46 protein-coding genes (2 of these 46 only partly in view) are annotated in these 57,671 nt (G+C 46.8%); 21 read left to right on the top strand and 25 right to left on the bottom strand.

Features of this window, described 5'->3' with window-relative positions:
* The 3 genes from Q4Q57_RS03200 to Q4Q57_RS03190 form a co-directional block, all read left to right on the top strand.
* On the top strand, nucleotides 1-735 hold the 3' portion of the coding sequence (locus tag Q4Q57_RS03200; RefSeq protein WP_105251512.1) for a sodium:alanine symporter family protein. It extends 624 nt beyond the left edge of the window; the window shows 735 of its 1,359 coding nt (coding positions 625-1,359); its start codon lies off the left edge, out of view; its stop codon occupies nucleotides 733-735.
* 130 nt (nucleotides 736-865) lie between these two features.
* On the top strand, nucleotides 866-6,220 hold the full coding sequence (locus tag Q4Q57_RS03195) for a PAS domain S-box protein (protein ID WP_311889718.1): 5,355 nt from the start codon (nucleotides 866-868) through the stop codon (nucleotides 6,218-6,220).
* Nucleotides 6,221-6,268: 48 nt separating this feature from the next.
* The gene (locus Q4Q57_RS03190) at nucleotides 6,269-7,285 is read left to right on the top strand and encodes a two-component system response regulator (RefSeq protein ID WP_311889717.1); all 1,017 of its coding nucleotides are present in this window, start codon (nucleotides 6,269-6,271) and stop codon (nucleotides 7,283-7,285) included.
* 98 nt (nucleotides 7,286-7,383) lie between these two features.
* Here the strand turns inward: Q4Q57_RS03190 and ygfZ are convergent, their stop codons facing one another.
* Nucleotides 7,384-8,346 carry a tRNA-modifying protein YgfZ gene (ygfZ, locus tag Q4Q57_RS03185; protein WP_311889716.1) on the bottom strand — a complete coding sequence of 321 codons (963 nt, stop codon included), beginning with the start codon at nucleotides 8,344-8,346 and terminating at the stop codon, nucleotides 7,384-7,386.
* Between the two features lie 154 nt (nucleotides 8,347-8,500).
* Complete coding sequence (gene serA / locus Q4Q57_RS03180; protein WP_012088338.1) at nucleotides 8,501-9,730, bottom strand: phosphoglycerate dehydrogenase; 1,230 nt, start codon at nucleotides 9,728-9,730, stop codon at nucleotides 8,501-8,503.
* 154 nt (nucleotides 9,731-9,884) lie between these two features.
* Here serA and Q4Q57_RS03175 point away from each other — a divergent pair, with 154 nt between their 5' ends.
* Both Q4Q57_RS03175 and Q4Q57_RS03170 read left to right on the top strand, forming a co-directional pair.
* Complete coding sequence (locus Q4Q57_RS03175; protein ID WP_107946589.1) at nucleotides 9,885-10,493, top strand: DUF2238 domain-containing protein; 609 nt, start codon at nucleotides 9,885-9,887, stop codon at nucleotides 10,491-10,493.
* A 396-nt stretch (nucleotides 10,494-10,889) separates the two neighbouring features.
* Complete coding sequence (locus Q4Q57_RS03170; protein WP_006085993.1) at nucleotides 10,890-11,555, top strand: helix-turn-helix transcriptional regulator; 666 nt, start codon at nucleotides 10,890-10,892, stop codon at nucleotides 11,553-11,555.
* A gap of 172 nt (nucleotides 11,556-11,727) precedes the next feature.
* On the opposite strand, the gene Q4Q57_RS03165 is transcribed toward Q4Q57_RS03170, so the two are convergent.
* The 10 genes from Q4Q57_RS03165 to sfsA all read right to left on the bottom strand — a co-directional run bounded on the left by Q4Q57_RS03165 (nucleotide 11,728) and on the right by sfsA (nucleotide 21,313).
* On the bottom strand, nucleotides 11,728-13,218 hold the full coding sequence (locus tag Q4Q57_RS03165) for a curlin (RefSeq protein WP_311889715.1): 1,491 nt from the start codon (nucleotides 13,216-13,218) through the stop codon (nucleotides 11,728-11,730).
* A 14-nt stretch (nucleotides 13,219-13,232) separates the two neighbouring features.
* Nucleotides 13,233-13,652: a curlin gene (locus Q4Q57_RS03160; protein ID WP_311889714.1), complete on the bottom strand. Its 420-nt coding sequence runs from the start codon at nucleotides 13,650-13,652 to the stop codon at nucleotides 13,233-13,235.
* 563 nt (nucleotides 13,653-14,215) lie between these two features.
* A complete protein-coding gene (locus Q4Q57_RS03155) occupies nucleotides 14,216-14,743 on the bottom strand; it encodes a hypothetical protein (RefSeq protein WP_107946593.1) in 528 nt (175 codons plus the stop codon).
* Nucleotides 14,744-15,150: 407 nt separating this feature from the next.
* Complete coding sequence (panC, locus tag Q4Q57_RS03150; protein WP_311889713.1) at nucleotides 15,151-15,996, bottom strand: pantoate--beta-alanine ligase; 846 nt, start codon at nucleotides 15,994-15,996, stop codon at nucleotides 15,151-15,153.
* Between the two features lie 27 nt (nucleotides 15,997-16,023).
* Nucleotides 16,024-16,818, bottom strand: a complete 795-nt coding sequence (gene panB, locus Q4Q57_RS03145) for a 3-methyl-2-oxobutanoate hydroxymethyltransferase (protein ID WP_006082971.1) — start codon at nucleotides 16,816-16,818, stop codon at nucleotides 16,024-16,026.
* A 56-nt stretch (nucleotides 16,819-16,874) separates the two neighbouring features.
* On the bottom strand, nucleotides 16,875-17,363 hold the full coding sequence (gene folK, locus Q4Q57_RS03140; RefSeq protein WP_311889712.1) for a 2-amino-4-hydroxy-6-hydroxymethyldihydropteridine diphosphokinase: 489 nt from the start codon (nucleotides 17,361-17,363) through the stop codon (nucleotides 16,875-16,877).
* Nucleotides 17,363-18,904, bottom strand: coding sequence for a polynucleotide adenylyltransferase PcnB (locus Q4Q57_RS03135; protein WP_311889711.1), 1,542 nt, complete (start codon nucleotides 18,902-18,904; stop codon nucleotides 17,363-17,365). Before Q4Q57_RS03135 ends, folK begins: the two co-directional genes overlap by 1 nt.
* A 19-nt stretch (nucleotides 18,905-18,923) precedes the next feature.
* Entirely contained in the window at nucleotides 18,924-19,838 is a 915-nt protein-coding gene (gene gluQRS, locus Q4Q57_RS03130; RefSeq protein WP_311889740.1) for a tRNA glutamyl-Q(34) synthetase GluQRS, read from the bottom strand.
* 163 nt (nucleotides 19,839-20,001) lie between these two features.
* Nucleotides 20,002-20,445, bottom strand: a complete 444-nt coding sequence (gene dksA / locus Q4Q57_RS03125) for an RNA polymerase-binding protein DksA (protein WP_006082967.1) — start codon at nucleotides 20,443-20,445, stop codon at nucleotides 20,002-20,004.
* A 163-nt stretch (nucleotides 20,446-20,608) separates the two neighbouring features.
* Entirely contained in the window at nucleotides 20,609-21,313 is a 705-nt protein-coding gene (gene sfsA / locus Q4Q57_RS03120) for a DNA/RNA nuclease SfsA (protein WP_311889710.1), read from the bottom strand.
* 177 nt (nucleotides 21,314-21,490) lie between these two features.
* Here sfsA and pepB point away from each other — a divergent pair, with 177 nt between their 5' ends.
* Nucleotides 21,491-22,783: an aminopeptidase PepB gene (gene pepB / locus Q4Q57_RS03115; protein WP_311889709.1), complete on the top strand. Its 1,293-nt coding sequence runs from the start codon at nucleotides 21,491-21,493 to the stop codon at nucleotides 22,781-22,783.
* Nucleotides 22,784-22,973: 190 nt separating this feature from the next.
* A complete protein-coding gene (locus Q4Q57_RS03110; RefSeq protein WP_220775939.1) occupies nucleotides 22,974-23,483 on the top strand; it encodes a GNAT family N-acetyltransferase in 510 nt (169 codons plus the stop codon).
* Between the two features lie 464 nt (nucleotides 23,484-23,947).
* On the opposite strand, the gene Q4Q57_RS03105 is transcribed toward Q4Q57_RS03110, so the two are convergent.
* The 3 genes from Q4Q57_RS03105 to Q4Q57_RS03095 form a co-directional block, all read right to left on the bottom strand.
* Nucleotides 23,948-24,835, bottom strand: coding sequence for a phosphoribulokinase (locus Q4Q57_RS03105; RefSeq protein ID WP_006082963.1), 888 nt, complete (start codon nucleotides 24,833-24,835; stop codon nucleotides 23,948-23,950).
* A 90-nt stretch (nucleotides 24,836-24,925) separates the two neighbouring features.
* Nucleotides 24,926-25,171, bottom strand: a complete 246-nt coding sequence (locus tag Q4Q57_RS03100; protein ID WP_311889706.1) for a YheU family protein — start codon at nucleotides 25,169-25,171, stop codon at nucleotides 24,926-24,928.
* Nucleotides 25,155-26,198, bottom strand: coding sequence for a hydrolase (locus Q4Q57_RS03095; protein WP_311889704.1), 1,044 nt, complete (start codon nucleotides 26,196-26,198; stop codon nucleotides 25,155-25,157). The genes Q4Q57_RS03100 and Q4Q57_RS03095 overlap by 17 nt, the downstream gene beginning before the upstream one ends.
* A gap of 188 nt (nucleotides 26,199-26,386) precedes the next feature.
* Here Q4Q57_RS03095 and Q4Q57_RS03090 point away from each other — a divergent pair, with 188 nt between their 5' ends.
* The 3 genes from Q4Q57_RS03090 to Q4Q57_RS03080 all read left to right on the top strand — a co-directional run bounded on the left by Q4Q57_RS03090 (nucleotide 26,387) and on the right by Q4Q57_RS03080 (nucleotide 29,020).
* Nucleotides 26,387-26,893: a TAT leader-containing periplasmic protein gene (locus Q4Q57_RS03090; RefSeq protein ID WP_259483494.1), complete on the top strand. Its 507-nt coding sequence runs from the start codon at nucleotides 26,387-26,389 to the stop codon at nucleotides 26,891-26,893.
* A 69-nt stretch (nucleotides 26,894-26,962) separates the two neighbouring features.
* The gene (locus tag Q4Q57_RS03085) at nucleotides 26,963-28,558 is read left to right on the top strand and encodes a GMC family oxidoreductase (RefSeq protein WP_311889702.1); all 1,596 of its coding nucleotides are present in this window, start codon (nucleotides 26,963-26,965) and stop codon (nucleotides 28,556-28,558) included.
* Nucleotides 28,559-28,609: 51 nt separating this feature from the next.
* Complete coding sequence (locus Q4Q57_RS03080; RefSeq protein ID WP_311889701.1) at nucleotides 28,610-29,020, top strand: GFA family protein; 411 nt, start codon at nucleotides 28,610-28,612, stop codon at nucleotides 29,018-29,020.
* Nucleotides 29,021-29,097: 77 nt separating this feature from the next.
* Here the strand turns inward: Q4Q57_RS03080 and Q4Q57_RS03075 are convergent, their stop codons facing one another.
* Complete coding sequence (locus tag Q4Q57_RS03075; protein WP_311889699.1) at nucleotides 29,098-29,559, bottom strand: TIGR02444 family protein; 462 nt, start codon at nucleotides 29,557-29,559, stop codon at nucleotides 29,098-29,100.
* A 54-nt stretch (nucleotides 29,560-29,613) separates the two neighbouring features.
* The gene (locus tag Q4Q57_RS03070; protein WP_311889698.1) at nucleotides 29,614-31,527 is read right to left on the bottom strand and encodes an ABC transporter ATP-binding protein; all 1,914 of its coding nucleotides are present in this window, start codon (nucleotides 31,525-31,527) and stop codon (nucleotides 29,614-29,616) included.
* A 253-nt stretch (nucleotides 31,528-31,780) separates the two neighbouring features.
* Between Q4Q57_RS03070 and Q4Q57_RS03065 the strand changes: the two genes are divergently transcribed.
* From Q4Q57_RS03065 to Q4Q57_RS03040, 6 genes are all read left to right on the top strand, one after another.
* Nucleotides 31,781-31,984 carry a YheV family putative zinc ribbon protein gene (locus Q4Q57_RS03065; protein WP_212600453.1) on the top strand — a complete coding sequence of 68 codons (204 nt, stop codon included), beginning with the start codon at nucleotides 31,781-31,783 and terminating at the stop codon, nucleotides 31,982-31,984.
* 651 nt (nucleotides 31,985-32,635) lie between these two features.
* Nucleotides 32,636-33,034, top strand: coding sequence for a hypothetical protein (locus Q4Q57_RS03060; protein ID WP_311889696.1), 399 nt, complete (start codon nucleotides 32,636-32,638; stop codon nucleotides 33,032-33,034).
* A 130-nt stretch (nucleotides 33,035-33,164) separates the two neighbouring features.
* The gene (locus tag Q4Q57_RS03055; protein WP_311889694.1) at nucleotides 33,165-34,001 is read left to right on the top strand and encodes a hypothetical protein; all 837 of its coding nucleotides are present in this window, start codon (nucleotides 33,165-33,167) and stop codon (nucleotides 33,999-34,001) included.
* A gap of 413 nt (nucleotides 34,002-34,414) precedes the next feature.
* A complete protein-coding gene (locus tag Q4Q57_RS03050; protein ID WP_259504448.1) occupies nucleotides 34,415-35,272 on the top strand; it encodes a pirin family protein in 858 nt (285 codons plus the stop codon).
* A gap of 322 nt (nucleotides 35,273-35,594) precedes the next feature.
* Complete coding sequence (dbpA, locus tag Q4Q57_RS03045; RefSeq protein ID WP_311889739.1) at nucleotides 35,595-36,971, top strand: ATP-dependent RNA helicase DbpA; 1,377 nt, start codon at nucleotides 35,595-35,597, stop codon at nucleotides 36,969-36,971.
* Between the two features lie 287 nt (nucleotides 36,972-37,258).
* Nucleotides 37,259-38,332, top strand: a complete 1,074-nt coding sequence (locus tag Q4Q57_RS03040; protein ID WP_311889691.1) for a hypothetical protein — start codon at nucleotides 37,259-37,261, stop codon at nucleotides 38,330-38,332.
* Nucleotides 38,333-38,553: 221 nt separating this feature from the next.
* Here the strand turns inward: Q4Q57_RS03040 and Q4Q57_RS03035 are convergent, their stop codons facing one another.
* Nucleotides 38,554-40,101, bottom strand: coding sequence for a DEAD/DEAH box helicase (locus Q4Q57_RS03035; RefSeq protein WP_012586890.1), 1,548 nt, complete (start codon nucleotides 40,099-40,101; stop codon nucleotides 38,554-38,556).
* A 582-nt stretch (nucleotides 40,102-40,683) separates the two neighbouring features.
* Between Q4Q57_RS03035 and Q4Q57_RS03030 the strand changes: the two genes are divergently transcribed.
* The 4 genes from Q4Q57_RS03030 to cyaB all read left to right on the top strand — a co-directional run bounded on the left by Q4Q57_RS03030 (nucleotide 40,684) and on the right by cyaB (nucleotide 46,426).
* Entirely contained in the window at nucleotides 40,684-41,730 is a 1,047-nt protein-coding gene (locus tag Q4Q57_RS03030; protein WP_311889688.1) for a DUF3626 domain-containing protein, read from the top strand.
* A gap of 332 nt (nucleotides 41,731-42,062) precedes the next feature.
* Nucleotides 42,063-43,997, top strand: coding sequence for a heme ABC transporter permease/ATP-binding protein CydD (gene cydD, locus Q4Q57_RS03025; RefSeq protein WP_311889687.1), 1,935 nt, complete (start codon nucleotides 42,063-42,065; stop codon nucleotides 43,995-43,997).
* A complete protein-coding gene (gene cydC / locus Q4Q57_RS03020) occupies nucleotides 43,994-45,745 on the top strand; it encodes a heme ABC transporter ATP-binding protein/permease CydC (protein ID WP_006085964.1) in 1,752 nt (583 codons plus the stop codon). The genes cydD and cydC overlap by 4 nt, the downstream gene beginning before the upstream one ends.
* Before the next feature lie 93 nt (nucleotides 45,746-45,838).
* Nucleotides 45,839-46,426, top strand: a complete 588-nt coding sequence (cyaB, locus tag Q4Q57_RS03015) for a class IV adenylate cyclase (protein ID WP_311889683.1) — start codon at nucleotides 45,839-45,841, stop codon at nucleotides 46,424-46,426.
* Nucleotides 46,427-46,772: 346 nt separating this feature from the next.
* On the opposite strand, the gene Q4Q57_RS03010 is transcribed toward cyaB, so the two are convergent.
* The 7 genes from Q4Q57_RS03010 to Q4Q57_RS02980 form a co-directional block, all read right to left on the bottom strand.
* The gene (locus Q4Q57_RS03010) at nucleotides 46,773-46,949 is read right to left on the bottom strand and encodes a helix-turn-helix domain-containing protein (RefSeq protein ID WP_063883827.1); all 177 of its coding nucleotides are present in this window, start codon (nucleotides 46,947-46,949) and stop codon (nucleotides 46,773-46,775) included.
* A gap of 93 nt (nucleotides 46,950-47,042) precedes the next feature.
* Complete coding sequence (locus Q4Q57_RS03005) at nucleotides 47,043-47,786, bottom strand: DUF599 domain-containing protein (protein ID WP_311889680.1); 744 nt, start codon at nucleotides 47,784-47,786, stop codon at nucleotides 47,043-47,045.
* A 633-nt stretch (nucleotides 47,787-48,419) separates the two neighbouring features.
* A complete protein-coding gene (locus Q4Q57_RS03000; protein WP_311889678.1) occupies nucleotides 48,420-49,034 on the bottom strand; it encodes a hypothetical protein in 615 nt (204 codons plus the stop codon).
* Nucleotides 49,035-49,944: 910 nt separating this feature from the next.
* The gene (putA, locus tag Q4Q57_RS02995; protein WP_311889676.1) at nucleotides 49,945-53,139 is read right to left on the bottom strand and encodes a bifunctional proline dehydrogenase/L-glutamate gamma-semialdehyde dehydrogenase PutA; all 3,195 of its coding nucleotides are present in this window, start codon (nucleotides 53,137-53,139) and stop codon (nucleotides 49,945-49,947) included.
* A 523-nt stretch (nucleotides 53,140-53,662) separates the two neighbouring features.
* On the bottom strand, nucleotides 53,663-54,211 hold the full coding sequence (locus tag Q4Q57_RS02990) for a TIGR04211 family SH3 domain-containing protein (RefSeq protein ID WP_037391127.1): 549 nt from the start codon (nucleotides 54,209-54,211) through the stop codon (nucleotides 53,663-53,665).
* 227 nt (nucleotides 54,212-54,438) lie between these two features.
* Nucleotides 54,439-55,728 carry an inorganic phosphate transporter gene (locus Q4Q57_RS02985; RefSeq protein WP_220592105.1) on the bottom strand — a complete coding sequence of 430 codons (1,290 nt, stop codon included), beginning with the start codon at nucleotides 55,726-55,728 and terminating at the stop codon, nucleotides 54,439-54,441.
* Between the two features lie 25 nt (nucleotides 55,729-55,753).
* Nucleotides 55,754-56,434 carry a TIGR00153 family protein gene (locus Q4Q57_RS02980; RefSeq protein ID WP_105251552.1) on the bottom strand — a complete coding sequence of 227 codons (681 nt, stop codon included), beginning with the start codon at nucleotides 56,432-56,434 and terminating at the stop codon, nucleotides 55,754-55,756.
* A 231-nt stretch (nucleotides 56,435-56,665) separates the two neighbouring features.
* Here Q4Q57_RS02980 and Q4Q57_RS02975 point away from each other — a divergent pair, with 231 nt between their 5' ends.
* A protein-coding gene (locus Q4Q57_RS02975; protein ID WP_311889738.1) for a CYTH domain-containing protein crosses the window boundary here: on the top strand, nucleotides 56,666-57,671 show its 5' portion. The gene runs 491 nt beyond the window's last position; only the first 1,006 of its 1,497 coding nucleotides appear in the window; its start codon is at nucleotides 56,666-56,668; its stop codon lies off the right edge, out of view.

Raw genomic sequence — 57,671 nt, 5'->3', positions numbered from 1 at the left:
CTTGTGCCTGCGATGTCGATTGGTTATGTGTTGGCCTGCGTGTGGATCTTAGTCGGTTTCTCCGAGCAGATTTTACCCGCCTTAGCTTTAGTGATTGAATCTGCCTTTACGCCACTCTCAGCTGCGGGGGGATTTTTAGGGGCGACAGTCGCGCAGGCGATTCAAATCGGTATTGCCCGCGGTGTGTTCTCGAACGAATCTGGATTAGGTAGTGCACCCATTGCCGCCGCTGCCGCTAAGACCAATGAACCCGTTGAGCAAGGTCTCGTCAGCATGACGGGTACTTTCTTCGATACCATTATCATTTGCACTATGACGGGGTTAGTGCTGATCATCACTGGGGTATGGAGTGGTGAGACGGCAGGTGCCGCGATGACGAGTGCTGCTTTTGCTCTGGGAGGTTCAGCGCTTGTGGGTCAGTATTTGGTGACGATTGCGCTAGTGTGTTTTGCGTTTACCACGATTTTGGGCTGGCATTATTATGGTGAACGCTGTTGGTATTACTTAGTCGGTGAGCGCGGGTTACGCATGTATCAAGTGGTGTTTTTGGTACTGATTGCGGGTGGTGCTTTTATCAAACTTGATGTGATTTGGTTGTTGGCCGATACGGTTAATGGTTTGATGGCTATCCCTAACTTGATCGCCATTGTGGGCTTGAGGCATATCATTATCGCCGAAACCCAAAGCTATTTTGCTCGTATCTTACCTAATCAAACCTTAGAGACGGCTTATTAGTGTTTTTAAAACAATAAATTACTTCACATTATTTTAACTTTGACATTGTCGCCACTAAATTCTTCGTTTACTTTATAAGTGCTATTTTTAAATGCAGTGCTTATAAAATCGAGGGCTTTAGGGCGACACCATGGAAAAAAGTAAACTTCGTACTTTTCGCAGTAGGATTTTATCCCACATAGCCTTGCCTCTCATTTTAATTATGGCGAGTGTCTATGGTGTAAACGCTTGGTTTAGTTATATCTCCTCAGAGAATCGGCTTTACCATAGCCTGACACAAGAGGCGAGTCATTCGGCTTCTCGTCTGCAGTTTCTGCTCGAACATGCGCAGGCCAACACCCAAGGCCTTGCTGATTTTATTGGTTTTTTGTCAAGTAAAGAAGACATGAATGACACTGAGAGTGTTAAAAGTGTCTTGATGAATCGAGTCAAACGTAACCCTGATTTTTTTGGCTCCGCAGTCGCATTTAAACCTAATACCTTCCCCAATCGAAAGCTCTTTTCCCCCTATGTTTACCGCGATACAAGTGGTGGTAACGATTTACACTACCTCGATATTGGCGCCGAAGGCTACGACTATACCGATGGCACTTGGGATTGGTGGAGCAAGGCTATCAATCAAGCAAGCGGTTATTGGTCAAAGGCATACTTTGATGAGGGGGCGGGAAATATTCTGATGGTGACCTATTCGGCTCCTTTTGGTGAGGTAGGCAATTATTTTGGGGTCGCCACGGTTGATTTAGCTTTAGATGGATTGCCAAAACAATTGGGGATTGCACCAAATCGTCTGGTGGTTTTAGACGATCAAGGGCGGCTTATTTATCATATAGATAAAGAAAAAGTACTGGCAACGACTTCAGCCCAGTGGCTCGATAAGAATAAAGATAAAAATGCCGATTTTTGGACGCTACAGGATAAAAGGCTTGATGGTCAAGCAAGGTTTGTCGATAACCAAGATGTTGTTTATCTTGCGAGTATTGCGACTGTACCGCATTTAAAGTGGCGTGTGATTGTATTAGCGCCAGAACAAGATTTATTCAACTCTCTGCTTGATGATCTGGCATCTATCATCCTCAATTTAAGCTTATTAACCCTCTTATTATTGCTGACTTGTTATCTGGCGGCGAAACGGTTAACTCGGCCGTTAGAGCTACTCGAGTCGGGTATCTTGTCCTTTGGACAGGGTAAAACTCAGCAGCTTATTGTACCTAAAGGTGCTGTGAGTGAAATTGTGACGCTGAGTACTACCTTCAATCAAATGGCGGAATTACTCGCAGAACGTGAACAAGCCATTCTTGATTCCCGCGGTAATCGCTTTGCGCGCCTAATTGATGGTATGAGTGATAAATCTTTCTATTGTTCCCTCGAACCTAATGGTCAACTCGCCCAGGTCAGTGAGGGGGTAACAAAGGTGTTGGGGATTACCCCTGATTTGCTCAAGCGCAAATATCAAAGGCTCTTCTCGGCTAATCCCCTCAATGAGAAAAACTGGCAATACACTGATTTAGCTTTAAAAGGCCAAAATGTTCCTTCGCATCAAGTGGAAATGCTGGATGATCAAGGGCATTTAAGAAGGCTCGATGTGTTTATGCAACCATTAATGTCTGACACAGGTGAGTTAATGTCGGTGGAGATGTTATTTACCGATGTCACAGAACAGTTCTCGGCGGCGGTCTGGTCAAATGCGGTACTGGAAGCCGCGCCCGAGGCCATGTTGATTGTCGATGAGCTAGGGCAAATCGTGTTCACTAACAGTCGCTGTCAGCAGCTCTTTGGATACGAAACGGGCGCAATGCTGGGTTTGCAGGTTGAGGCGTTATTGCCGCAAGAGTTAGGAAACGGGCATGTACTTGAGCGACAACAATTCCTTCGCGAAGGCCGCGATAGAGGCATGGCAAATGCGCGTCATGTTCGGGCTTTAAAAGCCGATGGTAATGAATTTATTGCAGAAATTGCGCTGAGTATGCTCCCTGCGGATGCGGATGGACAAAAGCAAGTTGCAGCTTCGATTCGCGATATGACGGATAAAATTGCGGTTGAACTTAAAATTCGGGAGAGTGAGGAGCGTTTTCGTGGATTGGTCTCCAATATCCCTAGCGCCGTATATCGTTTACGTATTGGCGATATTTGGGTAATGGAATATATCAGTGACAATATTGGTGAAATTACGGGATATGCCGCAAGCCAATTTATCAATAATCAGAATCGTACTTATATCTCTTTGATCATCGAGGAAGATCGGGGCTTCTGCCTGCAGGAAATGGATAAAGCACTCGCACTTCAAGCTACCTTTGAAGTGGAATATCGTATCCGCCATCGCGATGGCAGTGTGCGCTGGGTGCATGAGAAAGGTAAGGCAAGTTATACCGAAGAGGGCATTCCACTCTGGTTTGACGGCAGTATCGACGATATTACCGAGAGTAAACTCGCGCTGGTACAGTTAGAGCAATCGCGTCAACAGATGACCAATATTACTGAGTCGATTCCTTGCACTGTGTATCAATTGCAGTGGCAATCACCTACTGACCGAAGATTTACCTTCCTCTCTGGTGCGGCAATGAAGATGCTTGGGCTGCATCGCGATGATCTGATGAGTAATTTTGACATCATAGCCGAGCGGATTTTTGACGAAGAAAGGCCCGATGTTGTGCGGGCCTTGTCGGGTCAGAGTGAAGACAGATTGCAATGGATACGCGAGTTTCGCTATCGCCACCCCAATGGCGGCATACGTTGGATGGAAGCGGGCGCGAGCGGTCATTTGGGGGAAGAGGGTGCTATCACGTGGAATGGTTATGTGATGGACATTACCCAACGCAAAACCATAGAGCAAGAGTTAGCCCTCAGTGAGGCGCACTTTAAGGCGCTGTTCGATGGGGCGACCATTGGCATAGTCAATGTGGATATTAAAGGCGTTATTTTAGATTGTAATGACCAATTCTGTGCCGATATGGCGCTGTCACGTAACCATTTACGTAATACTGCTATTTTTGAGGTTCTCAGTGAGCAAGATCAACCCATAGCCAAGGCGCAATTTCAGGAGTTGGTTGAAGGTAAGATTGACCATTATCGCGGCGAGCGCAGTTTTATTCGTCCTTCCGGTGCGCCTTTGTGGATGACAGTCAATGTGTCGGCACTGCTAGATGCCCAAGGACAATTTGAATCGGCCGTGATCAGCATGGTCGATATGACAGAGCTTAAATTGCTCTCAGATGAACTGTTACTTGCCAAAGAGCAAGCCGATGCGGCCAGTAAAGCCAAAGGTGACTTCTTGGCGAATATGTCCCACGAAATCCGTACCCCAATGAATGCCATTATCGGCATGTCCCAGCTGTGCTTGCAGACCGAATTAGATAAAAAACAGAAGAATTATGTAGAGAAGATTGAGCGGGCATCGCAGTCTTTGCTGTCGATTATCAATGACATTCTGGATTTCTCTAAGATTGAAGCGGGTAAGTTAGATATAGATTCAATACCTTTTCAGCTCGATACTATGTTGGAAGATCTCAGTGATATGTTCTCTGAGAAAGCTGCCCACAAACAGATTGAATTATTGTTCGCCGTTGCGCCCAACGTGCCTCGTTATCTGTTAGGGGATTCGCTGCGATTAGGCCAAGTGTTGATTAACCTGATGAATAACGCCATTAAGTTCACCGAACGCGGTGAGGTTTTGCTGTCGCTAAGCTTAGTTGAGCAGCAAGATGATGATGTCGTGCTGCGTTTTAGCGTGCGTGACAGCGGCATCGGGTTAACTGAGCAGCAGCAAGCAAAATTGTTTAAATCTTTTACCCAAGCGGATACTTCAACCACCCGTAAATACGGTGGCACAGGTTTAGGTTTAGCTATCTGTAAGCAGCTAGTTGAACTCATGGGCGGAAAGATAGGGGTTGAAAGTCAGTTCGGTCATGGCAGCACTTTCTATTTTACGGTCAAGTTGCACATTTCCGATGGTCAGAAATTAGTACTCGAGCAAGAGCTTGAAGGCATGTCTGTGCTTGTGGTCGATGATAACGCGACCGCTAGAGATATTATGCGCACTACGCTCGAAAGTATGGGCTTTAGGGTCGATACGGTTCGCTCGGGTGAAGAAGCAATAAGCCGCTGCTTATTGCAAGCCTATGAAGTGGCCTTAATCGATTGGAAAATGCCCAACATGGATGGGCTGGAAACCGCGCGTCAAATCCAATTGCAGGCTCAGTCGCAATCTCAATCACAACCTCAGTCTCATCCTCAGCCCAGAATATTGATGGTCTCTGCCCATGCGGATCATGAGTTCCTCACTCAAATTGAGCAACTGGCTTTAGCGGGATACATCAGTAAACCCATCAGTGCCTCACGCTTACTCGATGGCATAATGAATGCGATTGGCCGCGAAGGCATATTGCCCGTGAGGCGCCGCACTGAAGAGTTGGCTCCGCAGTTGTTAGTGCCACTGCAAGGAAAACGTATCCTATTAGTGGAAGATAACGAGATGAATCTCGAAGTCGCCAGCGAGTTTTTAGAACAAGTGGGGATTATTCTATCCATAGCGACCAATGGCCAAATCGCCTTAGATAAACTGTCGCAGCAGCATTTCGATCTAGTATTAATGGACTGCCAAATGCCAGTGATGGATGGCTATCAAGCCACTCAGGCGATAAGAAAAAGACCCGAGCTGGCAAATTTGCCCGTCGTCGCCATGACAGCCAATGCGATGGCGGGCGATAGGGACATGTGTATCAGGGCGGGCATGAACGACCATATCGCCAAACCGATAGAAGTGAATGTTCTCTATCAAACCCTGTTGAAATACCTCGCTCCCGCATCTGACACGGTTGCAGTAGATACCTTTACTCAATCGATATTGAGTAACACCAAAGGTGAGGCAGGCAATAGTGCAGAACAAACCGTATTGCTTAAGTGGCCAGAGCACCCAGAGCTGGATATCTATAGAGGTTTGCAACTGGTGCAACACTCGACGCGGCTTTATCAACGCATACTTGATCGTTTTGTGAGCAGTCAGCGTAATGTGGTGGAACAGGTTCGCAAAGCTATCGCGGCGAATCAAGTCGAAGATGCGGTGCGTATCGCCCACACCCTTAAAGGCTTAGCGGGTAATTTAAGTTCGGCAAAATTGGTGGAATTAGCGCGTTTGCTTGAGTTGCATTTAACAGAGAAAGCGCCCTATGAAGATGAATTAGTTCAAATTCAACCGCTAGTGGCCTCTATCTGCGATGCGATTGAACAGGCTAAGCCTGCGATAGTGAATCAAGCCGAGCCCCGAGCGGTGGACTTGCTATCAGATGAGGACTTGAGAGCCGCATTACGGGTCTTACGTCAGAATCTAGATGAAGCCGATGCCAGCGCTGTGGCAAAAATTGATGCGTTAAAGCCGAAGGTGAGTAGTGCAATGTGGCAAACATTAAGCCCCGCTTTATCTATGATTAACCAGTATCAGTTTGATGAGGCAATCGACTTAATTGACGATGTGATTACACAGTTAGGATAGAAAGCGGTAGCGCGAATTTATAATGTGTGACATTGAGTGGAGTTGTTAATGGAAAAAGCAACAATATTAGTCGTCGATGACACACCTGAGAATATTGATATTTTGATCGGTATTCTAGGTGATGATTACAAAGTCAAAGTGGCGATCGATGGGCCAAGGGCATTAGCGTTAGTGACAAAATCGCGGCCTGACTTGATTCTGCTCGATGTCATGATGCCAGGTATGAATGGCTATGAAGTCTGCAAGCTGCTAAAGCAAGAGCCGCTGACCAGCCATATTCCGGTGATATTCGTGACCGCCTTATCTGAAATTGCTGATGAAGCCCAAGGTTTTGCATTGGGCGCGGTGGATTATATTACTAAGCCTGTCAGTGCGCCTGTCGTTAAAGCGCGGGTTAAAACGCATCTTGCGCTCTATGATCAAAAACGTCTACTCGAACAACAAGTTAAAGTTCGTACCCACGAATTAGAAGAAACCCGTTTCGAGATTATCCGTCGTCTTGGCCGCGCCGCCGAATATAAGGACAACGAGACAGGTCTACATGTGGTACGCATGAGCCACTACGCCCGAATATTGGCGATAAAGCTTGGTTTACCTAGCACTTTCTGCGACTTAATTTTTAACGCGGCGCCGATGCACGATATCGGTAAAATCGGCACCCCAGATGCTGTGCTGAAAAAGCCGGGTAAGCTTGATGCCGATGAGTGGCGCATCATGCAGCAACATGCCGCTATCGGCGCCGAAATTATCGGGGAACATAGTGATCCGTTATTGCAGATGGCCCGTCGTATCGCCTTAACTCACCATGAGAAGTGGGATGGTTCAGGTTACCCTAATGGCTTGGTGGGAGAGGATATTCCCCTTGAAGGGCGGATTACTGCAATTGCCGATGTGTTCGATGCCTTGACTTCGCAAAGGCCCTATAAACAGGCTTGGACGATCGAAGCGACGATGGAATTATTCGATAATCAAGCAGGAAAACATTTTGATCCTAAGCTGGTGGCAATGTTTAAAGAAATCCTGCCTGAGGCGATCGCCATTCGAGATACTTATTTGGAAAACTGATGCTGAATGTTCGAGGGCTTGAGTATAAGATAAGCTAAAGGCGCCATTGGCGCCTTTATTCTGTTTCAATCTCTACACCATTTTATTAAATCAAAGCCTTATGCTTCGTCTAATGAGTAGGGCAGGGCTTGAATGGTTAAGCTTGATTGCTCATCGTCAGCAAAACGCAGTTTAGTCTCGTTGCTGGTATCGTTGGCAAGCACTGCGGTTAACAACACTTGGTTGCCGCGTTGTACAAACTCAATAATATGGCCGCCACGGCGGAAGCCATCTTCCATCGCGATTTCAAGGCCAGACTCTAGGCTGATTTGCAGGTTAGTATGACCATGCAAAATATACAGGGCGCGTTTATTACCGCCACGATATTTCATCCGCGCTATGGTTTCTTGTCCCATGTAACAGCCCTTGTTGAAGCTGATACCGTTAACCGCTTGTAGATTGCACATCTGCGGTACGTACTGGCTGGCATGGCTGGCGGCAAGGTTGGGGTAACCTGCTGCAATCTCTAACGCTTGCCATGCACTGGCGTCAAATACACTCAGTTCCGATTGCGCAACTAAAGCTGCTGCGGCATCTGATGTTAATACTAAAATAAAACGTTCAGCGTCTTTTAAAATCGCACCCTTTTCAATGAGTGTGAGCTCTTGCTGAATGTCACCAAAATGTTTGTTCACGAATTGGCTTGCCTGTTCACCAGCAACGCCGAGCAGAGTCCACTCAGCGGATGCATTGCTTAAGGTGGCTTTACTAAACACGGCATATTTTTGTAACTGGGGTAAATCGACTTCGATGGCATCCTTTGGCATCAACATAAAGAGTGCATCTTGAATGGCAAAGGTTCTGAAACTGGCCAGCATTTTACCTTTAGGATCGCAATGGGCGCCCCAGCGCCATTGATCTGTGGCCAATGAGCTGATATCTGTGGTCACTTGGCCATGGATAAAACTGCGGCCTTGTTCTCCAACGACTTTGATGAGGCCCAAATGAGATAAGTTGGCAAGCATAAGTGGAGGCAAGGTAGCGTCCAGATCCCAATGGGGCGTAGAAACTGAAATAGTCATAGCGAGATCCTGAAAATAAAGACGATGTGAGAGGCTAGATTGTAACGGAATTCCAGTTGGCTCAAAAGCATAAGGCGCACATATCTGTGAATGATCTGTGCGCCTTATTATGTGTGCTTTAGTCGATAGGCTTAAAGCGAGTGGAGTTTAAAGTTTAAAACAGCACGCGGGTACGCAGTGTGCCTTCAATGGCCTTCAACTCTACTAAGGCTTCTTCGGCTTGGTGGGTATCAACTTCCATGACCACATAACCAATTTCTGCGGTGGTTTGCAGATATTGCGCGGCAATGTTGATGCCTTTTTCCGAGAAGGCTTGGTTGATCTTGATCAGCACGCCTGGACGGTTTTGGTGAATATGCAGTAAGCGTGAGGTGCCTTTATGCATAGGCAGCGAAACTTCAGGGAAGTTAACTGCAGATACGGTCGAGCCGTTGTCTGAGTATTTAGCGAGCTTGCCAGCGACTTCTATACCAATGTTTTCTTGGGCTTCAGCAGTACTACCACCCACATGCGGTGTCAGCAATACGTTATCAAGACCTCGAAGTGGGCTGATAAATTCATCGTCATTCGATTGCGGCTCAACTGGGAACACATCAATCGCCGCGCCCGCAAGGTGGCGCTCTTTGAGTGCGACTGTTAAGGCCTCGATATCGACTACAGTGCCGCGTGATGCGTTGATAAAGATGCTGCCCTTTTTCATCGCCGCAAATTCAGCTGCGCCTATCATGTCTTTGGTTTGTGGGGTTTCAGGTACGTGTAAGCTCACTACGTCAGCTTGCGCCAGCAATTGTTCCATTGAATGAATTTGTTGTGCATTGCCTAGCGGCAGTTTGTCTTCGATATCGAAGAACACCACGCGCATGCCCAGCGTCTCAGCCAGAATACCAAGCTGAGTACCGATATGACCGTAACCGATTACGCCTAAGGTTTTACCGCGCACTTCGTAGCTGCCAGCGGCGGTTTTCATCCAGCCACCACGGTGGGCGATGGCGTTACGCTCAGGGATACCGCGCATCAGCATAATGATTTCGCCAATCACGAGTTCGGCAACACTTCGCGTGTTGGAGAATGGTGCGTTAAATACTGGGATACCAAGGGATTCGGCGGTGGCAAGATCAACTTGGTTGGTTCCGATACAGAAGCAACCGATCGCGATCAACTTCTCGGCACGTTTCAGCACCTCGGCAGTTAATTGGGTACGTGAACGAAGTCCCACGAAATGTGCATCTTTGATGGATTCAATTAATGCTTCATCGCCTAATGAGGCTTTGTGGTATTCGATATTGGTGTATCCCGCACGCTCAAGTACATCGACCGCAGATTGGTGGACGCCTTCCAACAGCAGGATCTTGATCTTATCCTTGTCCAGCGAATGTTTCGCCATGATATGGGTACCCTCTAATTAATAGAAATGTTTCTTATGATATGCTGACAACCTTCACGCACCAAAATAGCACTTTTTTTACTCAGTGTGGAGGGCTAGATGGCTAAAGTTAATATTCTAAATTAAGAACAATATCGCATAAGAGGAAGAAACATTGAATAACAAAATCGCGTGGTGTGCTATTTACCTCTTAGTGCTCGTGTGGTCGGCGATAAATCCCGCAGATCCTTTCACTTGGTGGCTCGAAGCGGCTCCCGCATTAGTGGCTGTGCCACTGCTATTTTTTACCCGCAAACGCTTCCCATTAACGCCGCTGGTGTATGTTTTAGTGTTAGCCCATTGCTGTGTGCTGTTTGTCGGCGCGCATTACACCTATGCTGAAGTGCCATTATTCGACACGATTGCCCATTGGATGGGTTCAGAACGTAATAATTACGACAAGTTAGGTCACTTTGCGCAAGGTTTTATCCCTGCCATGTTAGCGCGTGAAATTATGCTGCGTAATCAAGCGGCCAAACCCGGTGCTTGGTGTGCGTTTTTGGTCACATGTTTTGTGCTCGCGTTTTCGGCGTTTTATGAACTCATTGAATGGTGGGTTGCAGTGGCAACAGGTGAAGGCGCTGAAGCCTTTTTGGGAACCCAAGGCTATGTGTGGGACACTCAATCAGATATGTTAATGGCATTAATTGGCGCAATTGTCGCACTCGTTTTATTGTCTCGTTTTCAAGATAAGCAAATAGCAGCACTTAAACTCAGACGCTAGTGGCCGTGAGTTGCTGATTGTTTTAGCTTGAGTCATAAGTTCATTCTTCCATAAAGCTTCTAACGTGAGTGTGATGGCATTTAGCTGTCACACTTTCTTATTGCCTGCATGTTATTTTTGTGTTGCAACTTTCGATGGGTGTCTTCATAGTTTGAAAGTACTAGATTTCGTGAGTCGGTTAAACCTAATGGAGTTTTATGCTGTTATTCCAATTATATTCCGTTAGTTAGTCGAACTTACTAGGATTTAAAAGGGAATAGTACATTTGGGTGATGTTTTTCAGTCTTTAACTAGTCAGAATCAACTAGGTTAATGGAATGTTTAAAAATCTAACTAAAGAGGCTGGTCAAACATACCATTTTGCTAATAGAAAATACTTTTCAGGGAGGAGAGTCATTGAGCACAATTAATGAATTAGTTTTTTTACATCAAATGGCGGCACCATGTCATTTAGCGTTACTCGCTGAATCCATAGGCTTGAAAACTCGTATCGTTAAGCATGCGGCGGAATTAGATTTAGATAAGAGTCGTCGAAGTTTTTATCTGATCACCCAAAAGGGCGCTGCACTCGATAACAAGGGGATCCCTTTGTTGGCTTCGCGCTTAGTGTCACATTTTCCCGTGGCGCTATACCAAGTTGAGCGTGACTCTTTAGATCAAGAGTCGGCTATGTTACTCGGTATTCGTGGTTTGTTGTTTGCCGATCAACGTTTGGATTTGATGTTGACGGGTTTGCGTAAAATGGTGGCAGAGGAGTTGTGGTACGACAGAACATTACTGAGTAAAGTGTTCCGTCGTGTAGTACAAAAGCTCGATGGCAATAATGAGATGCTCTCCGATACAGTGGCTATGCTACAGATGCTGACTTCCCGTGAGCGCACTATTATTCAATTTGTGTCGAGTGGCGCGAGGAATAAAGAAATCGCCCACAGATTGTGCATCAGCGAACATACGGTGAAGGCTCACATTTCCTCTATCTTCCGTAAAACCCAGTCCCGTAATCGTGTTGAGTTGTTGCGTTGGGCACAAACCTATCAGACTCACTTTGAGCTGTGCAGCTAGGTAGTTAAAGATATTGATCGTTAGCTTTTCGCTTTGAGTGGTTAATGTTAATAATTACTGGTTAATCAGAATAGAAAAGCGGGAATGTTTGATTAAACATTCCCGCTTTTTGTTCAACACCATTTTGATAAACCACCAAAGAGTGTAGCTGTGGTGGTTTTAACAGGATTGACTAGTATTGCACTACAGTAGCAACGTTCATATTGCCTGATTGATTAACGCTGATGCTGTTGTTATTGCCAGCTTGAGAACCTAGTACTAAGTTATCGTTACCTGTTTGAGTGATCAACAGGCTGTTATTATCACCGCTTACTTCAAATGAACTACTTGCGTCACCACCAATCCAGTTACCGTTACCTGATTGAGCAATTTGTGCAGTGTTTTCATCACCTTCGATAATCAAATCGATAAGGTTAAGGTCGCCATTTTGCAGTGCAGTGACATCGGCATTATTGTTGCCAGCAATGGAAATGACGGCTTCGTTTTGAGCACCATCTTGCTCAACATCCACTTCGTTATCGCTACCTACTGCATCGACATAGGCAAAGTTAGTATCACCTTCTTGGCTAACTTCAATACTGTTATCTTGACCATCTGCAAAGGCAACGATTTCGTTGTTATTGCCTTTAGAAGATAAATCGAAGTCGTTATCTGTGCCGTATGCACCAAAGGTTGCGAAGTTAGCATCGCCCTTTTGTTTCAAGTCAACGTCGTTGCTATCGCCCCATACTTGGAACTCTGCACCGTTGACGTCGCCTTTTTGGGTGATAGTTATATCGTTATCATTACCTTGGATATCGGCCACTAAAGTATCACCGATAGTGTTGCCGCTGCCATTTTGTGTAATATCGACAGTGTTGTCATCACCTGTAGTCATAGCAAGATAAGCCGTGTTGCCGTTACCTTTTTGATCCATTGAAATATCGTTGTCGCTGCCTGCAAGTGCGTAAACGAAGCCAACATGGTTATCACCCTTTTGGACCATTTCTATAGTGTTGTTGTCGCCTGCAATACCTTTAGCCGCGCCAAAGTTATTGTTACCCGCTTGATTAACTGAAAGGTCGTTGTTGTTACCCACGTTAGCGGTTAAGTCGAGGGCGATTAAGCCTGCTTGGTTGTTGTCACCGATTTGGGTAATTTTTCCGTCGTTATTGTTGCCTTCAACGCGGAATACTGCAAAGTTAGCATCGCCTTCTTGCTCAACAAATACGCTGTTTTCAACGCCAGTGATTTCAACTTGGCTTTCGTTGACTTCGCCTAATTGACTCACGATTGCAGTGTTATTGTTGCCAGTAACATCATTGCTGCTTTGGTTAAAGAAACCGTCTTGCGACACATTGACATTGTTGTTGTCACCGACAACATTTGCACTTGCCACATGCCAATCAGCTTGTTGTGTTATCTGGACTTTGTTTTCTGCACCCGTCGAATTAATTGCGGCTTCATGCCACACACCGTCTTGGATAACGGTTGCGGTTTGATCGTTACCTGTTTGCACAACTGCTGCAGCATTAAGGCCACCCGTTTGTGAGACTAAGGTGTCTTGGGCTTGGCCTGACTGTACTACGCTAATTTCGCTCACTGTACTGGCAGCAAAGGCTTGACCGCTTAAACCTGTTGCAATGGCCAAAGCAATAAGTGATTTTTTAGCTTGTGATTTCATGTGACGCTCCCTGTTTAATATTGAGTTATTGAGATTGCAGCACCGTCTGCAATCTGTTGAATCGAAAAATTGCCGCTTCCTAGCTGGTTCAGTTGCACGAGATTGTTATTGCCAATTTGTGTCACTGAAGCCGTATTTTGACCGCCCACTTGCAGTAGTTGCACTTTATTGTTTGAACCAATCTGCGTGATTAGCGCATCGTTATCATTGCCGACTTGTGTCACATCGGCTTTGTTATCGTTGCCTGATTGGAACAGTAATCCTTGGTTAGCATTGCCTTGTTGCACCAGTTCGATAAGGTTATCGCGACCGGAACGTTCCAGTAATGCCTGCAGGGTTATAGGTAACTCATTGACATTCAGCTCTTGTGCTGAGGTCATACAACTACAGAGCAGGAGCAGCGGTACCAAAAAGCGTATAGAGGTATTTGGCACGGGTGACTCCTTGCATCAAATATTTTGGGCTGCCTAAAACAACAGACACTCCAAATTCAGCCCTGAAGATACGAGTCCCGTTGATATGTCGCAATTGGCCAAAAGGGTATTTATTACGCAAAGGATTCACAGTAGATAAATGATGGATTTATCGTTATCCAATTGATTCAGTTATTTTTATCTGTTTTTTAGAGAGTGTTTTTTTAGGCCGAGTAGTCTAGTTGGTCTAGTAGTTAAGTCGTACTCGTTGCTAAGTTATCCTTCAGTTTTTAAACAATGCTGCAACCAAATCAAGCAATGCATCGATTATCACGTGATATTTTTCGGGGAAACAAGTTATAGGAAATATGGTGAGAATAGTGTTGTGGGATTGACTCAATTCAAGAGCTATTTAGCGGTATTAAAGCATGTTTAAAGGCGAACTATATGGTGTTTATCTTCGGTTGACTTTAAATCACAATGAAGATTTTAGTGAGCGGTTTTATGAGTTAAAAAATTCAACCATAGTGGTCGAATTCCTTGGTGAATGAGTGACAAGCTGAGCACTAACCTTTTATATGAGATCAGTGTTTCTCTGGCTCCTTCGATTCTTCAGGGGAGACCTCTGCACTGATCTGGCTTTTTCTATCCTTCAGTTGCTGCATTGCGCTGTTATTGTTCACAGTCAGCGCATTGAAGCGAGTATTGATATCGTCCATTTCGTTGATGTATTCAGGATCGCTTTTTTCTTTATTTTGCCAATAACGTTTACGCTCTAGTTTTTGTAATTCACTGGCGCGCAGAATTTCAAAATAGCTGTTCTCCTGTTTAAGTCGATAGATTTCGCCATCGAGTAATTGCAGCAATTTTTCTTTAGAAATGGTTTGGCGATTCAGTAGCGCTTGCAGGGGATCGACTGGAATGTCCCTTTTATCTGAGTCGACTTCCGTGGTGATCCCCAACTGATATTCGATTTTATGTTGACTAAACTCCTGCGGGCAAGCGGTTTGGCTAAAGACAATTTTGTCATCTTTACGGCATTTATAAATGGTATTTGCCTGTACTGCACTTGGCAAAATAACACAGATTAGGGTGAGTATCAGTCTTACCATTAGGCCACAAATCCTTTGTACACTTGCATAGCGATTATGATTTAGTTCTTTGATTACAATCGATAAATAGTCAGCTTAATGCTTGCGCCATTAAGTCTATTCAATCAGTGATTTATCCCTCGTCCCATGGGACGTTGGTTTTTTGGGCCATTAAACCTAAGGTATTAAAGTATTAGCTATATATCAGTAAAGGGGCAAATTTACTGTGTTTATTGTAGTGGCCAAGATTTTACTTATCGCTAACATCTGCATCATACTATGGCGTAAGTTAAGGGATAAAACCAGTTTTTTGACGATTCAATTTTTTGGCGCTAAGGTTGATTCTAAACGATAAATTTAATGGTGCGCGGCAGATTCAAAGCATAAAAAAGGGAGCGAGAGCTCCCTTTATTGATTGACGCTAACTATTAGCGATCGAACCTTAAGTTATCGATAAGCCGTGCTTTACCTATATAGGCGGCGGCTAAAATCACTAAGGCTTGATCCTGATGTTGGGCCTGTTCTAGCGTGTGAGCGTGGCGAATTTCGAGATAATCCGGCGTAAAACCGGCCGCGATTAACTTGGCTTTTGCTAGCTCGGTCACTTGTTCAAAACTTTCACCTTGCTTGATCCCAGTGGCCATGGCATCTATGGCTTGTTTTAGTGCAGGCGCTGCGGCTTTTTCTGCGGCAGTGAGGTAACCATTGCGCGAACTCATGGCTAAGCCTGAGTCTTCACGTATGGTATCAATACCGATAATTTCAATCGGTAATGACAAGTCTTCAACCATAGTTTTGATCACTAACAGCTGTTGATAGTCTTTATTACCGAATAGCGCAACATCGGGCTGTACTATGTTAAACAATTTACAAACGATAGTCGCAACACCACGAAAATGTCCCGGACGGCTCGCACCACAAAGCACGTCGGAAATCCCTGGGACTTCGACATAGGTTTGCTGCTCTAGACCCTTGGGATACATCACGGCTGGCGTCGGGGTGAATAACAGCTCAGCGCCAGCGGCGTTGAGGGCTTCGCTGTCGGCAGCCAGTGTGCGTGGGTAAGCATCTAAATCTTCGTTCTGACCAAATTGCATTGGATTAACGAAAATTGAGACCACCACATGGTCACACTTGCTCGCGGCTTCTTTGACTAAAGTAATGTGTCCCTGATGGAGATTGCCCATGGTGGGCACAAAGGCGACGGTTTCGCCCTTGGCACGCCATGCACGCACTTGGGTGCGAATATCATCAATATGGGCGCTAGTGATCATTGAGCCTTACCTTGCATAAATCGGTTATTAGTTAAAAGTGTGTTCTTCGCCAGGGAATGTTCCTTGAGCAACTTCGTCGATATAAGCACGCACGGCAGAACGAATTTCACCGGTTTGTTTTAGGTAGTTTTTCGAGAAACGTGGAATATAACCACTTGAAATACCTAACACATCATGCATCACCAAAATTTGGCCATCGGTCGATGCGCCCGCGCCAATCCCAATAACCGGAATTGTTAAGGCTTGAGTGATCGCCGCTGCGAGTGGCGCTGGAATGCATTCCACAACCAATAGTTGAGCACCAGCTGCTTCTAACGCTTTTGCTTCGTCGAGGATGCGCTGGGCATTTTCGGCATCGCGGCCTTGCACTTTAAAACCACCAAATACATGGACTGACTGAGGCGTTAAGCCTAAATGAGCACACACGGGAATACCGCGTTCGGTGAGCTTAGTGACCGTTTCGAGTAACCAGTGGCCACCTTCGACTTTGACCATGTTCGCGCCAGCCTGCATTAACTCAGTGGCATTAACCATAGCTTGTTCTGGGGTGGCGTAACTCATAAAGGGCATATCGGCGATCAGAAGGGCACGTTCGATACCGCGACGGACACAGCGAGTATGGTAAGCGATATCAGCCGTAGAGACGGGCAGGGTATCGTCATGGCCTTGGAGAACCATTCCTAGAGAATCGCCGACGAGCAGCACATCTACACCTTCGCTATCGAACGCGCTGGCAAAACTGGCATCATAGGCTGTCAGTGCCGTGAATTTTCTACCTTCCTGTTTGTATTTCAACAGGGTTGAGCTAGTAATTTTAGACATATGGATGATCTTCAAACCAAATAGAAGTGGTGTTATAAGCTAACTGGGGACGGACTTCAATGATCAATGCCCAGTTGTTGTAACTCGGCCAACATTTTTGTATCGATAAGACTGCCGATTGCAGTGTTGCATGGCAGAATAAGATTTGGTGCGATTGCGGCTAAAGGCACGAGCACAAAGCTGCGCTCTTTCATGCCGTAGTGGGGCACTTTGAGTCTAGGTATGTCAATGTTCTCATTGCCATACAGGAGTAAATCGAGATCTAAGGTTCTGGGTCCCCAACGCTCAAGGCGCACTCGCCCTTGGGTGTTTTCGATATGCTGCAACGCATCGAGTAAGGCTAATGGCTCAAGATCAGTATCGAAACTGGCCACCGCATTAACATAATCGGGTTGCACCACATCGCCCATGGGCGTCGAATGGTAATAGGGGGAAACCAGTAGACTATTGCCTAAGGCTAATGCGGACAATGCCGTGACGGCATTGTCCAATTGCGTCTTGGGATCTTCAAGATTTGCGCCTAATGCGACGTAGACGCGAGTCATTATTCAGCCGCTTTCGCTTTTGGCGTGCCACTTGTTTTAGGTGCGCTCGTCGCGGCTGAACCATCGGCATTCGGCGCGCGAGGACGGCGACGACGTTGAGTGGCATTACGGTTGCGATTGGGCGATTTAGTGCCGCTACGCGCAATGGCTAAGCGTTCCGTTTCATCGGCTTCAACAAACTGTTGCCACCAAGCGGCACTCTTAGCGACATTACCCGCCTCGACTTCGCCCCTGAGCAATAGCAAATCGTATGCAGCTCTAAACTTAGGGTGTTCCATTAGTTTAAAAGCACGAGTACCTTGGCTACGATCAAAGCGTAACTGCAACTGCCAAATGTCTTTTGCTGGTGTACTAAAACGGCGCGGAATGCTAATGGTTTGGCATTGCTGCTCCATCACATCGCCCATAGCGGCAAAGAAGGCATCGTATAACGTCAGGCCACTTTCAACGGCAATATCTTCGGCGCGTTGACGCAGTGGATACCAGAGAAGCGCAGCATAGAAGAATGAAGGCGTCACCGGCTTATCTTCGTTAACTCTTTGATCTGTGCTCTTCATGATGGCTTGCACCATTTTCATGGTCGTGCCTTTAGGATCATCTTTTAGCAGAGCGGCCACTTGCGGAAACAGCGGCGCGAATAGCTTGTACTCTTGCATCAGTTCGAAGTTGGCTAAGGCTTTGCCTGCAAAGAAGAGTTTCAGCACTTCTTCGTACATACGCGCTGCGGGAATATCTTTTAGCAGTGGCGCTAATTGTTTAATCGGCGCCGCAGTGACGGTTTCGATACCCATGTTGAGTTTAGTGGCGAAACGCACCGCCCTTAACATACGTACCGGATCTTCACGGTAACGGGTTTCTGGATCGCCAATTAATCTTAGGGTGCCAGCTTTAAGATCTGTCATACCGCCGCCGTAGCTGCGGATCGAGTAATCGCTGATATCGTAATAGAGGGCATTGACGGTAAAGTCGCGGCGCTCAGCATCTTCGTCGATTTCGCCATAGACGTTATCACGTAGCAAACGCCCTTCGGCATTGGCTTTGGAAACTTTCTCATTGCTTTCGCCATGGTGACCACGAAAGGTCGCCACTTCGATAACATCGCGGCCGAAAACGATATGGGCCAGACGGAAACGACGGCCAACGACTCGGCAGTTGCGGAACAGTTTTTTGATTTCTTCCGGTGTCGCATTGGTCACTACGTCGAAATCTTTCGGTTCAATCCCTAAGAGTAAATCGCGTACACCGCCGCCGACTAAATAGGCTTTAAAACCTGATTTATTCAGTCTGTATAACACCTTAAGGGCATTTTCGCTGATTTGTTTGCGCGAGATGGTATGGGCATCTCTTGGCACTAACTCTAAGCTTAACGCTCCAGAACTTTGTTCAGGCGTTGTTGGTTCAATCTGAGCTGGAGTCGGAGCGGTCGTTTTAGGCGCGTCTTCAAATAGCTGTTTGCAGAATTGGCTGATACGGCGAAAAATGGGACACCTCGAAATATGATCTGTTATTTGATTAAAAATCTGGCGGCTATCATATACCAAATGCGGCCTAATGAGTATATCAGGGCTCGATCAGTATCTCAGATTGTTGCGGTATAGTGGATAATTGAAATTGCCCCACGGCTTGAGCGAGCATTTGCGCCACAGAACCTTGGGTCTCAACGGGTTGTTGGCCTAAAAATGCCAGCGCCGCATTGAGGCTCGACTGCGGATTAAGCGTATCAATTGCCTGTGCATGATTTTGTTTTGAGAGCTTAAAACCTTTACTTAAACAGGCGAGTGGCAAGTGAAGCCATTGCGGTGCCGCCAAGCCAAAGTTTTGATACAAACTCAGTTGGCGACAACTGGCTTCGATTAAGTCACAGCCTCGAACCACTTCAGTGATCCCTTGATAAGCATCGTCGAGCACTACGGCCAGTTGATAGGCGTACAGGCCATCGCTGCGTTTGATAATAAAATCCTCGGCGGCAAAATGGCTATCGACGCAAATATGCCCCATGAGGTTATCGTCAAATTGTTGCACTTGCGCGGTATTAACTATCCGCACCGCCCCAGACTTAACCACATTTGCAGCTTGGGTTTGTGGCAAGCGGTGACAGCGGCCATCGTAGACACCGCCCATGGCTTGAATTTGCTTGCGACTACATTGGCAGAAATAGGCTTTATCTTGGGCGAGTAGTGAATCAATTTGTGCTTGATAGGCCTTAGTGCGCTGGCTCTGATAAAGCGGCACATCATCCCACTCAAATCCATAGGCTTCTAAGGTGTGTAAGATATCATCGGCAGCGCCTTTGACTTCCCGCGGAGGATCGATGTCTTCAATGCGAATCAACCATTTGCCCTGTTGCGAGCGCGCACGCAGATAACTGCCAAGGGCGGCGATAAGCGAGCCAAAGTGCAAGGCACCCGAAGGCGAAGGCGCAAAACGGCCGACATAGGGGCGATGAGTTGAAGTTGGAGAAGATAAAGTCGCCATAGTACTGAGTAAGCAGCTAGTGTCAGTCAAAGTGGGCGTATTTTAGAGGGATACAAGGATAAAAGCGAATCGGGGTAAATTGGAGTGAGCTTGGCTTAAGCTCGTCGAGCTTAGGAGTTGTTAGAAACAAATAGGCGGGGAAATCCCCGCCCAGTATGCTTGATTAACCAGCCATTTGTTTCTCTTTGATCTCTGCAAGCGTTTTACAGTCGATACATTGATCGGCTGTTGGACGCGCTTCGAGACGGCGGATGCCGATTTCGATACCGCAAGAATCACAGAAGCCGAAATCGTCTTCTTCAATTTTTTGCAGTGTTTTTTCGATTTTTTTGATCAGCTTACGTTCTCTATCGCGAGCACGAAGTTCGAGGCTGAACTCTTCTTCTTGTGCTGCACGGTCAACAGGATCGGGAAAGTTTGCGGCTTCGTCCTGCATGTGGCTAAGAGTACGGTCGACCTCTTCACGCAACTGATTGCGCCAAGCTTCAAGAATTGTCTTGAAGTGACCCAGTTGCTTAGCGTTCATATACTCCTCACCCGGCTTTTCCTGGTAAGGATTTACACCTGCGATAGCGAGTACGCCAAGTTTTTTGGTGCCTTCAGGCATAACGCATCTCCTGTAATCATTTGCGTTTGTAGGGCGTCCTTAAGAACGGCCGCTATCTATAGCAGAATCTTCACATCGAGGCAAACTTTTCATTCTGCTTTGATTGAATTTTTTGACTATGTTCGCTAATTCAACTGAAATCAAATTTAACTCAGCCTTAACATCATACTCGTACATCGCAGGCTTGGGCTAGGTGAATCTCAGTCGGGGACATTTCACAGCGATAGGCAAGGACTTCCACTCCAGCTAACACAGCTATTTTCAGTAACTTAGCATATTCAGGGTCGATATGTGCTGCGGGTGCAACACTGAATATGTCACTGTGCTGTACCACAAATAGCAATACGGCTCTGTGGCCTTGACTCACCATGTGCATCAATTCACGTAGATGTTTTTGACCGCGTTGGCTTACAGCATCAGGAAAATAACCTTGGCCATCCTCGAGCAAAGTACAACTTTTGACTTCTATATAACAGGCGGGTTTTTGAGCACCCTGTAGCAGGATATCGATGCGACTATTTTCATCACCATATTTAACTTCACGGCTTAGGCTGTCATAACCCGTGAGTTCAGTAATGATACCTTTATTGATGGCTTCTTCAGCTAAGGTGTTGGCCTGACCCGAGTGGATACCGATTAAGCCAGCATTGGGCGTGGTCATCAGTTCCCAGGTATGGGCATATTTACGTTTAGGGTTATCAGAGGTAGAAAACCATACGGTTTCACCGGGATACAGGCAATTACGCATAGAGCCGGTATTGGGGCAATGTAGGGTGATCTCACTGCCATCGCTTAGCTGCACATCGGCCAGAAAACGCTTATAGCGGCGCAATAAAATGCCCTGTTGTAGTGGCGGTGTAAATTCCATCGGTAGACCTATATCGGCTGTTCTAGGCCGCAAAGCCTAGCAAATTTCGCAAATGTTTACAGATTTTACCTGAGTAACTTCAGCCAATCGCTTTGCGTCATCGCCTGCTAGCAGTAAACTGCCGCCATAAAGTTTGTTCTGATTGTTCTAAAACGAATCGAAAAATAAGGATCCCTAATGAGTGAACTAAAAGTAACTGAATTAATGAAAGTGCAATTAACCAAAGAAGCACCAGCCGCCCACTGGGGCAAGGCTGATGTGACTTATACTGCCGACGGTGCGCAAATTCATTTAGCAGGTGGCGATGAGCTACGCCAAATTCAAATGGCGGCCCGTAAACTGCGCAGCCAAGGCATTAGCAGTGTGGAATTAGCTGGGCAGTTTTGGGATCTCAATAGCCAGTGGGTGTTTGCCCAAGGTTTCGCGACGGCAAAACCTGGTTATCAAATCCATTGGTGTGGTGAGGAAGCTGTACAAGCCGAATTGCAGCGCAGACTCGATGTGGCAACTTTTGCCCGTCAACTGATCAACGATACGCCTGAAAACCTATCGCCAGTGAAACTCGCCCAACAAGCGGCGAAATGGTTGGCTGAAATCGGTGGCGACAAAGTGAGCTATCGGATTATCGAAGGCGAAGCGCTGCTGGAAGAACAGTGGATTGGTATCCATGCAGTGGGCCGCGGCAGTGAGCGTCCACCAGCAATGTTAGAATTAGACTTCAACCCATTAGCCGCCGATGCACCCGTGTCTGTGGCGCTTGTGGGTAAAGGGATTACTTTTGATTCTGGCGGTTACAGCATTAAAGCCTCTGAAGGCATGTTAGGTATGAAATGCGACATGGGCGGCGCGGCGACAGTGACTGCAGCGCTCGGTTTAGCAATCAAATCTGGCCTAAACAAACGGGTTAAACTCTTCTTATGTTGTGCTGAAAACTTGATCAGCGGCCGTGCCTATAAGTTAGGTGATATTTTGACCTACAAAAATGGCGTGACAGTTGAAGTGGTGAACACAGATGCGGAAGGGCGCCTAGTGTTGGCCGATGGTCTGCAAGCCGCTTCTGCGACAGGCGCTCCTTTTATTATCGATGCAGCGACCCTTACAGGCGCCGCAGTGATGGCAGTGGGTTCTAACTACAACGCGATTTTCTCGCCACAGACTGATGTGTTGCAACTGGCCCAGCAAAAAGCCACGAGTGTTGCCGAGCGTGTATGGCCGCTGCCGCTGGATCCTTGGCACAAAGAAATGTGTCCATCAGCCTATGCTGACACAGCCAACAGCCGCGCAATGAAAGGCGGCGGTGCCGGTGGGGCTTCTAATGCCGCTGGTTTCCTATGGCGCTTTGTTTCACCAGAAGCTAAATGGTTACACGTTGATTTAGCGGGCGCTTTTGAAGATTCTGCTTCTGCTATGTGGGGCGCGGGTGCAACGACCCACGGCGTATTGACTATTAGTGAATTGATCAAAGGCTAAACCTAGCTCTACACTTAGCTCTAAGACTTAAGTCAGATAAGTTAGCTAAGATCCATTAAGGTTCTGCAGACTGGATTAAAACCGCCTACGGGCGGTTTTTAATTGGGTGAAATACTAGGCCAATAGTTTACTTGGCGTTTCAGCGGCTTCATGGCATGTTATGGCTGAGCGTTTTTAATCGGTAAACATGATGATAACTATACGAAAAGCAACGAAAGCGGATGCTCAGGCCTGCTGGGATATCCGCAATGCAGCCATCAATAAAGGCTGCGCCGGATTTTATGATGTGGGCGATCTGATTATTTGGACCGAAGGCGAATTGACCGAGCAATTTAGCCGTATCGTCGATGCACATTTTTATGTGGCAGAGTTATCCTCTGACGAGTTGGCGCTTAAGACTGTGGTTGGCACTGCTATGTTGGATGAACCCTATGCCCAGATAGAGGCGCTATTTGTTTCCCCCGATGCTATGGGGCTTGGGGTCGGTAAAGCGCTACTGCAATTTATTGAAACCATGGCTTTTAATCAAGGTATTGCCCAGCTGAGGTTGGAATCGACTTTGAATGCGGTGGATTTCTATCGCCACTGTGGTTTTGGTGGTGAAGGTTTAGAAGAGGAGTCGATCTACTGCTCGCCTAGAGGCATAGCCTTAGAGTGCAGGGTGATGTACAAGAATCTCGTGCGCAGAAAATCAGTTTAAAATACAGGCTGACTCAAACACAGGTATGGAGTTAACTGTTTATTAAGAGGTTGCTGACATACTCAAGGAAATCAACAGATCAAGATGGAGGAATTAACTTATATAGTTTCGTTAAAAAAGTTGCTGACATACCCGAGGGAATCAACAGATCAAGCATGGATGTGGAATTAACTCTGAAGATTTAAAAGTTGCTGACATACCCGAGGAAATCAACAGATCAAGCATGGATGCGGAATTAACTCTGAAGCTTTAGAGTTTAAGATAAGGTTGCTGACATACTCAAGGAAATCAACAGATCAAGATGGGGGAATTAACTCCCAAGAGTATGCCAACTATCGTTCTTTCGCCTGAAATCCCGATGCCGATAAGATTAGCGCTAATGGCTTAAATCAAACTTAATCTATTGCAAAAAAAGACTTATTTCCTTAGCCTTTCGTTAAATTCGCCCCCCCATTCGCAAAGTTTTAGTTTGCTTCGGGAGTATTGAGTTGCTGGCGTTTTTCCATCAAATCTTTAATCAAAGGCGTGAGGATAAGCTCCATCGCCAGCGACATTTTGCCGCCGGGGACGACGAGTGTGTTGACCCGTGACATAAATGAACCTTGGATCATATTGAGGTAATAGGGGAAGTCGACATTATTGATACCGCGGAAGCGGATCACCACAAAGCTCTCGTCTAAGCTCGGAATATCTTTGGCACTAAATGGGTTAGAGGTATCGACCGTCGGTACTCGTTGAAAGTTAATGTGAGTGCGGGAGAACTGTGGCGTCATGTGCTTAATATAGTCGTCCATACTGCGCACAATCGAGCCCATGACTTTTTCACGGCTGTGGCCACGCTCCGAAGTATCGCGGATAATTTTTTGGATCCACTCTAAGTTGACTATGGGCACCATGCCGATCAGCAAGTCCACATGCTGGGCGACATTGGCATCACCAGTAACTACGCCGCCATGTAAGCCTTCGTAGTAGAGCATGTCGGTATTCTCAGGTAGCGGGCGCCATTGGGTAAAAGTGCCGGGCATTTGGTTAAAAGGCACGGCCTCATCGAAGGTGTGTAAATAGCTGCGGGTTTCGCCTTGGCCTGTGGCGCTGTAATCGCGAAAGCATTGTTCCAAGCGGGCAAAGTTATTGGCCTCTGGGCCAAAATAGCTGAGGTTGCGGTTTTCAGCTTGGGATTTGCGGATCATCACTTCCATTTCAGCGCGGGTAAAATGATGAAAGCTGTCGCCTTCGACAAAGGCGGCGTTAATCCCTAGTTGGCGAAAAATATGGCTAAAGGCGGTGGTCGTCGTAGTGGTTCCCGCGCCTGATGAGCCTGTAACTGCAATAATGGGATGTTTTGCTGACATTTTTTCTACCTAGCTAGGAACCAAAAGAGCCGCTTATGGGGAAGCGATAAAAACGCGAGTACTATTTATACGGTACAGAGGTAGGACTGGTCAATCTTGCTGCTGTGCTATTTGATCCGCTGAGCGTATCGCGAAGGACTCATCGTCCTCACTGTACTCTAATTTCAGCTTACCTTGTTTAAGTGCTTGTTGACATTGGACTATCGCCTGCGCCAGTTCCTGCTCATCAAGACTGGCAAAGCTGCCATCCTCCACTTGACCGAAGAGATATTCGCGGATCAAATTGGCGAGCGTTTCCTTCGGGAGTTGTAACAGGGCTTCATAGGGAATGAGCATCGGTGCTTCCTTGGAGAATATTGTCGCCGTTGATGGGGTCTACGCTAAGTGGGTCAACACTTTGATCGCCGAGTAAAAAGTGTAAAATCCGTCGCTCAAGATAGAAGCGCGGTTTCCAAGGTGTACCGCCTTCGATAAAGCCAACATGACCGCCATAGGGATGCAGTTCGTATTCTACATAACCCGATAATTGGTTTGGCTGGGGGATCACTTCATCTGTCATAAAGGGATCGTCCTTGGCATGGATGATAAGCGTCGGTTTAGTAATGCGGCTGACAAAGGGTAAACCACTGGCACGCGTATAGTAATCGTCTACGCCGTCAAAGCCGTGCAATGGCGCTGTGACTTTATCGTCAAAACCATAGAAGGTATTTAAACGGTCGACCTGCAACTGGCTCAGCGGCATAGAGATGGCTAAGTCGGGATCGTTCAGCTTATGGCTGATTTTTTGCTGTAACTGTTTGATTAAATAGCTTTGATATACCTTCGAAAAACCATTTTCTAAACGTTTAGCGCAGGCGGACAATTGCAGCGGCGCCGAGACAACCACTGCGCGAGCTAATAAACTGTCATCCTGATATTCGCCCTGATACTTAGTCAGCACATTGCCGCCTAAACTGTAACCTACGGCTAATAAGGGCGATTGCGGATACGCGCTTTTCAGTGTTGATAGACTAAACTGTAAATCGTCCGTGTCACCACTGTGATAACTGCGCGCGAGGCGATTGGCCTCACCCGAGCAACTTCTGTGATGGTGCACGACTGCTGCGAGTTGCTGTTCTTTACAGGCTTGCAGTATCCGCCGCGCATAATGGGACTGAGCACTTCCTTCTAAGCCGTGGATGATCACCACGATAGGTTTGCCAGACTGCGGAAAATCCTGCCAATCTAAATCGACAAAATCGCCATCGGGCAACTCTAAGCGCTGCCGCTGTAATGCTGGTTTGGCCACTTTAGTGAATACGGGTAAAATCGTTTGTACATGGGGACTCTTGGCCCACCAAGGCGGCATAAAGGAATTTGGCATGGGTGTTTATCTTGGTATCGGCTATTGCTGAAAATTAAAACGTGTGTTTAATTTATATCCAAGCGACTTCAAAATGCTGAAATTCTTATTTTGAGGTCGCTTGGATATAAACGCGTGGGCAGTGTAGCACAATTGTTTTTTATGCTGATATTTAGGCCGACATTTAGATTGATATTTAGGAGATAGAGATGAAGCGACGAACCTTTTTGATGGGCGCGTTTGCCGGTACGGCGGCGTTAGCCTTAGGGGTCAATCTCTATTCTCCTGAGTTTAGTTTGCCCGAGGACAGCGAAGGCAAAGATTATCGTTTGTTGTTTAGCGTGCTTTTGCCTGTGATGCTCGACGGCGCCTTGCCTGATGTGGCCATCCATAAGTTGGCGGCGCAAAACCGCACTTTAGATGCCATCAAACAGTCGATTGCTGTGTTACCCGATGAGCAGCAAACCGAGTTATTTGAACTGCTCGATATGCTCGAAAATCGTCTTGGTTTACTGGTACTCACCTCGAGCATGACGCCGCTATTGATGCGCTCTCCCGCCGAGTTAACTGATATGTTAGAAACCTGGCGCCACAGTTATTTTGCGCTATTACAAACCGCTTATCTCGGGTTGCGGGAATTAGTGATGGCCAGTTACTACGCTTGCCCTGAACACTGGAGCCGCCTGCATTATGCCAAACCTGAACTGTTCAAATAGCTCGCCCGTTTGTAACCGAATAAAACGCCCAATAATAAGCATCTTACCCGCGACAGTGGAGTACTCAAGTTGGCAGTCATAGATCCTATAGTGAATGGTTTAAACTCAGGTTGGTTACATACCGACGCGAGCCAATTGCAAGAAAACCAACAGTTTGAAGCCGATGTGATTATTGTCGGCACAGGTGCTGGCGGTGGTGTGGCGGCTGAAATCCTCACCCAAGCAGGGCTGAGCGTGATCATGATTGAGGCTGGACCACTAAAATCCTCCAGTGATTTTAATATGGAAGAGCGGGTCGCTTATCCCAACTTGTATCAACAAGCCGCGGCGATGAAAACCGCCGATAAGGCGATTGGCATTTTTCAAGGCCGCGCAGTCGGTGGCTCAACCACAGTTAACTGGACTACCTCTATTCGCACGCCGACCGAAGCGTTAGCTTTTTGGGCGCAACATAAATCGGTTGCTGGGCTTAATCGCGAGAGTTTAGATCCTTGGTTTGAGCAAATGGAACAACGGCTCAACATTCATGAATGGAATTATGAGCCTAATCGCAATAATGCCGCCCTGAAGCAAGGTTGTATCAATCTTGGCTGGGAACACACAGTCATTAAACGCAATGTGGCGGGCTGTTGGAATACTGGCTATTGCGGCATGGGTTGTCCGGTCAATGCGAAGCAATCTATGTTAATCACCACCATTCCCTCGGCACTTGAGAAAGGCGCGCAGCTGATCAGTCGCGCTAAAGTGACTAAGATTGAGCACCATAATGGCCAAGTCTTTGCGTTAAAGGCGAAGGCGTTGGATGTGAATTTACGACCCACTGACGTTGAGCTGTTATTTAAGGCCAAACATTATATTTTGAGTGCGGGCGCTATCCATACGCCGACGATTTTGATGCGCTCGCAGGTGCCAGATCCCCACAAGCTTTTGGGTAAACGCACTTTTTTACATCCGACTTTGTTATCCGGTGGCGTGTTTGCCGATTCGATAAACGGCCATAGCGGCGCGCCGCAATCTATCTATTCCGATGAATTTGTGTGGAAGAATGATGCCGATGGTGAGCTGGGCTATAAACTCGAAGTGCCGCCAGTGCACCCGATTTTAATCGCCTCTAAAACTTTAGGATATGGCGCGAGTCATGCCGAGTTGATGGCGCAGTTCAATCAGTTGCAAGTGACTATTGCCTTAATCCGCGATGGTTATCATCCCGACAGTCAGGGCGGTGAAGTGCACTTAACGCCTAAGGGATTTACCTTAGATTATCCCTTGACCGATGCCTTTTGGCGGGCCGCGAGACGCGCTTTTGCCAGTATGGCGGAGTTACAATTCTCGGCGGGCGCCTTAAAAGTCTTACCGATCAGTGATGGTATGCCTTACTTATCTTCGTGGAAAGACGCCAAAGAGAGCATTGCGCAGATGTCACTCGCGCCACTGCGCACTATCGTCGCATCGGCGCACGTAATGGGTGGTTGTCCCTTCGGCGAAGATAAAAAGCTTTCTATGGTCAACAGTTATGGCCAGTCGCACTATTTAGAAAATTTATCTGTAATGGATGGTTCTATCTTCCCGACCAGCCTTGGCGCTAACCCGCAGCTATCGATTTATGGCATCACGGCACGTAATGCGACCGCACTCGCACAGAAGCTTACTGACGGTAAAGCCTGATGTTATCTTATCAAAATGCAGCTTAGCTTGATAAAGCTTGATGGGGTGTGAATGTCTGAAAACATATTACGGGAAGGTGGTTGCTTATGCAGGGCGATTCGTTATCAGGTTGAAGGTGAACCCTTTGATGCGGATTATTGCCACTGCCGTTCATGCCAAAAAAGCACGGGATCTGCATTTGGGGCTTGGATGGATTTTAAACTCAGCCAAGTGATTTGGCTTAAAGGTCAGGTGACTGAGTTCGCATCGTCCGAGCTTATCCGCCGTGGATTTTGTGACCAATGCGGTACATCGTTAACCTACCGACATATTCAATATCCCGATTACTCGACCTTGAGCATAGCGAGTCTGGACGATGCTAACCAAGTTCAGCCTAGGTACCATATTTACACTGAGAGCCAGCTGAACTGGTTGGTGATTGAGGATAACTGTCAACGCTATCCACAAGGCCGCAGCTGTTAGCGATTTGATGATCACTGGGTTGATTTGATCGATCTAACTTAGCTGTGCTTGATTTAACGTGATTTGTTTGGATTAGATCAGGGGGCGATTAAGCCGATTTCGTTGGCGTCCATGTCACTGAGTCCAAACAGGCTTAAGTAACTCACCAGATTCGTCGCTTGGCCGCTTGGGCAGAGTTCATTGAGTTTATTTAAGATGGTTCGTTGCGCTTTACGTTCCATCATTAGCTCAACGGCGAGCATCTGCTGATACTCTTGCTCATTCAAGCTGGACTTAGCGAGTTTACGTAATTTGCGGTAGGGCATGAGAAATCTTTCATCCCATTCACCCACGGCGCTCATCAGAGTTTGCCATTGGTCTGTACTGTATTGCTGCGGCCCAGACACATCCATAGTGATATCTAAATATTGTGCCAGTAGCAGTAGATTGACGTTCACCTGACAGCTATTTTGCAATTCGAGGCAGAGCGCTTTGTTTTGCGCATAGCTCATATCACACCATTGCCAGAGTTGACTGTCGAACTGGGTTAAAACCGCCATACTATTTCCTTGTATTGCCGCTGCTACTGACTTTTATTTAAAAGAATGCTGGAGTTATTGTTGCTCCATGACCTCAAGTTCCATTGCATCTATCTCTTCTTGCAACTCGAGCCATTGCATTTCACTGTCTTCTAGGGTTTGCGTCAAGCTCGTTCGCTCGGTTAATACCGAGGTTAGCTTGGCTTTGTTATCTTGATCATACAATTCGCTATCGGCCAGCAAGTGTTCTAGCTCGGCGAGGCGTTCGCTCAGCTTTTGCTGTTCGGTTTCTAACTTAGTTTGTTTGCGCTTGAGCGGCGATACCTTTTGGCGAATTTCGGCCTCGAGGCGTTTTTGCTGCTTTTTATCAGCGGCAGGTTTGATCTCGTCACTGGTGCTGTTTTGATTCGAGTTGGCTTTCGCCGCATCGAGCAACCATTGGTGATAATCGTCTAAGTCGCCGTCGAAGGCGCGCACTTCACCTTGATCGACCAGATAGTAATCACTACAGGTTAAACGCAGTAAATGCCTATCATGCGAGACGACAACCATAGCACCTTCAAAGGTTTGCAATGCCATTGTCAGGGCGTGGCGCATCTCTAAGTCTAAATGGTTGGTGGGTTCATCGAGCAGCAATAGGTTAGGGCGTTGCCAAACTAATAGCGCCAACACTAAACGGGCTTTCTCGCCGCCAGAAAAGGGGCGTACAGGTGAGAGCGCCATATCGCCGTTAAAACCAAAACCGCCTAAGAAGTTGCGTAGTTCTTGCTCTCTGGCATTGGGCGCCAGACGCACTAAATGCTGCATCGGCGTATCGTCGAGGCGCAAAAATTCGATTTGATGCTGGGCAAAGTAACCGATATTGACGCCAGGATTAGGTTCATACAAACCTGTCATTGGCGATAACTGACCCGATAACAGCTTGATTAATGTCGATTTACCTGCGCCGTTACGGCCAAGCAAACCAATACGCGCACCCGGTACTAAGTTTAAATGCACCTTGCTCAGGATTGGCTTATCGCTATAACCGATCGCGACTTGCTCCATTTTAATCAGTGGATTGGGTAGGGCTTCTGGAGCACGAAACTCCATATAAAAGGGGCTATCGGCTTGAGACGGCAACAACTCAGTCATGCGCTCTAGTGCCTTTAAGCGGCTCTGCGCTTGTTTGGCTTTACTCGCCTTATAACGGAAACGGTCAACGAAGGACTGCATGTGCGCACGTTCTTTTTGTTGGCGTTCGAAGGCGACCTGTTGCTGCGACATACGTTCGGCACGAATGCGCTCAAAGGCACTGTAATTGCCTTTGTAGAAATTGAGTTTTTGATTTTCAACGTGGACGATTTCATCAACGATTTCATCGATAAAGTCCCTATCATGGCTGATTAAAATCAGCGTGCCTTGATAGGACTTAATCCAACCTTCGAGCCAGTACATGGTATCTAAGTCTAAGTGGTTGGTGGGTTCGTCGAGGAGCAATAAGTCAGAGCGGCACAGCAGCGCTTGGGCTAAGTTGAGGCGCATACGCCAGCCGCCCGAAAAGCTTTTCACTGGATTGCTTTGATCGGCTTCACTAAAGCCCAGACCCGCTAACAATGAACCCGCGCGCGAATGAATAGCATAACCACCGATAGCGTCGATTTTGCCGTGTAAGAGTGCGATGGCATTGCCGTCGTTCTCTTCTTGGGCCTGGTGTAATAGGGCTTCTAATTGGCGATATTCGCTATCGCCATCGATCACATATTCCAGTGCCGAGACGTCGAGCGCAGGGGTTTCTTGGGCCACAGTGGCAATTTGCCAGCCAGAAGGCAGACTAAATTCACCTTTATCTAGGCTTAAGTTACCTAAAATTAATGCGAGCAGTGAAGATTTGCCTGTGCCGTTAGCACCGACTAAACCGACCTTATGGCCGGGATAAATCGTCAGAGAGGTCTCATCTAGCAGGGTTTTGCTGCCACGGATTAATTGCGCTTGGTTGATGCTGATCATTGACTACAACTTGGTTAGAACGTGAATTCGTCAGGGCACAGATAATAGCGTACAACCCCGTATCAAACCACAGACTTCCCCGATAACTCGGACAATTATTCGACTTTTCAGGACGATCTTCAGTGAATCGCATCCCATCGGCTTAAGGCCTCATACTTTCAGGTAACACTGGTATTCAATCATCAGTGTGGCAAAATAGCGGCAATTTTTTCGGCCGAGTCCCTTGGCCCTGCTATCTGGTCCTTTATCTATTATGACAAACACTAAAATCAAAAAGCGTTTCGTAGCCGGTGCTAAGTGCCCCAAATGCAGCGCCAAAGACAGCATTTTACTCTACAAGGAAAACGGCATCGAAACCATTGAATGCACTGAGTGTGATTACCGTGAACAGCAAACCGATGAAAAGGTGACAGAAAAAGCTACCGGCGCTGTAATCGGCGTGTTTAAACCGGATTAGGTTGAAGATTCAATTCAAGTGAGAATCTGAATGTGACCACTTTTAAGGTCACATTCTAAAGCTTGGCTAACCATTCAAGATAACGGTCTCGTCAGTTGTGCAGCATGAATTGTTATTGTTTCCCAGTGACTCGCCGCCTATTTCTTTTAAAAGAAGCATCCCTGAGGACTCAACTAGAGCATTCCTGTTTTAGAAGGTCACTGGTGCAACAATACCAATCTACACTAACCCTTTGGTTGTTCGTTCAGCTAAAAAGCTATTGCCCCAAAGTTTGCTAGCACTTGTTTAGTGAATCGAAAACTGACGAACGAGTTGCCCTACAAAATCTCATTAATTAGCTAATGTTTGGCCCTACTGTACAGCGACTAGCAATGTATCGGTATACAGTCGTATTTAAATTTAGGTATTTTGGGGGTATTTGAAGACAAGAACAGTGCGCACTAACTCCATCAGCAACAAATAAAAATCTATAAAATCAGTTGACTATAGTAGCTGACTTTAAGTTAATAGGTTTGGAAAACGCACATGCGCGTTTCTCCTGATGGTGTATTTGGCAGAAAGCTGATAAGTTCTTTGCATACAGATAGTTAACCGTGCGAATTTTCACAGGTCCAACGAGGTGAACGCGCATGCGCACGAATAAAATGTTAAATGGCAATCATGAAAGCGAAGTTACTTTCTACAAACGGAACATATCTTGAGGCTCTTCTAGAAATTGAGGGTCATGAATACTGTGTTATGGATGAATTGACTCTTGATATCGACAATATGCCAAAGGCAGGAGAGCCTTTTGAATTTGAATTCTCAAACATGCTAGATGAAGTAGAATCTTGGGAGTCCATTTTTCAAGGAAACCCAGAAAAGAAGAAGTGCCTTGAACAAATTGATGGTTGGAAATACAAAGCTTATGGACAAATAACCTCTATCAATCCAGTTAAGGTAGATTGTGGAGTGCTTGTTGAGGAGGATGTTATACATACCCATGATCCAGCTGTCATTGGCGAGTATATTGCGTTTACCATCAGTAGGCTCGGTGGCTATGCCATTTAACAAACGCCACCACACCGCGCCTTCGGCGCTCGACTCGCAACAAGTTGCTCGCGTGTGTGGCGGGCGTTAAATTCCAAAGGAGTTCATCATCACTTCAATAATTTGTTGGAGAAATCAAGAAGAGTCCGATGTGATTTGGGCTGTAAGTGATTCTCGAGTTACAGGCAGTAATGGCAGCGTCATGACGGACAACTGCCCTAAGTTATTTAAAATCGATGTAAATGCATTTAGAGAGGATGATTATTTAAAAGTCAGACCAATCAGGTTGTTAAGCTTAGGTTTTGGATTTTCTGGTAGCACACTGATCGGTACTAATGTCAAAGAAATGTTGAGTACGTTTCTTGGTAATCTCAATGAAGTTTCTTTCACAGATGCACCTGACTACCCTTTTGAGCAGCGTATACCAACCTTGTTCCAGGTTGCTGAATTAGCAAAAAGGATTGGAGAGCGTTACATCATGAGCTTGGGGCAATCATACCCAGCAAATGCCAGGTGTGAATTTTCATTATTTGGATATTGCAAACAATCATCATCACTTAAGGCATACAAACTATCAAACTCACCAACAAACCCTACTGAGCTAAATATAGAAGGAGTAAATATATCAAATGGTTCGTTCTTGATCATTGGTGATAGGAAAAAAGAAATATCTGATCTAATCGGAGAGAAGAGATCTCAGTTTGAAGTAAACAGTTTAAACTGGTGGAGAGCACCTTTTATCACGCTCACAAACATTCTTCGCGATGAGCGTGCAGCTACTATTGGTGGCTATCTACAATTTTGTATTTCTTCTTCCATTGACACAAGGATGTATTTTATATCGCCTTCTGAGGGGGCCGGAGCAAGTATCGTTGGGTTTGACCTATTTACAGAAGTTGGATTGATTGGCGGTTTTCTTCCGGGCATAAATGTAGGTATGTCAATGCCTGGTCCAGATGGCTGGAATTTTACAAGTGGTTCCAAGTGAAGCCTGCGGCTCACCTGAACCAAGCGTTAGCCCATAGAAATTTTAATCCGAACTCCACGGATTAGAATAGAAAACCTAGCTCGCTTTTGTCCCAAAAGTGTGTTGCGTATGTCTTTAAATCTACAGGTTACGCTAAAGCCAAAACGGTTAGCTAGGGTGATTAGCCAGACGACCGTCCACCCCATGAACGGACTGTCTGTGAGTTGACGAGTAAATGCTATGGCCAACCTGTGTGAGTGGGTATCAGCAATTTACCATTCTATTTTTTCGAATGTTTAGGCCGTGATTTCGCGTTATTCTTTTGTAAACTTCCTTGTTATTCTGCCTCCATCAGCAAAGCGTTTGCGTCTTGTGTTAGCCGCAGTATTTTGGCGTTTCACGCACCGCTTTGCTCAACTGATAGGAGAGCAGCAATGAAAGTATTAAGTCAGTTTTCCGCCAAAGCCGCGATGGATGGCGATGGTGTCAATATTCGCCGTGTCGCCGATTTTGTGACGACTAAATTTGATCCTTTCTTGATGATCGACGAAATAAAATCCGATGATGAACAAGACTTTATTGGCGGTTTCCCTGCACATCCCCATCGCGGAATGGAGACGTTCACTTATATTCGTAAGGGCGGTTTTGAGCATCGTGACCAAATGGGCAATGTGAAGGCGATTCGTGCCGGCGATGTGCAGTGGATGAGTACCGGGTTCGGGGTAGTGCATTCTGAAATGCCACTTGCCGATGCTGTCGATGGTCTGCATGGATTCCAAATTTGGGTCAACATGCCCGCCAAAGACAAGCTGCGTCCAGCGAAGTATCAAGATACTGCGGGTAGCGCTAGCGTTGAAGCGACCAATAACACTGGCGCTAGCTTAAAAGCCTTAGCGGGTGATTGGGGCTTTAAAGATCAACCACTGATTAGTGCAGCCATCCAAGGATTAGCGGGCGAAGCTGCCATTGCTGATTTGAGCCTAGCGCCAAACGCTGAGGCCACGCTTGATTTGTCTCAACACGAGTTTGTCGCCTTGTACTTGTACCAAGGTGACTTAAGCAAGGGTGAAGATTCACAGTGGTCATATCATCAGGGCGAGTTTTTAGTGCTTGATAGCCAAAGTGTGCTTAAGCTTAAAGCCGATGAGCGCGGCGCTGGGATGCTACTGTTTGCCGGTAAACCTATCCGTGAAAAAATCGTCCAGATGGGTCCATTTGTAATGAACACCCAAGCGGAAATTCAGCAGGCGATTCGCGATTATCAAGAAGGGCGTTTCGGACAAATCGCGTAATCTGTTAAATCTGCCGCGCTGAGCTAATTCTAAATCTAAGCCTAAGCCTAAGCCCTGTATTCCTACAGGGCTTTTTTGTTGCTGTTCACGCCTGCTATGCCTATTGCTTAAGGACTTGAGGCAAAAGCCGCGCTTTGTTGCTACAATAGCCGTGCTTTTGGGTTGAGCGAGCCTAGCGCTTTATTCTTAACTCAAGCTAGCCTGAATCTTGATAGACCAGTTTAATCGATAAGTAACGCAATTTCAGTAACCTAGCAGCCGCTTCGTTACCCACCACAGGATATTCACCTTGAGCAACTCTGATACTAAGCCTAATCCATCAATGGCTTTTTCGACTCTTAAGCTAAAACCCGAACTGCTTGAGAACCTTTCTTCTATGGGCTACAACGAGATGACGCCAATTCAGGCGCAAAGTTTGCCACCCATTTTAGCGGGGCTGGATGTGATAGGTCAGGGTAAAACTGGCTCGGGTAAAACGGCCGCCTTCGGCTTAGGATTACTGAACAAGTTAGACGTTAAACGCTTTCGCATTCAAACCTTAGTGTTATGCCCAACCCGCGAGTTGGCCGACCAAGTGGCGCAGGAAATTCGTACCCTTGCCCGTGGTATTCATAACGTTAAAGTACTGACACTTTGCGGCGGTGTGCCTATGGGGCCACAGGTTGGCTCGCTGGAACACGGCGCGCACATTATTGTGGGTACGCCGGGTCGTATCGTCGATCACTTAGATCGCAATCGCTTAGATTTAAGCAATCTCAACATGTTAGTACTCGATGAAGCTGATCGCATGTTAGAAATGGGCTTCCAACCCGCCCTCGATGCGATTATCGAACAAGCGCCACGTGAGCGTCAGACGCTGCTATTCAGCGCGACGTTCCCTGAACAAATTCAATCGATTGCTAAGCAAATCATGTATGACCCAAGCATGGTTAAAGTTGAAGGTAATCACGACAGCTTAAGCATCGCCCAACATTTTTATCACTTAGACGATGACAAGGCGCGCATGCAAGCGCTGCAATTATTGTTGTTAGAACATAAGCCTGAAAGCGCAGTGGTGTTTTGTAACACTAAACGCGAAACCCAAAAAGTGGCCGATGAGCTTGAAGGTTTAGGCTTTAGCGTATTGGCTTTGCACGGTGATTTAGAGCAAAGAGACAGGGACGAAACCCTGCTGCAATTTGCTAATAAGAGTGCCTGCGTCTTAGTGGCGACCGACGTTGCCGCCCGTGGTTTAGATATCGATGCGCTGGATGCCGTGTTTAACTATCACGTCGCCTACGACACCGAAGTCCACATTCACCGTATCGGTCGTACTGGCCGTGCGGGCAGTAAAGGCGCCGCTTATACCTTCTATAACGACCAAGACGGTTACAAGATTGCCTTGTTAGAAGAGTATTTAGAGCGCGAAATTACCAGCGAATCACTGCCATCTGAAAGCCTGCTCGGCAACACGCCTGCAGCGCCAACCATGATCACTTTGCAGATCGATGGCGGTAAGAAAGAAAAACTGCGTCCAGGGGATATCTTAGGCGCGCTGACGGGCGAAAACGGTATCGAAGGCTCACAGGTGGGTAAAATCCAAGTGACCGATTACCGCGCCTATGTGGCCGTTAATCGTAAGGTTGCCAAGAAAGCGCTGAACAAAATTACTGGCGGCCGCATTAAAGGTAAATCTTACCGCGCTTGGCCAATGAAGTAAGCTTGGCTTAGCTTGAGTTGAATCGTACCTCGATTTAATTCACTTCACTTTTAAAGGGAATAAACTCAGGTTTATTCCCTTTTTTGTTGGGTGTGATTAATGCAATAACTGAGTCTTTTTGTTTTGTAAATGCTAATTAAGGTGGGCAGTTAAGTAACACTTTGTATTTGTCTGCTGAATTGATATGCCCCTCAGCTTGCCTGTGTTAGAAGTGATTCTGAGTAAAAAATAAATGAGCGGATTAACGGCTTTGTCAGGTGATAAGGCTGCATCGGTTTGGAGTATTTATGTTTCGATGGACTATTTTACTAAGCCTCTTTTTAAGCGCAGCGAGCGTTGCATCAATTCAGCCAGAGCCGCAACCGGAGTCTAAGTCAGAGTCGCAACCGTTACAGCACTTCATCTATATTAATCATCGTGAGGCCAACGGAGAAAACATTCGTGCCGACAAGGCGCTGCGCGATCCCCGTTTTGGCGGTGCGCAGATTGTTTATACTTGGCGCTGTTTAGAGCCTAAGCAGGGCGAATATGATTTCAGCGCGATTAGGGCCGATATTGCGTATCTCGATTCGATAGGCAAAAAATTGTGGATCCAGCTGCAAGATAAATCCTTTACGCCCAGAGTCAATGTGCCGCGTTATTTGCTCGATGATCCTATTTATCAAGGCGGCGTGTTGAAGCAAAGCATGTTGAGTGCACCAGAGCGTGATCCTAATAAACCTGTGACGGATGATGAGTATGGCTGGTCAGCCAAAATGTGGGAGCCCTCAGTACGTGCGCGTTATCAACAATTGGTGCGTCAGCTTGGCCAAGAGTTTGATGGGAAAATTGCGGGCATTAACTTTAGTGAAAGCTCAATTGATGTGGGGACTGAAAACGCCGATGGAACGACCACCTTCCCCAGTGATTTTAATCCTAAAGCCTATATCGATGCGATTGGCGAGAATATGCAGGTATTAGCTGAGTCATTTCAGCATTCAACCGCTATGGTGTATTTGAACTTTTTGCCAGACGAATGGCTGCCATGGAATGATAAAGGCTATATGCGAGGCTTATTTGCGCAAGCCAAATCGCTCAACATGGGTGTGGGTGGCCCAGATCTGATGCCTTACCGTAAAAGTCATATGGCACAAAGTTATGCCTTTATTAAAGAGTACCCAGTGACACTGGTGAAAGGTATGGCGGTGCAAGACGGTAATTTGCGGCAGATTAATCCTAAAACGGGTAAAAAGAATACTGTGCCTGATCTGCTGGATTTTGCACAAAACTACCTAGGGCTCGACTACATTTTTTGGGTTGAAGATGAACCCTATTTTACGGATGAAGTCCTGCAGCAGTTGCCAGATACAAAGGCGAATTAACTTAGGTTGCTGTTTAAAGTTTTTTTAAGGCAGTTGTTTAAAGTGGCGATTGTTCAAGCGAGTTATTGGTCAAAGTGTGGATAACGCGCTAAACGTATTGTGCAGCTTGTTGAATATATAAACAAAGACAAACAAAAACGCCCAATTCCATGCGGAGTTGGGCGTTTCTTTTTAGGGCTTAATGCGGCTAAATCGCCAAGCGAGTTCGCTCAGCGTGTGCATTAATCCTGTGAATTTCTTGGACGACTCGCACCGTTATTTGGGCGACGGGTATTTTTCTTTGGGCCATTGGCGTAAGGGTTCTCACCCGCTTGGCCACGATTTTCGCCAGAACCTGAACGGCTTTCACTTGGACGACTAGCGCCTGCGCTATTCGCACGGCCATCGTTTGAACGTGCTGGACGTGGTTTGGCTGAATCAGCACGAGGTGCGCTACTGGCTTCACCGCTGTGTCTTGGGTTCTTGTCGTTTGGCTTGTGACCGCGCGCGACGTCACCGCTGCGTTGACCATCTTTATGCTCGGCGCTTCTTGGGGCACCATCGCGTGAGCTAGGTTGGTTTGAGCTGCGGGTATTTCTACGGCTTGGCACTGATTTACCGCTGCTTTTTCCGCCGCCACCTAAACGTGACTCAGGCAATACATGGTTAAAGCCTTCAACCATTTCTCGGTCTAATACGCGATTGATCAAACGCTCGATATCGTTCAGCAGTTTGATTTCTTCGTTGCTCACCAGTGACACGGCTTGACCCGATGCGCCAGCGCGGCCAGTACGGCCGATACGATGCACATAATCTTCAGGCACGTTTGGTAAGTCGAAGTTAACCACTTGTGGCAATTGGTCAATGTCCAAACCACGGGCGGCGATATCGGTCGCAACCAGTACGCGAGCTTGACCATTTTTAAAGTCGGCCAAAGCTTTAGTACGGGCGGTTTGGCTCTTGTTACCGTGGATAGCGGCGGCTTTAATGCCTGCATCTTCAAGGCTTTTCGCCAGACGGTTAGCGCCATGTTTAGTGCGCGAGAATACCAGCACTTGTTGCCAATCGTTTTGCTTGATGAGTTGGATCAACAGTGCCGATTTTTGGCTCTTATCGACTGGGCAAACCCATTGTTTTACTGTGGTCGCCGCCGCGTTACGTGGCGTGACCGAAATTTCGACCGGATTGTTCACTAAGCCTTTTGCCAGCTCACGAATTTCATCGGAGAAGGTGGCTGAGAACATCAGGTTTTGGCGTTGCTTAGGTAAAATGGCCAGGATCTTACGGATGTCGCGGATAAAGCCCATGTCGAGCATGCGATCGGCTTCATCTAATACTAAGATTTCAAGCTGGCTGAATTTCACCGCTTTTTGATTGTACAAATCCATCAATCGACCTGGTGTGGCGACTAATACGTCGACACCGTGGCGTAATTTCGCGATTTGTGGATTGATAGGCACGCCACCAAATATCACCGCTGAGCGCAGTGGTAAATTCTTACCATAAGTTTCAACACTTTCTGCAACCTGAGCCGCCAATTCGCGTGTCGGAGTTAACACTAATGCGCGCACTTGGCCTGCTTGGGCACGGTTACCTTTACTCAGGAGTTCGAGCATAGGTAGGGTGAAACCTGCTGTTTTACCTGTTCCTGTTTGGGCGGCCGCCATCACATCTTTGCCTTGAAGCACAGCGGGAATTGCTTGAGCTTGGATTGGCGAAGGTGTGTCGTAGCCTTGTTCGGCAACGGCTTTAAGTATCGGGGCCGATAAGCCCAGGGAGGTAAAACTCATAGATTGGTCTCTTGTGGCAACGCTTTGCTGCATTTATGGTCAATAGCCAGGTCTGCTGGCGGGCGTGCAGCTTACAGGATCGGGGCCCTAAGTGCCATCGAATAAAGACTTTTGCATAGGGTTTCATTCATATTGGCACATAAATCGCTTGTCAGCGGCTTTCACTCGGTCTCGCTTATCTTTTAGGCGCAAGTTTCCTCAGCCGAATTTGAGCTTATTGAGGGCGAATCTGCGTCCTACGAAGTGCCGTTTTGTACTGGTAGAGGCTTTGTAGGCGCACTTTTACTGTTATTTTGGGGTGCGGTTGAGCCTAATGGACTCACCAAATGTACAGTATGGCTATCTGGCTGATTCAATCAGCGAAACAAGCCGGTTTAAAGTTAACTCGTCGACTTTTATATCTAAAAATTAGAGTGAGTTAGCGGTAGATCACGCTAGATTAATTTGAGTGGTATAAACTCAAGACGATAGGAGTAGAATTCATCAATATCTATTCTCTGCATGCTTGCGATTACTCTTGTGTTTATTTTAGGATGAGCCAACGCGGGAAACGGTTAAACGCCTCTCATTTATAGGTGGATTATGACAGCGATACAGCATATTGAACGCCTTGCTCGAGGTCGCAGTGAACAGGCCGTCGCTGTGATTAAAAATGTGCAGCAGATGTCGAACATCCCCATGCATGAGATGCAACTCGCCCTCAAACAATTACTTAACTGCGGCCGAATTGCGCTGCATTTTCACCCCGATAGAATCGACAGCCGTGGTATGACAGTGGCCGAAGGTTTGCTGCGCGATGGTCAATACCGCAGTCAGTTTGAGACGCATATTTCCAACGGTCAGTTATCCCCTGAATTAGGTGGCCCAAGGGATCACTGGGAAAATCAGCTGTTTGGTGATGTATACAAGGGCACTAAATCTCGGCCTAAATATGGCGCACTCGATCTAGGCATGTGGCAGGACGGCCCCGCGCCACGTTTTGGTAGCTGCTATTTGCTGACCCACGCCAGTGTGATGGCACGTTCGACCTTTTGTTATCTCGACTCGTACCGCAATCCGAAAGAGAAGGGCACGCTATCATGCTTTGATGATGTGTTAGCGGCGCTGCTGACCGAGAGTTTTGAGCGTCACTATGCCTTAGGCAAATCCGACTTTAAGCCACTGAATGTGATTCATTATTTGGGGCATCAGCTCAACGCTTCCTTGCTGTCACGTTTCGAGCGGCCGTTATCGAATAATCTCGATCATTATATCGAGGCGCAGATCCACGGTGATGTTTCCCTCGATGAAGATATCGCCATGCTGGTGGCCGATCCAAGTTTTAAAGGCACTGATATTGGCGCCAGCTTAAGCAAGACTTGCGACAGATATGATATCGAGCTGCAATATCATGATGGTTTTAGCCTACATACGGCGCAGATCCCAAGCGATTTTCGCGGGCCGACTATGCCATCGCTCGCTAATCGTATCGCCATAGAAGACAGAGTCGATGCGTATGCTATAGGTGTGGCCGCGCGGGATTTATATCATTCACCCCAGCATTGGCGCGAACGCGGTAATCGTGCGCAAGTCGCCCATGAACTTAAGTTACTCTGGCATGTGTTAGTGAAATACGGCGCAGTGCAGTAAGTCTTCAATATAAACAACGAGCTAACTTATGGTTAGCTCGTATTTTTTTTAATACTGACTACTGCGATTCACTGATCAGGGTTAAATACTTTAAGTTTCCCCAAACAGGCTAGTGCTAGGGAAAGTTCCGTTAACTCAGGGATTTGTTTATCTTTAGCTCGTTTTTGTGAGTCTGCTAGCAAAAGTCTGTAATAGGGTTTCATCTGCTTTAGATGCCTGCGATACTGCGTCCCTATCGGAACTTTTTAGCCGTTGCAAGCCCCGTAAACTGAGTCGTTATCGATAGCCGATCCCCGCTACGAGTCGCTTAATTGTTTTCTTGTTGGAGCACCATGGATAAGTCGTTAGAAAAATCCCTTCTTGTTTGGCTTAAAGCCCAGAAAAAAGCCTGTGGCTTGTTCCTTAAATTGTCGTTATGGCTTGGGATGATAAGTGCCGTCGCTATGGTGGCACAGGCTTATATTATCGCGACGATTCTGGATGGCGTGATCATGGGGCAGCAAGTCGTACCGCTAACTGACAATGCCCAAATGGTCAGTTCCAGCGTGAGTATTGATACTTATACTCCTCATTTGATTGCGTTAATCGCCTTGATGTTTCTGCGCGCCTTGCTTGCTTATGGTCGTGAACGCGCCAGTTTTGAGGCGGGTAAGCGTCTACGTGGTCATATTCGCGCGGCAGTGATGGATAAGTTGACTAAGCTAGGTCCGGCGTTTATTAAAGGTAAACCCGCAGGCAGTTGGGCCAGCATAGTGTTAGAGCAAGTCGAAGATTTACAAGACTTTTATGCCAGATACCTCCCACAAATCAGCCTTGCTGGTTTTATTCCCGTGCTCATCTTAGCGGCGGTTTTCCCGATTAACTGGGCGGCAGGATTAATTCTGTTACTCACAGCGCCGTTAATCCCTATGTTTATGATCTTAGTTGGCATGGGCGCTGCCGATGCCAATCGCAAGAATTTCAGTGCGCTTGCAAGATTAAGCGGCCATTTTATGGATAGATTAAAAGGCTTAAGCACGTTGAAACTCTTCCACCGTGGTGATGCTGAGCTAAAGGTGATCGCTACTGCTTCGGAAGAGTTCCGTAGTCGCACTATGTCGGTACTGCGCATGGCTTTTTTAAGCTCGGCGGTATTAGAGTTTTTTGCGGCGGTTTCGATTGCTGTGCTGGCGGTTTATTTTGGTTTCAGTTACTTAGGTCACTTAGATTTTGGCTACTATGGCGCCCATGCCAATATCAGCTCGAGTACAGTTCCTCAAATAGTCGGTATTCCATTTAGCCTGTTTACTGGGCTGTTTATTCTGATTTTAGCCCCTGAGTTTTATCAACCGCTGCGGGATATGGGCACTCATTACCACGCTAAGGCGCAGGCCGTCGGCGCCGCGGAAGCCTTGATTACCTTGCTCGAACATCCCGAACCTGAGTTTGTCGGCCAAGTGCGTATCAATAGCATAGAAACCCTGAGTGCTGATCATCTTGAAGTGTTCAGTTTTGATGGCACGCGTTTACTCGGCCCGCTGAGTTTTGAATTAAAAGACAATCAACGTTTAGCCTTAGTTGGCCCAAGCGGCGCGGGGAAAACCAGTTTACTCAATGCCTTATTGGGATTTTTACCCTATAAGGGCCATTTGCTGATCAATGGCCATGAGTTATCCGCATTAGATTTAGCCCATTGGCGACAGCATTTAGCTTGGCTGGGCCAAGAACCGCAGTTATTCCACGGCACAGTGCGGGATAACGTTGCCTTAGCCTACCCAACTTTGCCCGACGATACGCTGTGGCACTTGCTGGCAGAGGCCAATATCAGCGACTTCGTTAAGGCGCAGCCACTGGGTTTAGATGCGCCAGTCGGTGAGCAATCTTCCGGTTTATCCGTCGGCCAAGCCCAGCGTATTGCCTTGGCAAGGGCGCTTGGGCAAAAGGCGAGTTTGTTTGTCCTTGATGAGCCTACGGCCAGCTTAGATAGCCAGTGTGAGCAGGCGGTGAGTTCTGCGTTAAATCGCGCCATGGCGGGTAAGATGTGCATTATGGTGACCCATAGATTAGATCAGTTAGATCAAATGGATACTATTCTTGTGCTCGATAAAGGCTTGATAGTACAGCGGGGCGACTTTACCACTTTGTCTAACACGCACGGCTTATTCCAAACCTTGCTGCGTGAGAATATTGAGTCCGTGGCGGATATTGAACTTGTACCGTTATCGGTCAGCGCCAGCGCCACTCCGGTCGATATTGCCGCCGAGCCCACTAAAGGAGATGCCCGATGAAAGTGCTAATCCCCTTTATTCGATTGTTCTCGCGCCAGTGGCTGATGATGTCCGTGGGCTTGCTGCTGACCATCATTACCTTGATGGCTGGCATAGGTTTACTGTCACTGTCGGGCTGGTTTCTTTCTGCTACCGCGGTCGCGGGTTTGACGATAGTTACGGCCCAGTCCTTTAACTTTTTTACTCCTGCGGGCGGCGTGCGTTTCTTATCAATTGCCCGAACTGCCAGTCGTTATGGCGAGCGTTTAGCGACCCATGAGGCGACCTTTAAGTTGCTGACTGAGCTTCGCGTTTGGGCGTGGCGTAAACTCTTGCCGCTAAGCGCTAAAAATCTGCAGGGGCTACGCCGTGGCGACATGCTTAATCGCTTAGTTGCCGATATCGATACCCTAGATCATCTATATCTGCGACTGCTCACGCCTATGGCGGCATCACTGCTGATGACTGGGCTCTTGTATCTATTTCTCGCTTGGTTCGATGCCAAACTTGCCCTCAGTCTTTGCCTATTCTTAGTCGCCGTTTGGCTGGTGATGCCACTGCTATTTTATCGCCTTGGACACGCGCCGAGCCGAACTATGCTCGAAACCAAGCGCCATTATCGGGTGCAATTATTGGATATGTTGCAAGGCCAAGCCGAACTCAGCCTATTTGGCGCCAACGACAGATTCAGGCAAAAACTGAATGATGCGCAGACAGAGCTGTTTCGCAGTCAAAGTGCGATGGCCAATATCACAGCGCTCAGCCAAGCCATGTTGATCCTCTCCACTGGCTCAGCCTTGATCATGATGCTGTATTTAGCCGCTCAAGGTGTGGGTGATGCGGTGCCGCCGGGCCCCATGTTTGCGCTTATGGTGTTTGCCACTATGGCCTGCGTTGAGATGATGATGCCGATTGCGGGCGCGTTTCAGCATTTGTCTGGCTGCGTATTGGCGGCGACACGGATTAATGAAATCACTGAACAAGAGGCCGATATTCAATTTGTTGCCGATACTGGCCTGAGGGCAAAATCTGGCGCATTGCAGATTGAAGATATCCACTTTGGTTATCGAGACGATCAATACGTGCTGCAAGGTTTGTCCCTTGAGATAAAAGCGGGGCAAAAAGTCGCGTTACTTGGGCCAACGGGTTGCGGTAAGTCGAGTTTACTGGCGCTGATTACCCGCGAATGGCAAGCGCAGCAAGGGCACATCAAGCTCGATGGTCTTCCTCTTTCAGATTACAGCGAGCGCGGCCTTAGGGATGCGATAACTGTGATTAGCCAACGCATCTATCTGTTTGCGGGCACTTTGCGGGAAAATTTAGTATTAGCGCTACCTGTTATCGAAGACGAGAAACGCACGGCCCACGACGCGCGCTTGATTGATGTGTTACAGCGGGTTGGACTTGGCGCTTTACTCACGGGAGATAAACCGCTGGATATGTGGATTGGTGAAGGTGGACGTCAGCTTTCGGGTGGCGAGCAGCGCCGAATTGGTGTTGCAAGAGCGCTGCTGCGTGATGCGCCGCTGCTATTGCTCGATGAGCCAACCGAAGGGCTTGATAAGCGCACCGAACGAGAGATTTTAAGTTTACTGTTTGAATTTGCTCAGGATAAAACCTTGCTGATGATTAGCCATCGTTTAACTGCTATGGCGAAGATGGATCACATTCATCTACTCGGTCAGGGTAAGATTATTGCGTCTGGCACTCACCAGAGCTTAATTGAAGACAGTGCAGATTATCAGGCCTTATACCAAAGACTCGCTTAAGCCTCCTGTATTCAAGCCTTTAACGCTCAAACCTTTGACGTTCAATATGATGAATAGCGATATATTTTACCCATTAAAAGCGGATATAAATCGATGAACCCTGCGATGCCAGAAGCGTTAGCCCCACAAATCAATGCCCATTTTAATGGTAAATTTGAGGTCGAGCTTAAATATCGCTTATTGGATCGCCACGCTTTTTTCGCTGCCTTGCAGATGAGAAATCCTGAGATCATGCTCGAAGATAATCTTGAGCATGACTGTTACTTTGATCTGCCATCACAATCACTTAAAGTCGAGCACAAGAGTTTGTGTATCCGTGAGATGCAGCCATCGGGGATTATGTTGTGGATAGTGAAAGGACCGGAAAAAGACCGCTGTGAAGCCGTTAATATCACAGAAGCGACCAAGGCAAAGAGTATGTTGCATACCTTAGGTTATGAGTGCGTACTGGAAATTAAAAAGCGCCGCAGTATCTATTTTCTCGGTGAATTTCATCTAACAATCGATCATCTCGAAGGCTTAGGGGATTTTGCCGAGCTTGCGATTATGACTAACGATGAAACCTTGTTGCCTAAGTATGAAGTTCAATTGCAACAACTCGCTGCCGATTTGGGCTTAAGTGAAACGCAGCGGGAGTGGTTATCCTATCGGCAGTTGCAGCAGGCTTTAAATGCCCAGTGATGGTTGAATTTTGTTGGATTAAAAGCTTGAGGTTTAATGGCTTAACGTTTAATAGCTTAAAGATTAGCGGCGTAAGTTTAATGGCCGGATGCTAAATCTGGCTAAGCAATCTCTCGCAACAAACCGGAATGGCTTAGTTCAAATCCCTTTGAGTTGTACTGTCCATGTTGTATTCATAGGTTGTTTTCATTCGTTATAGACGGCTTAAACTTAAGCCTTGTATTTAAACTTAAGCACCGCATTTACATTCAAGCCACTTTCACAAACTCAAACTCAAGCGACTTAAGCTGCGGTTACCCCGCTTTACTTGCCATGACTTGCCTAATGCGTTTTAGCCTAATGCGTTTTAGCCTAAGCGTTGTGAAAAGGCGAGATAGCGTTTCACTTCCGCTTCAGGGAATTTTAATTCGTCACCTTCTTGAACACTCGAGAGTAAATTCTCCCGAGCAAAGCGTTTGATGGTCGCAGGTGTTTTATCTAACATTTTGCACACTTCATCTAAGGTTAATAAGTTATCGCTCATAGCACTCTCCCAGTATTTCAATAGAAACATAACCCAAAGAGTATAGAACAATAATTTCAATCCAGATGACGCCTGCAACCTAAACCGCTAAGGTTATGACTCTATTTTGTGGTTACGAGCCGCTTCCCGGACTTGATTCTCTATTTGCAGATGGCCTTTTGCCGCTGTAATAGCTTGAACCGCGCGGGACTTAAATTCGCGGCGATATAAGGTCGCGACCACAAATAAGCTCGCCGAAATAAACAGTATCGGGTGCACAAACCAGCACAATACCGCCATCGAAAAGTAATAGGCGCGTAAGCCATAGTTATAGGAGTGCGCCGCTTGATCTTGTACCGTCGCCATCTGCCTTGCGTAGGCTTTGAGATTGTCGTTCGAGCCATCGCTGTCTAAAGGACCCGCGCCTATCATCACGTTCACAAAACCGTATTGGCGCATCGACCAAGTAAACTGGAAGAAGGCCATCACAAAAATACCGACTAACAGTGCGAGTTTGACTTGCACCAACGCATGATTCGGTGGCGTGGCGAAGGGAATCGTCGCAATAACACTTTCTAGTCGCTCAACTTGTGCAAATAAGGTCAGCACACCCGCGAGCACAAACAGCGTAGTCGAGGCAAAAAAGGCAATATTGCGCTCAAGGTTGGCCAGCAGCGCCGCATCACCCACACGTACGCCGCGAGTCATTACCTCTAGCATCCAGTAAATTCTATGCTTATGCAGACCACGGGCAATACAGTCGGTATCTCTCGCCTTGCTACGGGCAAAGGCGGTATAGCCAGCCCAAGAAACGATAAACCACACCAATGCAGAAATATCTAACAACGAGAATGTCATAGCAACCTTGAGAAAGTGACCTTGATAAAGTGAAAATCAATCGATTGATTGAAGGCTGATTATGAAGGTTTTTATCTCTTAGGCGCAATCCCCTAGTATCACTTTGAAATCTATCCTATTCACAATTTGAAGCCGCTCACATTGGTTTGAAGCCTCTTGCTTGGTGAGACTCAGTTTTGAGGAAAATTCTTGTAAGGTAAGTGAGTTAGAAAAGTGCGTTGGGGTTATACCTCGGAGTGGGGGACTTGGGCATTAAGTGTCTTTATGCCATTGCTTTAGATGCTTGGCCCTGACCGTAGATGCCCCATCTTTAGCTTGCGGCCTTTCGGCCGAGATGAATCAAAGTCGCGGGGTTTCACCCCACACCCGACCAAGAGGGGAGCAACAGCAATTCCCTCTTGGATCTCCTTTGTCGCCCCCAACGGAGTTGAAAACCCCTTGGGCATTAAGCGTTCTAATGTTATCGCGTCAGACGCTCGTCCCTGATTCGACTGACGCTATCTCTGCATCCATGCCTCGCTCACGCAACGAACGCAAATGCCCTGCGGCAACTCCGAGGGGGAGGTGAACTTCTGTCGCAACTGTACGAGCTATTAATCCCCAAAGATCTGTACCTGTCCTGTCTTTTGGAGCTTACCGACCTCTGAACTTTCGTAGATTTTTTTTGAAGTCTAGTTTCAAATTCAGAATGTTACGCTCGACATGGCATAGAGCTTTATGCCTTACTTCCCCATCTTGTTCATATGCATTAGCTATATCACTAATAATTTCATGAACTTTTGTGTCAAAGTTACTATATGTGAATTCGAAATATTGAATTTCTTCTGTTAAAAGTAAAGATTGTACAAAATCAACACCTATGCGATATCGTTCTTCCGATTCCCAAAAGAGCTCAAGACTTTCACTTCTTGCAAGTTCATGATCCTTATAATGGCAAGGTGTTTTCGCAGGGAAATGTTCATCTTTGTAAACCCCCCAATACTTTTCTATAGCGCCTATACAATCGAATCCTATCACTTCAAGCTCTTTGAAAGCTTTGAAACGTTCAGCGTGGCTGAACTGATGCATCCAAGTGTGTAGCGCTGCGCTAGCAATAATTGCAGTTAGTAAAGTACCTATACCAGCGATAATACCAAAAACTTTGTAAAGAGCATCTAGAGTCATCGAGCCAGCATTAATGTTGATACCGACAATCATCCCTATGAAAAGCAATGCAAAACAACAAAACCAAATTACTCTATCATTCACGTATTAATTCCTACTTATTCCAGGTGACGTTGCTTGCTAGCGCCCGCATTTGCGGCAGGTTTGGAGCGCAGCGAAAAACTAGTCCGACAAAATGCGCTTGTGTACGCCCTGCATGGGCATGAACTAATGAGGTTAAAGTCCTCTGTAGGAAGGTCATCGTTCAATAACATGCTGTTATTAAATGTTAAATACTAGTGAATGGCAAGTGCTTATCCGCGAGGATTTAATGACGGGATAGGGACCACTCTCTTGTTATTAACAGTTAACTCCGAAGCAACAGAATACGCCTCCCCTCGGAGTTGCCGCAGGGCGAATAAACTTTATTGAGACATTCATTGTTAAATTTAGCGACAGGTATACTCGGGAATTAACGAGATTAAGTACTTGCATGAAAGTGACCGTTGGCGGCAAGGATGCCGTCATCGAGCCCTCAGGGATGAGTTTATGGCGTGTCACTGGAATGCAAGTACTTAATCTTTTTGCGAATCAGAAAAGAGAAAAATATGGAACATGCATAACTCTTTAAGGATTAACTGCCGACACAGAGACTACAGAAGTTCACCTTACCCTTCAAAACCAGTCTCTAATGCATGTAACTTCGCAAGGGGCGTCTTGGCTGCTAGTGAAAACAATAGCAAGGAAGATAGGACGAGCAGTCCTCCTTGGTCGACTTTTTATTAAAAATTAAGGGGTGAAGCCCCACGACTTTGATTTTAATTAACAAACTCAAATGGCAAATGCGAAGACTCCCACAATGCTCAGGTCTCTAAAAGCTCTCTCTAAAAAATGATGGGGAAGCCACTGATTCCTGTGTTCATTTCTCGAATTGAATTTGGGGATAAGCATTCGCTGCCCAATAAAAAAGCCAGACTCAGTCTGGCTTTTGTTTAATACTCACTGGTGAGCGATATTATTCTTCGCTATCACCCAGTGACAGCAACGTGGCGTTACCACCTATGGCGGTGATGTTGTTGGTGCGAGTCTTTTCAGTCACAAAACGGGTTAAGTAGTGTGGGCCACCGGCTTTAGGACCAGTGCCTGACAGGCCTTGACCGCCGAAAGGCTGTACACCCACCACAGCGCCGATTTGGTTGCGGTTAATGTAGACGTTACCCACGTTGACTTTATCTGCAACTTCAAGGGCATGGCCTTCGTTACGGCTGTGGATGCCTAATGTTAAGCCAAAGCCTGTGCTATTGATTTCGTTGATCACTTGGCTTAGCTCTGCAGCCTTGTAGCGAATAATGTGCAGGATTGGGCCAAAGTGTTCTTTCTCAAGCACTTTAATCGAATCGATTTCAACCGCCGTTGGCGAAACAAAGTGACCGTTTTCAGTGCCAGCAGGAAGCGGCATTTGCTTGATAAGCTTGCCGACTTGCTTGATGTGGTCGATGTGCGCATCTAAGTTGGCTTTGGCGGTGGCGTCAATCACTGGGCCTACGTCAGTTTTCACTGAGCTTGGGTTGCCAATCACTAACTCATCCATCGCGCCTTGCAGCACTTCGATCACGCGATCGGCGATGTCTTCTTGGAGGAAGAGTACGCGCAATGCTGAACAGCGTTGACCTGCGCTAGTGAATGACGATGAAACCACATCGTTAACCACTTGCTCAGGTTGTGAGGTTGAGTCCACTACCATGGCATTTTGACCGCCAGTTTCGGCGATTAAAGGAATAATCGCGCCATCACGGTTGGCTAGTGTACGGTTAATCAGTTTTGCTGTGCCAGTTGAACCGGTAAAGCATACGCCGCCGATACGTTCATCGGCCGTAATTGCGCTACCCACAGTCGCACCCGTACCCGGTAGGAATTGCAGAACCTCGACAGGAATACCCGCTTGGTGAGCGAGTTGTACTGCACGGTAACCAATAATTGAGGTTTGCTCCGCAGGTTTCGCGATAACTGTGTTACCCGCCGCTAATGCCGCAGACACTTGGCCGAGGAAGATGGCCAATGGGAAGTTCCACGGGCTAATACACACGAATACGCCGCGGCCTTGGAGGAACAGTTCGTTCAGCTCTCCCGTTGGGCCTGGAAGCAGTTCAGGCTTAGCCATCATTTTCTTGGCTTGTACTGCGTAGTAACGACAGAAATCAACGGCTTCACGGACTTCGTCGATACCGTCTTGAATGCTCTTACCCGCTTCACGGGTACACAAGGCGATCAATTCTTCGCGGTTTTCTTCTAATAAATCGGCGAGTTTTTGCAGCGCAGAGGCACGGGTTTCAACCGGCGTACGTGCCCATGAAGCAAACGCCGCTTCAGCAGACGCGAGTGCTTGTTCTATGGCCGCATCATCGGCAAAGGCGACTTGACCCACTGTTTGGGTGGTGTCGTATGGGCTGACGATGGTTTTGTGCTCACCGGTTAAGGTTTTGCCGTTAACCAGAGGGCCTGCTTGCCATTGAGTATTTTTAAACTGTTCTATTGCCGCGAAAAATGGCTCAGATTCGGAAATGATGTTCATATTGAGTCCCTTGGAATTTTTGCGATCACTACCGAAAATATCGGCAGGTAAAACGATTCTATTGTTAGCTAGGGTTTTATAGCCCGTCAGCGTTTTTAGCGGATGCACCACTAATGAGTCGATTGGGGTTTTAGGATCAACGAGCTTGTGGACGAACGAAGTGTTGGCCCCGTTTTCCAGCAGACGACGCACTAAGTAGGGCAGTAGATCCTTATGGGCACCGATGGGCGCATAAATACGTACCGATTTGGCGCCAGCTTCCGACAAAATCGTGTCGTACAGCTCTTGTCCCATGCCGTGTAAGCGTTGGAACTCATGGTGACGATCGCCCGCCATATCTGAAATCGCCGCAACGGTTTGCGCATTGTGGCTAGCAAATTGTGGGTAGATAGCGCCGCGAGTCGCATCCGATAACAAGTAGCGGGCGCAGGCGAGGTAAGAAACGTCAGTACCGGCTTTGCGAGTGTAAAGTGGGTAAGCGGCTTCGCCAGCTTGTTGGGCCCATTTCAGTTCGCTATCCCAATAGGCGCCTTTTACCAGACGTAAGGGGATTTCATCTCCTTGCTCTTTCGCAAGACGAGTTAACCAAACCAGTACGGGCAGGGCACGCTTAGAGTAAGCTTGAACCACAATACCGAGTAATCCCCAGCCTTTTGCTGCATCTGAATTAAACAGTTTTTGGAACAGTTTCAGTGACAACTCGAGGCGATCGACTTCTTCAGCATCGATAGAAATACCGATATTTAAGCCGCGAGCTAAGGTGATCAAACGAATGACAGTGTCATACAGTTCAGTTAGAACACGATCTTCATTGGCCACTTCGTAACGTGGGTGCAATGCCGATAGCTTGATTGAAATCGTTGGGCGCGGTGATTCATTTTCGTTATAGCTTTGAGCACCGAGCTCAGTGATCGCATTGGCGTAATCGGTATAGTATTTTTCAGCATCTTTACGAGTTAACGCCGCTTCACCCAGCATGTCGTAGGAATGGGTATAGCCTAACTTACGCTTGTCTTCGCTGTTCTTCAGGGCTTCTTTCATGTTGCGGCCCAGCACGAACTGCTTACCCATGATCTTCATCGCGGCCATCATGGCTTGGCGGATCACTGGCTCGCCGAGACGATTAACTAAGCGGCTCAGTAAGTTGCTTGGGGTGCCATCGATTTTTTTATCGAGTTTAACAATCTTACCTGTGAGCATAAGGCCCCAGGTCGATGCGTTAACGAGTACAGAGTCACTCTTACTCATGTGCTCATCCCACTTAGCGCCTGAAAGCTTATCTTCAATCAGTGCATCGGCAGTGGCCGCATCGGGAATACGCAGTAGCGCTTCGGCTAAACACATCAGGATAATGCCTTCCTGTGTTTCTAAGCTGTACTGTTGCAGGAAGGCATCTATGCCCACCATCAAACCTTTTTTATCGAATTGACGAACCTTGTTAACCAGTTCGTGGGCACGACGAGTGACGCGCTCTATGGCTTCATCACTGGAGGGAACTAGTTGGATCAACTCTGACAAGTATTGTTCTTCATCGACAATGTAGTTGTCGCTGATCGCTTTGAACAGTTCGTCGAGATTGGCAGAATCGTAGCGGCCTGCCAGCACTTCACTCGCTTTGAACATAGTTATCGCTTCCATCTTGGCCGTTATTGGGGCGCTATTGTTGAAACAAATTGGGAGGCGCCAAACGCATTTGATATTTTGTATACAATATGAAGGTTTGCGCGCGCAGATTATACAACCAAAATGTGACGGACAACACTATAGCGTGAAAGATTGTGAAGCTTGTTTGATTGGCTTGTTAATAATACCAATCGTATTAAATATCTGTTCATTCAGCGGGAGTTCAACGCGCTTTAGACAAGGCGAAGGCTTGAAGGCATAGTGGTGCTCTGTCGAAAGCCTTAAACGCAGTATAAAGCGCGTTGAAACCCGCCCTTCGGGAGCCTCACAGGCATCCCACTCCCGTGTTGCATTGACTTAAAAGGGAATGACCATTTCTGCGTCAATGCGCCTTGGATTGAGATGCCTGTGAGGCTCTGAACTGATTAGATATTTAAGGTGATTGGTATAAGTCGATGTAACGCTTGATTGACAAAAAAGCCAGTGTTTGAAAACACTGGCTTTTGGAAGGTAAATGAAGACTTTTTGTGTGTCAGACTTACATCCAACGTTTTTTACTGCGACGTTGTGGTCTAGGTAAATACACTAAAATAATGCCTAGGATTAACCCCATACCTGCAATTAATCCGCCTTGGCGCCATAGTTCAAAACGCTCATCTTGGGCTGAGCGATCAACCGCGACTTTAAGTTCATCACGTTCTTGAGTGGTTTTGGCTAGGTTTGTTTCTAACTCGCTTAGTTTAGCCTTCAGTTCGGTCACTTCGTCGGCGTGGTTATCTGTTGAACTTAATACTTCCGCTAGTTTAGCTTTAGCTTGTGCAAGCTCAGTGGTTAACGCTGGCACTTGTTCACGGAAACTTTGAGTCGAGCTGATTAGGTTAGTTTGCACCCAACCTTCGCGGCCTTTATGGTCGATGATCTTAGAGTAATCACCTTGGGTTTCGTTGAGCAGTGTCACAGGTTGACCGGCTTCAATTGATCCAAGAATTCGGAACTCAGTACCTGGGCCACCTAAAAGATAAAGGAACACGTTATCCGAGATGTAACGGGATTGGCCTTCGGCCAGCAGGTTGGAAGACAGTAACATCATTCCTACCAGAGTCAGGAGTCTAAACACTTTTGTATTCTCATCAACGAAATAGTCTGCACATGCTAGGGATTTGAGGCCTGTAATGCAAGAGGGAAGTCATAGACTTCCCTCAACTTTACTGCATCCATGCTATGACCATTCCCATTTCACTCTATCTTTCCTAAAACCTTCTAGTCCTAGGCGCTAATATTACTTAACTTCAGTAACTTATTTAGCGAAACCTCTTAATTAAAGATACCTTTAATCATAAAGAAGAAGATGATTGATAGGCCTGCGCCTGCAGGTAGGGTCACAACCCAAGATACGACGATATTACGCACCACACCAATGTTAATCGCTGCGATACCACGGGCCATACCCACACCTAATACCGCACCGACTAAGGTTTGAGTGGTAGAGATAGGTAAGCCTGTGCCCGATGCGATAACCACTGTCGAAGCCGCTGCTAATTCAGCTGCAAAACCACGACTTGGCGTCAGGTGAGTGATGTTTTTACCTATGGTTTGCATCACGCGCTGACCAAAAATAGCCAGACCCATCACGATACCTACGGCACCTAAAGGTAGAATCCACCAGACTAATGGTGATTTTGATGCAATTTCACCGCCGCTGTTAACGACAGAAACCACCGCCGCTAAAGGACCAATCGCGTTGGCAACGTCGTTTGAGCCATGGGCGAAAGCCATACAACAGGCCGTCAGTACCATTAAGATCGCAAACACTTTTTCAACGTTTTTGAACTGGGTTTGACGGTCGTTTTTATCGCTCATTTGTAAACGTGAAATGGCCACTTTACCAAATAAACCCACCACAACTGCGATAGCGCCAGCTAACAGGTAAGCTTCTGCGCCACTTAAGTGAATACCCACATGGGATAAGCCCTTAAGAATGGTCACTAACGACATGATAAAGCCAGCGAATGCCATATAGAAAGGCACATAACGCTTAGCATTGCTCAATGGGTCGTCAGTGTTGAAAATAAGCTTTTGTACGCTTTGGAATATGATAAAAGCCATAAAGCCTGAGATTGCAGGGGTAATCACCCAAGAACCTACGATACCGCCTACTTTACCCCATTCGACCGATTCAGTACCGACACCGACTGCCGCGAAACCTATGATGGCACCGACGATAGAGTGAGTTGTTGATACTGGCCAACCTAAAGCTGACGCAACCACTAGCCAAATACCTGCCGCTAAAAGCGAACCTATCATGCCGTAAACCAGCAATTCTGGGGTGTTTGTAAAGTAGCTTGAATCAATGATCCCATTACGGATCGTGCTGGTGACTTCGCCACCGGCTAAATAAGCGCCCGCAAACTCAAAGATCATCGCGATAATAATCGCTTGTTTGATCGTAATTGCGTTTGAACCTACAGAGGTTCCCATCGCATTGGCAACGTCATTCGCGCCAATACCCCATGCCATGAGAAAACCAAATGCAGCCGCAACGGCAATAAGCCACGGGCCATTGGTGACTAAGACGTTAGCCACCTCAATACCTGCATCAACCATATTGATACCTTGATAACCTTATTTGTTAAACGCGAGCCAGCATAAGCTCAAGACGTGAACCGACGCGTTCGGCGAGATCTGCAAGACCACCGACCCACTCAATCGTTTTGTATAGGAACATCACATCGACAGGATTCAATTCAGATTCCATGGCGAATAACTGACGGCGTAACTGAATTTGTAGATCGTCAGTATCTTCTTCGATGATATCGAGTTCGTTGATCATTTTTGCCACTAAGTCGACTTCACGACCACGGAAACCTGTTTCTAACAGATCTTCGAGTTCATTAATGACTTGTTTTGCTAGTGCTACCGCATCAATACAGCGTTGTAGATAAGCAATAAAAGGGACTTGCATGACCTGAGGGATTAACAGCTGACGGCCGATAACACGACCAGAAATATCTTTTGCTTTGTTGGCAATCTTGTCTTGTTGAGTTAAAAGTTCCAATAAATCTGTACGTTCTACTGGCATAAACAAACCGCTTGGCAGAGTCAGGCGGATTTCACGCTTCAGTGAATCTGCTTGCTTCTCGGCTAAACTAATTTGCTTACGTAATTGAACTGCACTGTCCCAGTTACCTGTGATAGTAGCTTCGAAAAAGGGGACGAGTAACGATGCGCAATCGTGTACTTTGTCCATGTGCTCTTGAAGAGGCTTAATTGGCGATTTTGCAAACACGCCCAAAATAGAGTTTACTGGCATTGCCGTTTACCTATTTAGATTGTTCCATTATTGGAAAAAGCGGGCGCATGTTAACCTATGCGTCCGCGTATTGAAACTGTGTTTTTTCAGAAAAAACGACAGCTTTATTCTAACGGGTTATATACCAACTGCAAAACCAAATCCTACGGGATTTTTATGACACATTTGTGACATTATGAACTAAAGATGACGCATCAATGAAAGTTTGATGACAAAATGAGCGGTAACGCAATGAATGCTGAGATTGAATTAAAACTGTTTTTCCTGCCGATATATCAAGAATCCCTGATAAATAAGTTAGATAGTCTCGATAATGCCGTACCTCAAGGTAAACGTCGTTTGGCGAATGGTTACTTCGACACACCTGACTTGCAGCTGCGTCAGTGGGACATGGGTTTGCGGGTGCGCGGTTACGATGGGCACAGAGAGCAGACCATAAAAACCGCTGGGCAAGTCGTGGGCGGGATTCATTCGCGGCCCGAATATAATGTGACTATCCAAGCCGATAGCCCAGATTTAAGTCTATTCCCAGCCAGTATTTGGCCCGCCGATGCGGATTTAGCCGCCACACAAGCCCAGTTGACCTGTATATTTCACACCGATTTTTATCGCCGTGCTTGGCATGTCCAAATTGATAATAGCTTGGTCGAAGTGGCGTTAGACATAGGTGAAATCACCGCCAATGGTCAGCAAGAAGCGCTGTGTGAGCTCGAGTTTGAACTCCTCAGTGGCGATACTGAGGCACTACTTAAGCTGGCTATGCAAGTGGCGAGCGTGGTGCCTGTGCGGTTAGGTAAAGCCAGTAAAGCACAGCGCGGCTATCGATTAGCGGGTAAAGCTAAGCCGCTCGATTTAAACGCATTGGAATTTTTGCCACTGACAGAGTCACATGATTCTTCTTCACAGGATTTAAGTGCAAACTGCCAAATCCTGCTTGAAACCGCGCTTGAGCGTTGGCAATTATTAGAAAGCATGATTGCAGAGGAAAGCGAACCCGAAGCCTGTGTGGCACTGTGGTGGCGAATGCGTGCCTGTATTCGTTTGCTGCGGATGACCTTAAGTCAGTTCAAGTTATTGAATGTGAAACTCTCTAGTCAATTCATGTCGATTGAAAAACAGCTCGATTTTATCGAGCAAGCACAAGCGCTGACTGCCTTGCTTGGAAGCCAAAGGGGCTTGTTCGCAAAGCTTGGTCAACATGCTCAAGTTAACGCGCGCCTTATGGTGCAACTGACAG

The organism is Shewanella sp. SP2S2-6, assembly GCF_031931965.1.
GTDB classification, from domain to species: domain Bacteria; phylum Pseudomonadota; class Gammaproteobacteria; order Enterobacterales; family Shewanellaceae; genus Shewanella; species Shewanella baltica.
Note: the sequence above shows the minus strand (reverse complement) of the source record. Positions and strands in the feature narration are given on the sequence as shown.

Bases quoted from the DNA above. Each gene is read 5' to 3' on its own strand.
- dbpA (WP_311889739.1), top strand. From the start codon at position 35,595: ATGGCTTTTTCGACTCTTAAGCTAAAACCCGAACTGCTTGAGAACCTT.
- pepB (WP_311889709.1), top strand. From the start codon at position 21,491: ATGAGTGAACTAAAAGTAACTGAATTAATGAAAGTGCAATTAACCAAA.
- Q4Q57_RS03040 (WP_311889691.1), top strand. From the start codon at position 37,259: ATGTTTCGATGGACTATTTTACTAAGCCTCTTTTTAAGCGCAGCGAGC.
- Q4Q57_RS03080 (WP_311889701.1), top strand. From the start codon at position 28,610: ATGTCTGAAAACATATTACGGGAAGGTGGTTGCTTATGCAGGGCGATT.
- ygfZ (WP_311889716.1), bottom strand. From the start codon at position 8,346: ATGACTATTTCAGTTTCTACGCCCCATTGGGATCTGGACGCTACCTTG.
- Q4Q57_RS03050 (WP_259504448.1), top strand. From the start codon at position 34,415: ATGAAAGTATTAAGTCAGTTTTCCGCCAAAGCCGCGATGGATGGCGAT.
- Q4Q57_RS02980 (WP_105251552.1), bottom strand. From the start codon at position 56,434: ATGCCAGTAAACTCTATTTTGGGCGTGTTTGCAAAATCGCCAATTAAG.
- dksA (WP_006082967.1), bottom strand. From the start codon at position 20,445: ATGCCTGAAGGCACCAAAAAACTTGGCGTACTCGCTATCGCAGGTGTA.
- Q4Q57_RS03110 (WP_220775939.1), top strand. From the start codon at position 22,974: ATGATAACTATACGAAAAGCAACGAAAGCGGATGCTCAGGCCTGCTGG.
- Q4Q57_RS03155 (WP_107946593.1), bottom strand. From the start codon at position 14,743: ATGGTAAGACTGATACTCACCCTAATCTGTGTTATTTTGCCAAGTGCA.
- Q4Q57_RS03035 (WP_012586890.1), bottom strand. From the start codon at position 40,101: ATGAGTTTTACCTCCCTGGGCTTATCGGCCCCGATACTTAAAGCCGTT.
- panB (WP_006082971.1), bottom strand. From the start codon at position 16,818: ATGTCTAAAATTACTAGCTCAACCCTGTTGAAATACAAACAGGAAGGT.
- Q4Q57_RS03030 (WP_311889688.1), top strand. From the start codon at position 40,684: ATGACAGCGATACAGCATATTGAACGCCTTGCTCGAGGTCGCAGTGAA.
- cydD (WP_311889687.1), top strand. From the start codon at position 42,063: ATGGATAAGTCGTTAGAAAAATCCCTTCTTGTTTGGCTTAAAGCCCAG.
- Q4Q57_RS03060 (WP_311889696.1), top strand. From the start codon at position 32,636: ATGGCAATCATGAAAGCGAAGTTACTTTCTACAAACGGAACATATCTT.
- Q4Q57_RS03100 (WP_311889706.1), bottom strand. From the start codon at position 25,171: ATGCTCATTCCCTATGAAGCCCTGTTACAACTCCCGAAGGAAACGCTC.
- folK (WP_311889712.1), bottom strand. From the start codon at position 17,363: ATGACTCGCGTCTACGTCGCATTAGGCGCAAATCTTGAAGATCCCAAG.
- putA (WP_311889676.1), bottom strand. From the start codon at position 53,139: ATGGAAGCGATAACTATGTTCAAAGCGAGTGAAGTGCTGGCAGGCCGC.
- Q4Q57_RS02990 (WP_037391127.1), bottom strand. From the start codon at position 54,211: ATGTTACTGTCTTCCAACCTGCTGGCCGAAGGCCAATCCCGTTACATC.
- cyaB (WP_311889683.1), top strand. From the start codon at position 45,839: ATGAACCCTGCGATGCCAGAAGCGTTAGCCCCACAAATCAATGCCCAT.
- Q4Q57_RS03095 (WP_311889704.1), bottom strand. From the start codon at position 26,198: ATGCCAAATTCCTTTATGCCGCCTTGGTGGGCCAAGAGTCCCCATGTA.
- Q4Q57_RS03090 (WP_259483494.1), top strand. From the start codon at position 26,387: ATGAAGCGACGAACCTTTTTGATGGGCGCGTTTGCCGGTACGGCGGCG.
- cydC (WP_006085964.1), top strand. From the start codon at position 43,994: ATGAAAGTGCTAATCCCCTTTATTCGATTGTTCTCGCGCCAGTGGCTG.
- Q4Q57_RS03195 (WP_311889718.1), top strand. From the start codon at position 866: ATGGAAAAAAGTAAACTTCGTACTTTTCGCAGTAGGATTTTATCCCAC.
- Q4Q57_RS03075 (WP_311889699.1), bottom strand. From the start codon at position 29,559: ATGGCGGTTTTAACCCAGTTCGACAGTCAACTCTGGCAATGGTGTGAT.
- Q4Q57_RS03070 (WP_311889698.1), bottom strand. From the start codon at position 31,527: ATGATCAGCATCAACCAAGCGCAATTAATCCGTGGCAGCAAAACCCTG.
- Q4Q57_RS03105 (WP_006082963.1), bottom strand. From the start codon at position 24,835: ATGTCAGCAAAACATCCCATTATTGCAGTTACAGGCTCATCAGGCGCG.
- Q4Q57_RS03005 (WP_311889680.1), bottom strand. From the start codon at position 47,786: ATGACATTCTCGTTGTTAGATATTTCTGCATTGGTGTGGTTTATCGTT.
- Q4Q57_RS03010 (WP_063883827.1), bottom strand. From the start codon at position 46,949: ATGAGCGATAACTTATTAACCTTAGATGAAGTGTGCAAAATGTTAGAT.
- Q4Q57_RS03065 (WP_212600453.1), top strand. From the start codon at position 31,781: ATGACAAACACTAAAATCAAAAAGCGTTTCGTAGCCGGTGCTAAGTGC.
- Q4Q57_RS02985 (WP_220592105.1), bottom strand. From the start codon at position 55,728: ATGGTTGATGCAGGTATTGAGGTGGCTAACGTCTTAGTCACCAATGGC.
- gluQRS (WP_311889740.1), bottom strand. From the start codon at position 19,838: ATGGCGACTTTATCTTCTCCAACTTCAACTCATCGCCCCTATGTCGGC.
- serA (WP_012088338.1), bottom strand. From the start codon at position 9,730: ATGGCGAAACATTCGCTGGACAAGGATAAGATCAAGATCCTGCTGTTG.
- Q4Q57_RS03165 (WP_311889715.1), bottom strand. From the start codon at position 13,218: ATGAAATCACAAGCTAAAAAATCACTTATTGCTTTGGCCATTGCAACA.
- sfsA (WP_311889710.1), bottom strand. From the start codon at position 21,313: ATGGAATTTACACCGCCACTACAACAGGGCATTTTATTGCGCCGCTAT.
- panC (WP_311889713.1), bottom strand. From the start codon at position 15,996: ATGATCACTAGCGCCCATATTGATGATATTCGCACCCAAGTGCGTGCA.
- Q4Q57_RS03190 (WP_311889717.1), top strand. From the start codon at position 6,269: ATGGAAAAAGCAACAATATTAGTCGTCGATGACACACCTGAGAATATT.